Below are 40,757 nucleotides of genomic sequence, written 5' to 3' on the forward strand. Positions count from 1 at the left end.
GCTTACGCCGCTCCCACAAAATGCGAATGGGCTGATGTATTGTCGGTAACGCCCTTGCCGAGCATGGCTCGGCACTACCGCCGGGGCTCAGCCGCGGCCCAGCACCAACTCGATCACGAACCGGCTGCCGAAGAACGCCAGCAACAGCAGCGCCATCGCCGTCAGGGTCCAGTGCACGGCCTTGCTGCCGCGCCAGCCGTAGCGGCGGCGGCCGATCAGCAAGGTGCCGAAGATGATCCAGGACAGCACGCTGAGCACGGTCTTGTGCACCAGCTTCTGCTCCAGCAGATCGTCGACGAACAGTACGCCGGTCAGCAGGGTCAGGGTCAGCAGGCAGAAGCCGACCGTGATGGTGCGGAACAACAGGGTTTCCAGGTCGGCCAGCGGCGGCAGGGCGCGTAACCACGGGCGGAAATCGCGGCGGCGCAAGGCCCGCTCCTGCAGCCACAACATGATCGCCAACAGCGCGGCAACGCTCAGCGTGGCGTAGGCCAGCAGGGCCAGCCAGGCATGGGTGGCCAGGCGCCAGCCCAGCAGCTTGCTCGGCTCATGGCCGTAGCCGTGGTAGACCAGCAACAGGATCGCCGCCATCGGGAACACCACAACGCCCAGCGCCGACATGCGCCCGCGCGCGCCAACCACGGTGGTCAGTGCCGCCATCCCCAGGCCTACCAGCGACAGCGCCGCGAAGAAGTGCATGTCCGGGCCGCCAGCGGTCTTGGCCGCCACCATCAGGTGGTAACCGGCGTGCAGCACTACTGCGCCGATGGTCGGCAACAGCCAGTTGCGTGGGGGCGGACTGCGCTCGCCGGCCAGCCCGCGGATCAGCAGGGCGGTGGACACCAGATAGAGTGCGGCGGCGATGAGAACGATTGTCATCGCTGCAGTTTCGCATACAGGCCCGTCGCTGGCGACGTGAACCGGCGGTAGCGGCGGCTGGTCGGTATACTAACTGTCTCTGTTTCCACGATTTCCGCAGGTTCCGTCGCATGTTCGAGTCACTGACCCAGCGCCTTTCCGGCACCATCGAGCGCCTGCGTGGGCGCGGCCGCCTGACTGAAGAAAACATCCGCGAGGCCACCCGCGAGGTGCGCATCGCCCTGCTGGAGGCCGATGTGGCCCTGCCGGTGGTGCAGGCCCTGATCGAGAAGATCAAGGTCCGCGCGGTCGGCCAGGAGGTGCTCAAGTCGCTGACCCCGGGCCAGGCCCTGATCAAGGTCGTGCGCGATGAGCTGACCGCCGTGATGGGCGCGCAGGCTACCGACCTGAACCTCAATGTGCCGGCGCCGGCCATCATCCTGATGGCGGGCCTGCAGGGTGCTGGTAAGACCACCACGGTCGGCAAGCTGGCCAAGCACCTGAAGGAAAAGCGCAAAAAGAAGGTGATGGTGGTGTCTGCCGACGTTTACCGTCCGGCCGCCATCGAGCAGTTGAAGACGCTGGCCGAACAGGTCGGTGTGCTGTTCTTCCCGTCCGCGTCCGACCAGAAGCCGGTGGACATCGTGCGTGCCGCCATCGAGGACGCGCGCAAGTCGTTCGTCGACGTGCTGCTGGTCGATACCGCAGGCCGCCTGGCCATCGACGAAGCGATGATGGCCGAGATCAAGGCCCTGCACGCGGCGGTCAACCCGGCTGAAACCCTGTTCGTGGTCGATGCCATGACCGGCCAGGACGCTGCCAACACCGCCAAGGCCTTCGGCGAGGCATTGCCGCTGACCGGCGTGGTGCTGACCAAGACCGACGGTGACGCCCGCGGTGGTGCCGCACTGAGCGTGCGTTACATCACCGGCAAGCCGATCAAGTTCACCGGTACCGGCGAAAAGGTCGACGGCCTGGATGTGTTCCACCCGGAGCGTGTGGCCAGCCGCATCCTCGACATGGGCGACGTGCTGTCGCTGGTGGAGCAGGTTGAGCAGCAGGTCGACAAGGACAAGGCGCAGAAGCTGGCCGAAAAGGTCGCCAAGGGCAAGAAGTTCGATCTGAACGACATGCGCGACCAGCTGGAACAGATGCAGAACATGGGCGGCATCGGCGGCCTGATGGACAAGCTGCCGGGCCTGGGGCAGATACCCGAGCACCTCAAGGCGCAGGTCAGTCAGAGCAAGGAAGTGCCGCGCATGATCGCCATCATCGGCTCGATGACCAAGAAGGAGCGCCGCAACCCGGGCCTGCTCAATGGCTCGCGCCGTGCCCGCATCGCGCGCGGCTCCGGTACCCAGCCGGCCGACGTCAACAAGCTGATGAAGCAGTACATGCAGATGGAAAAGATGATGGGCAAGCTGGCCGGTGGTGGCATGAAGGGCATGATGCGCAACATGAAGGGCATGCTCGGCGCCATGGGGGGCAAGGGCGGCCTGCCGTTCCGTTGATAACGTTTGATTCCAACCGGTTGAACAGGGAGTGGTGCATGAAGAACAGGATGTATCTGGTATTGGCTGTGCTGGCGCTGAGCGCCTGCGGTGAAGACCGCTCGATGTCGCAGAAGGCGGGTAGTGCGATCAGTGGCACCGCCACCGACTTCGTCGCCGGCCTGGGCGAGGGCGTGGACAAGCGCATGTCGCTGAAGCTCGACGTAGCACCGGAAGTGGCCAGCAATGGCATGACCGTGACCCTGGGCAAGAGCCGCGGCATGGGCTCCAAGGACGCCTCGGTGTATGTGGTGGCAACCAAGCCGTACAAGGGCGCATTCCTGGCACGCGCATTGGACGAGTCGGGTGCCGAAATCGGCCGCTCGCGGGTGGAAGTGGATTTCCCCGCCGATGATGCGCAGTATGTGAACTTCACTTTCAACGAAGAGATGGACAGCCAGCTGGTGCGTTCCTACGCTCTCTCGCTACGCTGAGTGGGCCTGGCACCGGCGGCTTGATCACCGCCATGCACAACGCCGTCATTTCAGCCCGGACCGAAGCGTTCTGCCAACGCTTCGGTCTTGAACTCCCCATCCTGTTGGCGCCGATGGCCGGCGCCTGCCCGGTACCGCTGTCTGCAGCGGTTGCCAATGCCGGCGGCATGGGCGCAATGGGCGCGGTGTTGTCTACGCCCGAACAGATCACGCAGTGGATGTACGCATTCGGCAAGCAGTCGTCGGGACCGACGCAGATCAATCTGTGGGTGCCGGATCCCGCGCCGTTGCGTGATCCTGCCGCTGAAGCGGCGACGCGCGAGTTTCTTGCCCAGTGGGGCCCGCCGGTTGCGGCAGAGGCGGGCGATGCCGGCCCGGCCGATTTCGATGCCCAGTTCGATGCACTGATTGCCGCCCGGCCTGCCGTGGCTTCGACCATCCTGGGGGTGTTCTCCGCCGCGCAGGTCACACGGCTCAAGGCCGCTGGCATTGCCTGGTTTGCCTGTGCAACCACCCTGAGTGAAGCGCTGCAGGCGCAGGCCGCTGGCGCTGATGCGGTGGTGGCACAGGGCATGGAAGCCGGCGGTCACCGCGGCGCGTTCGATGCCGCACAGGCGGAGCGGCAGATGGTGGGTTTGTTCGCCCTGCTGCCACGCTTGGTCGATCACCTGAGCGTGCCAGTGATTGCGGCTGGTGGTATTGCCGATGGCCGCGGCGTCGCTGCAGCCTTGATGCTCGGTGCCAGTGCGGTGCAGGTCGGCACTGCGTTCCTCGCTGCCGAGGAATCCGATATTCCCGACGCCTGGAAGCAGGCCTTGAGCGTTGCCGAGCCCGAAGCCACGCGGCCGACACGGGTCTTCAGTGGACGGCTCGGGCGTGCCTTGGATACCGACTATGTGCGTGCCGCCGAAGCTGCCGGTGCGCCTCGGCCGCGTCCGTATCCGGTGCAACGTGGGCTGACCGCCGCCATGCGCAAGCAGGCCAATGCCGCAAACCATCTCGATGCGATGCAGGCATGGGCGGGGCAATCGGCGTGGATGGCGCGACGCGCACCAGCAGCACAGATTCTGCAGATGATGTGGGCGCAGGCGCAGTCCCTGCCATGAGCGTGCTGTTCTGCAATGGGCAATTGGCCGATGCCGGCACCTTGAGTGCGGCGTTGGTCAATTACGGTCACTTCACTTCATTGCAGGTGCGCGGCGGCGCGGTACAGGGCTGGGCGCTGCATCTTGCGCGTCTGCAGCAGGGCACGCGCGAGCTGTTCGATGTTGAGCTGGATGGCGCGCAGCTCGTGACATGGCTGCGGCAGGCATTGCTGCAGCTCGATGCGGCCGACGCATCGGTGCGGATCACGGTGTTCTCGCGCCAGTTCGATTTCCGCCAGCCGCTGCGCGCGGTGCCGGTGGATGTATTGATCGGCATCGCTGCGCCGGCACCGATTCCAGCGCTTGCGCGTTCGGTGCTGCCGCTGCCGTATCAACGCGAGTTGGCGCATATCAAGCACGTGGGCACCTTCCCGCTGTTCCAGTTGCGCAGGCAGGCGATGCAGCGTGGCTTTGATGATGCGCTGTTTGTCGATGCACAAGGCCACATCAGCGAAGGCAGCACCTGGAACCTGGCGTTCTGGGACGGCGCACAGGTGCATTGGCCGCAGGCCTCGGCGCTGCGCGGCTGCACCGAGCGTCTGCTGATGGATGGTTTGAACGCGCTTGGGCAGATGCAGGTGCAAGCCGAGCTGCCGTTGTCGGCGCTGGCGCGGTTCAGTGCTGCGGTGGCATTCAATGCGTCCGGTATCTGGCCGTTGGCCGCTATCGGTGAGCAACGGTTCGAGCAGTCCGATCAGTTGCTGGCCACGCTGCAAACCGCTTTGGCGCAAACGCCTTGGCTTGCCCTTTAGCACTGGAAGCTTGTGCCCTTGTGGGCTGCGGGTTGGAGGGGCTTGATCAAGTGTGCACGCCACGTTTGCTATTGCGTGCGCGTTGCGAACCTTGTCTTCGATTCGACCACTATCGGGAGCTTGCATGGTGCTGGACCTGAGTGATCCGCAGGCGACACTGCAGTGGCTGATGAGCGTGCTGCTGTTCGTGCTGCATCTGCTGGTCGCTGCGCGGGCGCTGACCCGCGCCAACCGGACGCCTGCATCCCGCGCAGCGTGGGTATTGGTGATCATGCTGGCGCCGGTGATCGGCATGCTGGCCTACCTGTTGCTCGGCGAAACCAATGTTGGCCGGGCACGTCTGCGCCGGCTGCAGCAGACGGCGCGGATGCTCGCGGATTTGAATGACGCCGCTCATAGCGACGCCGGGATGGCATCGCTGCCTGCGTCAGCGGCGTCGTTGTTTGCCTTGGCGGCATCGATCAACGGCGCACAACCTCAGTCAGGTAATCGGATTCGTCTGCTCGGTGCCGTCGACAGCCACCCAGCAGCGCCGATGGACGACTGCAGGGCTGCCATCGATGTGCTGGTGCGCGATATCGAGCAGGCGCAGCAGAGTGTGCATATCGCTTTCTATATCTGGCTGGATGACGGTGCCGGTGGTCGCGTTGCTGATGCAGTTGCCGCTGCGGCAGGTCGTGGCGTCGCCTGCAGGGTGATGGTGGATGCGCTGGGTTCGCGCGCCTTCATCGGCAGCCCGCGTTGGAAGCAGCTGAGCCGGGCCGGGGTCAAGCTGCTGCGGACCCTGGACGATCTCAATCGTCTGCAGCACGTGGCTTTCAGTCGCATGGATCTTCGTGATCACCGCAAGATCGTGGTCGTCGACAACCGCATTGCCTACTGCGGAAGCCAGAATTGCGCCGATCCGGAATTCCGGATCAAGCCACGCTTCTCCCCTTGGATTGACCTGCTGCTGCGCTGTGAAGGCCCGGTGGTGGCGCAGACGCAACGGCTGTTCCTCAGCGGCTGGATTCCGGAGAGTGGTGAGCAGGGTTTGGGCGGGTATGCGGCCGACGTGGCGCAGTCGTTCGCTGATGGCTGCGTGGCGCTGGCATTTGAAACCGGTCCGGTTACCCGCCACAACGTGATGGCCGATATGTTTGTGGCCTGTGTGTATGCGGCGCGGTGCGAACTGGTGATCAGTACACCGTACTTCGTGCCGGATGAAGCGTTGCTGCGTGCAATCTGTGCGGCGCCACGCCGCGGCGTGCGCACGCGGCTGATCCTGCCCAAGCACAATGACTCCTGGCTGGTTGGGCAAAGCAGTCGCAGCACCTATGCCGATCTGTTGCAGTATGGCGTGGAAGTCTACGAGTATCCGCTGGGCCTGCTGCATGCAAAGTCGCTGACGATCGATGGCGAGATTGCCCTGCTCGGCTCGGCGAACATGGACCGACGCAGCCTTGAATTGAACTTCGAGAACAACCTGCTGGTCGCCGACAGCGCGGTCACAGCGAGCATCGTGCAGCGGCAGGAAGCCTATTTGTCGGTATCCGAGCCGGTGCTGCTGGAACAGGTGCTGGCATGGCGATTGCCGACGCGGCTGCTGCAGAACGCAGTAGCGATGATGTCGCCGGTGCTGTGAGCTGCCGGTTCAGGCCGCAGGACGGGTGTCGCCGCGCAACAGTCCCATGAACTCACTGAACAAACGTCGGTCGATCAGGCGGCCGCGATCATTGGCGAGAATCTCGATCGCGTGCTGGGTGGCCATCGCGTCGCGATAGGGGCGCTGCGAGGTCATCGCATCGAAGCCATCGACGATGGTCAGGATGCGTGACTCAAGCGGAATGTCTTCGCCCTGCAGGCCATGCGGGTAGCCGCTGCCATCCCAGGCTTCGTGGTGATGGCGGATCAAGGTGGCAACGGCCTTGGCATCGCTGCGGCCGGTAGCGGTAAACAGGCGTGCACCGCGTTCCGGGTGCGAACGCATGGCGGACATCTTGTCGTCGTCCAGCTTGCCGGGATAGAGCAGTACTTCGTCACGGATGCCGATCTTGCCGACATCATGGAAGCGGGCGGCGAGCACGAGGTGACCAATGCGTTCCTCGGACAGCTCGCAGCGCTGACCCATGGCCTGGGCCAGCTGCGAGACGCGGTCGCAATGGTGGTCGGTATAGCTGTCGCGCTGGTCGAGCGCGGCGGCCAATACGTCGATGGCGCAGCTACTGTCCTCAGGTGGAAGCGACAGGCCTACGGGTGTGGTGATCGGGGACATGAAGACGGAGCCGGGTGGACGGCTACGAGCGTAATCGGGGGGGCGTTATTTTCAACGCCCTTCCACTTTCACGCAATATTCACGGGATTTTTCGTTCAGGCGCGTCCCGGATGCAGCGTCGTCAGCAGCGCTCTTGCCGCGTTGAAGCGGTCCGCGCTTTCCGGCAACGGATGCTTGATGCGCAGCTTGTCCGGGCCATCCATCTGGTAGAGCTTGGGCTGCTTCTGGATCAGCTGGATCACCACCATCGGGTCGATGTTGGGCTTGCTGTCAAACACGATACGGCCACCGTTCTCACCCAGCTCCAACTTGCGGATGCCCAGTTCGTTGGCCTGCAGCTTGAGCTCGGCGATGGCGAACAGGTGCTTCACCGGATCCGGCAACAGGCCGAAACGATCAATCATTTCCACCTGCAGTTCGCGCAGGCGCTCGCTGTCGCGCGCGGAGCTGATGCGCTTGTACAAGGTCAGGCGGGTGTGCACGTCGGGCAGGTAGTCTTCCGGAATCAAGGCCGGAACATGCAGTTCGACGTCGGCACCGCGTGCCTCTTCGCCGGCATCCAGATCCGGCAGCTTGCCCGACTTGATCGAGCGTACCGCGCGCTCCAGCAGCTCGGTGTACAGGCTGAATCCGATCTCGGCCATCTGCCCGCTCTGGTCTTCGCCCAGCAACTCACCGGCGCCACGGATTTCCAGATCGTGGGTGGCCAGGGTGAAGCCGGCGCCCAGCTCATCCATCGAGGCGATGGCTTCCAAACGCTTCTGCGCATCACCAGTGATCGAGCGCTTGTCCGGCACCAGCAGGTAAGCGTAAGCGCGGTGATGCGAGCGACCAACGCGGCCACGCAGCTGGTGCAACTGCGCAAGACCGAAGCGGTCGGCGCGGTTGATGATGATGGTGTTGGCATTCGGGATGTCGATGCCCGACTCGATGATGGTACTGGCCAGCAGCACGTTGAAGCGCTGCTTCTGGAAATCCAGCATCACCCGTTCCAGCTCGCGCTCGGGCATCTGCCCGTGCGCCATGCCGATACGTGCCTCCGGCACCAGCTCGGACAGCTCGCGCTGCATCCGGCCCATGCTCTCCACATCGTTGTGCAGGAAGTACAGCTGACCACCACGCGACAACTCACGCTGGAAGGCTTCGCGCAGCTGCGCGTTGTCCCAGGCGGTGATGAAGGTTTTGACTGCCAAACGGTTCGGCGGCGGCGTGGCGATGATCGACAGATCACGCAGGCCGGCCATCGCCATGTTCAAGGTGCGCGGGATCGGCGTCGCGGTCAGGGTCAGCAGGTGCACGTTGGCGCGCATTGCCTTCAGCGCTTCCTTCTGGCGCACGCCAAAGCGCTGCTCTTCATCGACGATGACCAGGCCAAGATCCTTGAACTTCACGTCCGGCTGCAACAGCCGGTGCGTGCCGATGATCACATCGATGGTGCCTTCGGCGACCTTGTCGAGCTCGGCCTTGATCTCCTTGCTGGTCTTGAAGCGCGACAGCACTTCCACCCGCAGCGGGTAATCGGCGAAGCGGTCGCGGAAGTTGCGGTAATGCTGTTCGGCCAACAGCGTGGTCGGCACCAGCACCGCAACCTGTTTGCCGCCGCTTGCCGCCGCGAAAGCAGCACGCAGCGCGACTTCGGTCTTGCCGAAGCCGACGTCGCCACAAACCACGCGGTCCATCGGCTGGCTGGATTGCAGGTCACGCAGAGTCGCTTCGATTGCTGCCTGCTGGTCGGGGGTTTCCTCGAACGGGAAGCCAGCCGCGAACGGCTCGTACAGCGAGCGGTCGATATCCAGCGCCAGCCCGGCGCGCGCGCGGCGACGGGCCTGGATTTCCAGCAGCTCGGCGGCAACGTCGCGGACCTTTTCGGCAGCCTTGCGCTTGGCCTTGGCCCACTGCTCGCCACCGAGTGAATGCAGCGGCGCGGTTTCCGGCGACGCACCGGAGTAGCGGCTGATCAGGTGCAACTGCGCGACCGGCACATACAGGCGGTCGCCCTTGGCGTATTCGATGTCGAGGAATTCGCCGGGCATGCCGCCGACATCCATCGCGATCAAACCGCGGTAACGGCCAACACCATGGTCCTCATGGACGATGGGCGCGCCTTCGGTCAGCTCACCAAGGTCACGGATGATGGCCTCGGGTTCACGCCCAGCCCGACGCGTACGCCGCGCCTGGCCAGCACGTTCCGGGAACAGCTGGCGCTCGGTAAGCACGGCCAAGGCCGGCTCGCTGAGCGCAAAGCCGTCATCCAGCGGCGCAACGGTAATGGCGAAGCGACTAAGCCCCGCTTTGCTCTTGCTTAGCCCCTCTCCCGTTAACGGGAGAGGGGTTGGGGTGAGGGCACTCTTGCTCTTGCTTTGGCTAGGAGCCTTACCCCCATCCGACCCTTCGGGCCACCTTCCCCCGATGGGGGAAGGAAGAAAGTCGTTGAAGCTGCCCACAACCTCAGGCCGCAACTCCGCCGCCTGCAATACCTCCAACAAGGCCTCACGCCGTCCCGGCGAATCCGCCGCGATCAGCACCCGGCCCGGGTAGTGCTCGATGAAAGATTTCAGCGCCTGCCCAGCCGGCGCATCCTTGGCCGCGACCGGCAATGGCGGCAGCGGTTGGTCGCCCAGCGGCTGCGCCTCGGCTGCGCGCGGATGATCGGCCGCGCACACTTCCACGCGCGGCAGCTTGTTGAACTGCTCGCGCAGCTTGTCCGGCGACTGGTAGATCTCGTCCGGCGGCAGCAGCGGCCGTTCGATGTCGTGGCGGCGCTGTTCGTAGCGGCTGTTGGTCTGCAGCCAGAACGCATCGGAGGCTTCGCTGACGCCGCTGCCGAGCACGGTCATGAAACCGTCCGGCAGGTAGTCGAACAGGGCTGCGGTCTGGTTGAAGAACAGCGGCAGCATGTATTCGATGCCCGAAGGCAGCAGGCCGGCCTTCAGATCCTGGTACAGCGGGCTGCGCCGGGTATCCACGTCGAAGCGTTCGCGCAGCGACGCCAACACCTTGTTGAGGCTGGCCTCGTCCATCGGCACTTCGCGGCCGGGCAGCATCTTCACTGCCGTCACCTTGTCCAGCGAGCGCTGCGATTCCGGGTCGAACTCGCGGATGGAGTCGATGTCCTCGTCCAGCAGCTCGATGCGCAATGGCGTATCGGCGCCCATCGGATAGACGTCGAGCAGGCCGCCACGCACGGCGAAGTCGCCCGGGTCCATTACCTGCCCGACATTGCGGTAGCCCGCGCTTTCCAGGCGACGCTTCTCCGCGTCCATGTCCAGGCGCTGGCCAACCTTCAGGTCGAAGCTGCCACCGACGATGTAGCTCAGCGGCGCCAAACGCTGCAGCAGCGTCTGCACCGGCACCACGACGATGCCTTGCTTCAGCGTCGGCAACCGGTGCAATGCGGCCAGGCGCTGCGAAATGATGTCCGGGTGCGGGCTGAACTGGTCGTAGGGCAGGGTTTCCCAATCCGGGAACGGCACCACCGGCAACGGGCTGTTTGCACCCAGCAGCGTTTGCAGGTCAGCTACCAGTTGATGCGCGCTGTGGTTGTCACGGGTGATCAGCAACAGCGGCTTGGCATGCGCCTGTGCGGCGCAGGCAACATGCCAGGCCAGGGCGCTGCTGGAAGCCGGAGCGCGCCACCAGGCGCGGAGCTGGCCCGAACGGGGCAGCGGCGGAATGGGGTAGGTGATAGGCGACATGAACCGCGAATTTTACCAGATGCGCCCCGCTCGCCTCATTGGGGCTCGTCTGGCTTGTGGGCGCAGGCGGCCCAGGGCCGCAAACGCAACAGGCGCCTTGTGGGCGCCTGTCGTGGAGCGAGCAGAAAACTGACGCTTAATTGGCTAGTTCCAGCACCATCCGCACCAGCCCAGGGGCAGCTGCGGGGTGCGGCACCTGCTTGAAACCCAGCGAGGCCGCCAGTTGCAGCATGGGCTCGTTGTCCTGGGCGATGTCGCCATACAGGCGGTCCAGGTACTTGCCGCGTGCCCACTTCACCAGTTTGCGCATCAATTGCCGGCCCAGACCCTGGCCGGCGAGGAAGCCGCTGACCAGGATCGCGTATTCGGCATCGCGGGTGCCCGGGATGATCGAGGCGCGGGCCACCGCACCGACCACCGCTTCACCGGGCGGCAGCGGCTCGGCCGCCACCAGCGCGATCTCGGTCTTCGGGTTGGGGTGGGTCAGGCGCTGGGCGGTCTCATCGGACAGCGATTCAACCGACTGCAGGAACTTGTCACGCACCTCTTCCGGCCCGAACAGGGCGAACGCGCCCTGCAGCGGTGCGCCGTCTTCCGGGCGGATTGGCCGTATCAGCAGCTCACGGCCGCTGGGTGCCTTGAAATTTTCATGCCACGGGGGCATGCGGTTGCGAGTGGCCATGACTACGTTTCCTCCAAAGTCGCCTGATTCTGTCACCGTGAGTGCTACGTTCTGTGAACGCGGTCCAAAGCGGGTGCAGACTGCCGGCGACGCCCGTCATTCGGGGGTCTTCAGCCACTCCAGTCGGGTCGAGGCACCGGTTTCACCCAGATACTGCTTCAGCACGGGCAAAGCCGGGGCCAACACCTGCTCAAACTGCCATGGCGGGTTCAGCAACAGCATCCCACTGCCATTCAGACGCAGCGGAGAGTCGTCGGCCCTCACCATCAGCTCGGTCACCAGGATGGACTTGGCCGGCAGGGCGGCCGCCTTGCGGAAAAACGGCTGCAGGGTGCGGCGCTGCTTGATCGGGTACCAGACCGCGCACTGCGCCTGCGGCATCCGGGTCAAAATCTCACGGACTGTTGAGATGATCAGCGGGTACTCGGCGTCCTGTACTTCATACGGGGGGTCGATCAGCACCAGCGCCCGGCCGATCTTGATGGCACCGCTCTTGGGCGGCAGGAAGGCGCGGATGGCTTCATAGCCGTTGCCGGCGTGGACCTGTACCCGGCGGTCATGGGCGAACAGTTCCTTGAGCGCGGTGACTTCGTCCTTCTGCAGCTCGCAGGCGGCCATGCGGTCCTGCTCGCGCAGGGCGCGTGCGGCCAGCAGCGGCGAGCCGGGGTAGGAGATCAAGGCGCCAACCGGGTTGTCGGCCTGCACCGCGCGCAGATACTGCTCCACCACTTCAGGCAGTGAAGGGGTGGTCATCAGTCGCAGCACGCCTTCATCGATCTCGGCGGTTTTGCGGCTTTCCTCGGCGGACAGCAGGTAACGGCCGCGGCCGGCATGCGTGTCCAGCACGAAGAAGGGCGAGTCTTTGCGCTTGAGCGCGTCGATCATCGCCAACATGACGATGTGCTTGAGGACGTCGGCGTGGTTGCCGGCGTGGAAGGCGTGGCGATAATTCATGGGCGGAGTTTACGGCTTGCCGCGCTGCATGGGCGTTTTGATCGCCTGCCACCACGCCATGGGCGGCTGCAGAGGGGGATTTGGTCCCTTGTTGCCCGCAGCGCTGGCGTCTGCGGCAAGGGCAGCTATGCTGATGCGATGTCAAACCAACCAGCCCGGGTACTCGTCGTCGAAGACGAGGCCGCCATCGCCGATACCCTTCTTTATGCGCTGCGCAGCGAAGGCTATGCCGCCAGCCATTGCGCGCTGGGCCGCGAGGCCTTGGCGCTGCTGCGCCAGGACGGCGCCGATGTGGTGGTGCTGGATGTGGGCCTGCCGGATCTGGGCGGTTTCGAGGTCTGCCGTGAGCTGCGCACTTTCAGCCAGGTGCCGGTGATCTTCCTGACCGCCCGCAACGACGAGTTCGATCGGGTGCTGGGGCTGGAGCTGGGTGCCGACGATTACGTGACCAAGCCATTCTCGCCCCGCGAGATGGTCGCGCGGGTGCGTGCACGGCTGCGTCGGACCACGCCTGCTGTGCCGATTGCGGCCGCAGCGGGGGGCTGGAAGCAGCTGGGTCGGTTCGCGATCGATCACGACGGCCGCCGCATCCGCTACGACGAGGCACTGCTGGACCTGACCCGCTACGAGTACGCCTTGCTGGCGGCGCTGCTGCAGCGCCCCGGCGCGATCCTGAGCCGGGCACAGCTTATGGAGCGCGGTTGGGATCACACCAGCGACAGCACCGATCGCACCGTCGATACCCATGTCAAAACCCTGCGCGCAAAGCTGCGTGCGGCCGGCGCGCAGGGCGAACCGATCCGCACCCACCGCGGCGTCGGCTACGCCCTGGATGTCTGACCGATGCGTATCGGGCTGAAGCTGTTCCTGGGGTTCTTCCTTATTGTCGGCATCGCCGCGTTCTTCGTGATGCGGGTGTTCGTCAACGAAGTGAAGCCCGGCGTGCGCCAGGCGATGGAGTCCACCCTGGTGGATGCGGCCAACGTGCTGGCGGTGATGGCTGCGCCGGATCTGAAGGCCGGCCACATCGGCGACGGTGACTTCGCCGCACGCCTGGCCACCGCCCAGCGGCGCGATCCCAAGGCGATGGTGTGGCGGTTCCCCAAGCGCAGCATCGATTACCGGGTGACGGTGACCAATGCGCAGGGCATCGTGGTCTACGACTCGCGCGGGCAGGACGTGGGGCGCGACAACTCGCGCTGGAATGATGTCTACAAAACCCTGCGTGGCGAGTACGGCGCACGTTCCAGCCCGGAGATACCGGGTGAAGAGATCAATACCGTGATGCACGTGGCCGCGCCGATGTATGACCCGGCCGACGGCCGCACCCTGATCGGCGTGCTGACACTGTCGCAGCCCAATGACACCATCGATCCGTTCATCGTTGCCAGCCAGCGCGCCATCATCGCGCGCGGTGCCTGGTTGATCGGGCTGTCGGCACTGATCGGACTGTTGATGACCTGGTGGCTGTCGCGCGGCATCAGCGGGTTGAGTCGTTATGCCAAGGCGGTGAGTGCCGGTGAGCCGGTGCCACCGCCGAAGCGGCGCCGCGACGAGATCGGCGACCTCGGCCAGGCGCTGGAAACCATGCGCCGCAAACTCGAAGGCAAGGCCTATGTCGAGCAGTACGTGCAGTCGCTGACCCATGAAATGAAGAGCCCGCTGGCGGCGATACGCGGCGCCGCCGAGTTGTTGCAGGAGCCCTTGCCGGAAGCCGATCGGCAGCGCTTCGCCGCCAATATCGTGCAGCAGGAGCGCCGCCTGACTGAAACCATCGATCAGCTGCTGCGCTTGGCCGAGGTGGAACAGCACGGCTGGCTGCAGCGGCGCACCGAGGTGGATCTGGTCGCGGTCTGCCGCGCGCTGGCCGAGGATGCAGCGCCACGTCTGCAGGCTGGGCAGATCCAACTGGATGTGGAACTGCCGGAGCAGGCAGCGGTGCAGGGCGATACCTTCCTGCTGCGGCAGGCGCTATCGAACCTGCTGGACAATGCGATTGCGTTCTCCGCGCCGGGTGGCCGCATCGTCTTGAGCGTGCAACGCCAGCAGCAGAACTGGCGTATCGCCGTTCGGGATAATGGACCAGGTGTGCCGGAGTACGCCCAAGGACGGGTGTTCGAGCGTTTCTACTCGCTGGCAAGGCCGGCTACCGGACAGCGCAGTTCCGGCCTGGGCCTGCCGTTCGTGGCCGAGGTGGCGCGCCTGCATGGCGGCGTCGCGCAGCTGGGCAATCATCCTGAAGGCGGCGCCGAAGCGCGCCTGCTGCTGCCGGCTGACTGACTTCACATTCGCTTCAAATTCGGCACAAACCCTGCTCACTGGTCGCGTTCAACCTGTCCCTGTTTCCACACGAGGACGGGACATGACTTCCCTGAAACTGCTGTTGCGCTTCGCCATTGTCGGCGGGCTGGTGTTGTTGCTGCTGATTCCCCTGCTGCTGATCCGCAGCACCATCAACGAGCGTGAGCGCTACCGCGACGAGGCGGTCGAACGGGTATCGCAGAGCTGGGCTGGCGAGCAGTCGCTGATCGGCCCGGTTCGGGTGCTGCCGTGGACCCAGCAGCGTGAAGTGGATGTTCCGGCCGAAGGCGACAAACCGAGCAGGACCGAGCTGCGCGTAGAAAGCGGCTATGACCTGCAGATGCCGACACGCTTGAACGTGCAGGGCAACATGCGCACCGATGAGCGCACCGTGGGCCTGTTCAAGGTGCCGGTCTACAACTGGCAGGCCAAGCTGCAGGCTGAGTTTGCCGAGAGCAGTTATGTCGCGGTGCCGGGCCGGACCTATGGCCGCCCCTATCTGGCCTTGGGTATCTCCGACGTGCGAGGTCTGGTCGGTACGCCGAACCTGCGCGTGGACGGTCGTGCGATCCAGCTGCAGCCGGGCGCAGGCGCTTTGGAGGGGACCTCCAAGGGCCTGCATGCGCCGCTGTCGGTCTTGCCCGATTCGATGCAGGGCGTACTGCGTGAGGGTGGCAAGGTCGAGCTGGAGTTCGTGCTGGGCGGCACCCGTTCGCTGGCCGTCGCACCGGTGGGTGATGACACCCGTGTTTCCTTGTCTTCTCCCTGGCAGCACCCGCTGTTCGGCGGCAGCTTCCTGCCCAATGAGCGCAGCATCGATGCCAGCGGTTTCAAGGCGGAGTGGGCGGTGTCATCGCTGGCCTCGGCGGCGCAGTCGCAGTTGGTCAGGGCGATCCGCAGCGATGGTGGCAGCGTGGAGGCCCTGAACGTGGCCTTGGTGGACCCGGTGGACACCTATACGCAGGTGGACCGGGCCAGCAAGTACGGCATCCTGTTCGTGTTGCTGACCTTTGTGGGTTTCGCGCTGTTCGAGTTGATCAAGCAGTTGAAGATCCATCCGCTGCAATACCTGTTGGTGGGTTTGGCGCTGGCGATCTTCTTCCTGTTGCTGCTGAGTCTGTCCGAGCAGATTGCGTTCTGGCAGGCGTATCTGGCGGCTGCGGCGGCGTGTATTGGCCTGCAGGGTTTCTATCTGAGCGGGGTGCTGCATAGCTGGAAACGCGGTGTCGGTTTCGCGACGATGCTGACGCTGTTGTACGGCGTGCTGTATGTGTTGCTGGTCTCGGAGAACAACGCGCTGTTGATGGGTTCGCTGCTGCTGTTCGGCATTCTGGCGGTGATCATGTGGATCACCCGCAAGCTGGACTGGTATGAGTTGAGCAGTCGTGCGATGAGCAAGCAGGGCTGATCAAGCCGGCTGCGATGACGGGGCGGGGTGGCGTTGGCCATCCCGCTTCTTTCGTAAGGAGGAAGGACATGAATCGTGCTTTGATCCATCAGCGTGCGCGGCGTCTGTTGCCTGCGGGTATCGAGACCTGTGGTTTGTTGCACTTCGGCATGGGGCCGGGGCAGGTGGAGCGGGTGTTGTTGGGCAGTGTGTTTGGTGGTGGGCAGGCGCAGGGGGTTGTTGCCTTGCGTTTGTCGTTGTCGACGGCGTTGGCGATCCAGCGCAAGGGCTTGCGCTACTTCGAGGCCGGGAATTGGGTGTATTCGGCGTTTGCGGCGGAGGGTGCTTCGTTCGCTGCCGAGGTGTTGCCATCCGGTCACGGGGCCGGCTATTCGGCGGTGGCATTGGATGGACGGGCGTGGTTTGTGGTGCTGCCGGTGGAGCGCTTGGTGGTTTATGGGTGGTGGGAGTGAGTGGAGCGGTTGTTTGGTGGGTTGCGTGATACTGCTGTTCTCCGATTTTCGGCGGAAATCCATAGGCGTGCAGTCGAAAAGCGGGGCGTTCGAAGAGCATCCCCGCGAAGGCGGGCCGAAGATATGCACCGAGCTGCATGACACTCCCTTCTCCCGCTTGCGGGGGAAGGTGCCCGGAGGGCGGATGGGGGGAGCTTTGGGTTTTGCTGTTGCTCTCTTTTTATGAAAGGCCAAGGCGACAGCAACAGCTTTCACTCCCCTACGGGGAGCGAGTTACTTCTCTTTGCTTGTGCAAAGAGAAGGTAACCAAGAGAAACACACCCTGCCTCCGCGCCCACGCCGCTACGCGACGCGGGTCTACTCCGCTGGCAGGATTTTTCGACGATACATCCCTGTATCGTCGAAAAACGACGTGCATCCATGCACGTCGCCCCGTGCGGGGTCTTGTCTGCCAGCTCCGTCGCTGCGGAAGGGGCCCGGTACGTCAAAAGCTGAGCAAGAACAAAAGCACGAGCAACTGCAACTGCAAGAGCAACCTCAATCGTAACCAAAGCTGGAGCCGAGACTTGAGCTGGCGGTCACCGCCGCGGTCACTTTGGCGGATAAGGCTCCGCAGTTTCCTACTGCGGTGTCCAATGACGCGATAGATGCAATTGCAGCTTGAAGCCCATCTTCCCTCGCTGGAGAGGGGTTGGGGAGAGGGGGAGTCACGCGGGATAAGCTGAAGAAGCGCGTCCTTCCACCGCAGACCTTAGAATCCCCGCATGCACTCAACTCCCACCATCACCAGCCTGCTCGGCCAGCAACTGCTGCCCTATCTCGACGACATCGCGCGTCTGCGTATCCAGGTGTTCAATGATTGGCCCTATCTCTACCAGGGCAGTCTTGACTATGAGCGTGACTATCTGGCCGCTTACGCGGCGACGCCGGATGCGGTGTGCGTAATCGCACGCTCCGGTGACGCGGTTGTGGGGGCGTCGACCGGGTTGCCGCTGCTCGATGATGGGCCGGCTTTCCGCAAGCCGTTCGAGCAGGCGGGTATCGATCCTGCCCGGGTCTTCTATTTCGGCGAATCCGTGCTGCTGCCTGCGTATCGCGGGCAGGGCATCGGTCATGCGTTCTTCGATGCACGCGAGGCACATGCGCGTGCGCTGGGCCGATTCACGCTTACCGCGTTCTGCGCGGTAGACCGGGCCGATGATGACCCGCGTCGACCAGCCGGGCATCGTGACAATGGAGTGTTCTGGCATAAGCGCGGTTACCAGCGTCAGCCCGGCATGACCATGCAGTTGCAGTGGGAGGAGGCAGGGCGGGGCAATGTCATGCATCCTTTGACGTTCTGGACACGCACGCTGGAGTCCGTCGCATGAAGATCGCCGTAGCACGTTATCCGGTGGGCTCGCCCGCCAGCTTCGAAGCGTTCGCCGCGCGCCAGGCGCAGGTGCTGGGCGAAGCCGCCGCTGCTGGTGCGCGCATCGCGGTGCTGCCGGAATATCTGTCGCTGGAACTGGCTGCCAGTTTTGGTCGGCCAATTTTCAGTGATCTGGCGGCGTCGCTGGCGGCCATCCAGCAGTATCGCCAGCGTTGGCTGGAACTGTTTTCCGACCTGGCGCGGGAACTGGACATGCACGTGGTGGCCGGCAGTTTCCTGCTCGATGACGGCAATGGGCGCTTCCGCAACCGGTGCGACTGGCTGACGCCGCAGGGCCTGCATCTGTGGCAGGACAAGCTGCAGCTCACCGGTTTCGAGAAGGGCACCGGCATCATTGATCCTGGTGATGCACTTAAAGTTTTCGAGATCGACGGCGTCCGTGTTGGTGTGGCCATCTGTTACGACAGTGAATTTCCGTTGCCGGTGCGGCGTCAGTACGAAGCCGGTGCGCGCTTGTTGATCGTGCCAAGTTGTACCGATACCGCCGCCGGAGCGATGCGCGTGCGCGTCGGTTGCCTCGCTCGCGCGCTGGAGAACCGGATGTTCGTGGCGCAGTCGGTCACCGCTGGGCTCGCCGAATGGAGTCCGGCGCTGGATGTAAATACAGGCGAGGCTGCGATCTATGCACCGATGGATGTGGGTTTCCCCTCTGACGGCGTGCTGGCGCAGACTGATGATCAAACGCTGTGGGCTTATGCCGATCTCGACTTTGCCGCCTTCGAGGCCAGCCGCAAGCGTGCCCAGGTGGCCAATGACCGTGATTGGCAAAGCCAGCTGCGGCCTGCGCTGGCCTATGCGGTGGTGACCCGCGCGGACTGAAGCGCGACGGGCGTCGGCAAACCATGACCATTGGCCGACTCGATGCGGCGGACTGCTGGCTAGACTCGGTGGTTTGTCGTCATTGGGCCTTGGGCCGGGGGAAGCATGATCAAGCGGGGTTTGTTGGCGTTGTGCATGGGCTTGGCGGTGAGCGCTACGGCGCAGGCGGCCGAGCAGGTGGATCTGGATATGGTCAGCAAGATCCGCCAGGAGGCGTTCCACCGTTCGCAGGTGATGGATACCTTCAGCCATCTGACCGAAACCATCGGCCCGCGCCTGAGCAACTCGCCGGCCATGACCCAGGCCAATGCCTGGAGCCGTGGCAAGTTCAACGAGTGGGGCCTGGTCAATGTGCATGACGAGGCCTTCGAGGACTTCGGTCGTGGTTGGGAATTCACTTCGGCCAGCGTCGAGATGCTGGGCCAGCGCGTGCAGCCGCTGCATGCCTTGCCGAAGGCGTGGACGCCGGGTACCAATGGTGCGGTGGAAGGCGAGCTGATCCAGGTCGATATCAAGAAGCTGGCTGACCTGGAGAAGTACAAGGGCAAGCTGCGCGGCAAGATCCTGCTGCTCGGTGATGCGCGCGAGTACAAGCGTGGCACCGAGTCCGATTCGCATCGGCATGACGCGACCTCGCTGGAAGGCCTGCAGGCTTTCACCATTCCGAAGACGGCGGAAGAGGATCGCGCAAAGCGGCTCAAGGAGTTCAATGAGCGCCAGGAGCTGACCAAGGCAGTCAACGCGTTCTTCATTGAAGAAGGTGCGTTGGCGTCTATCAGCATCAGTGGCTGGGACAACGGCATCATCCGTGTGGCTGGCGGTGGTTCGCGCAAGGCCGGCGAGTCGGTGGGTATCCCGGAACTGGCAATGATCGCCGAGCACTTCAATCCGTTGGTGCGAGCGCTGAAGGACAAGCAGACGGTGACGCTGCGGGTCAACGTGGATGCGCGCTTCACCGACGACACCAACCAGCCGGGCCACAACACGCTGGCTGAGATCCGTGGCAGCAGCAAGGCTGACGAGATCGTGATGCTGGGTGCGCACATGGACTCCTGGCACACCGGTACCGGTGCGGCCGACAACGCGGCAGGTGTTGCGGTGATGATGGAGGCGATGCGCATCCTCAAGGCGGTGGGCGCCAAGCCCAAGCGCACCATCCGCGTGGGTCTGTGGAGTGGTGAAGAGCAGGGGCTGATTGGTTCGCAGGCCTATGTGGCGCAGCATTTCGCACGTTATCCGGAGCCAACCGATCCGGTGCAGAAGGCGCTGCCGGCGTCCTTGCGTGAGCCGACCGGTCCGTTGCAGAAGCTGCGTGACTACGAGAAGTTCCAGGTGTACTTCAACATGGACAATGGTTCGGGCCGGTTCCGTGGCATCTATGCGCAGGAAAACATGGCGGCGATGCCGATCTTCGAGGCGTGGTTGAAGCCGTTCAACGATGTGGGTGCGACCACGGTGGCTACGCGCAACACTGGTAGCACCGATCACATCAGTTATGACCGGGTGGGGCTGCCGGGCTTCCAGTTCATCCAGGACCGCCTGGATTACTTCAGCAATGTGCATCACAGCCATCTGGATACCTGGGATCACGCGGAGCCTGAGGATCTGAAGCAGGCGGCGGCGATCGTTGCATCGTTCGTCTACAACGCTGCGATGCGTGAGGAGCGGTTCCCGCGCAAGCCGTTGTTGGAGAAGTGAGCTAGCCGCGTTTGCTTGAAGGAAGGGCCGCATCGCGGCCCTTCTGCTTTCCGCGCAGAACAAACAGACGCTTGGTGCGTCCCTTCTCCCGCCTGCGGGGGAAGGTGCCCGAAGGGCGGATGGGGGGAGCTTTGGCTTCGGTTGTTGCTCTAAGCAACAGCAAGATCAAAAGCTTTCACTCCCCTGCGGGGAGCGAGTCACTTTGACCAGCCATTCGGCTGTTAAAGAGCTCTTCCTTGCTTGTGCAAAGAAGAAGTAACCAAATGAAACACACCCTGCCTCCGCGCCCACGCCGCTGCGCGGCGCGGGTCCACTCCACTGGCAGGATTTTTCGACGAGACATCCCTGTCTCGTCGAAAAACGACGTACACCCGTGTGCGTCGCCCCGTGCGGGGTCTTGTCTGCCAGCTCCGTCGCTGTGGAAGGGGCCCGGTAGGTCAAAAGCTGGAGCAACGGCCGAAGCAGAAGCTGAAGCAGAAGCCAGAGCCAGAGCTGCCCTCACCCCAACCCCTCTCCCGTGAACGGGAGAGGGGCTTGCAGCTGCAGGTAGCGGGTTTTGCTGCGTTTTCTGGCCGGTGCGCGAAGGGCTGAAGCGGGTTCGAAGCACCGACAGGGGGGAAAAGGTAAAATGTCCCGATTCCAACTTCTGCGCCCGTCATGACCGTCCGTACCCGCTTTGCCCCCAGTCCCACCGGCTACCTGCATATTGGTGGCGCCCGCACCGCGCTGTATTGCTGGCTGGAAGCGCGTCACCGTGGCGGTGAGTTCGTGCTGCGCATTGAAGATACCGACCGTGAGCGCTCCACCCAGGCCGCCATCGACGCCATCCTCGAGGCGATGGACTGGCTGGGCCTGGGTTATGACGAAGGCCCGATCTACCAGACCGCGCGCGTCGCCCGTTACCAGGAAGTGGCCGAGCAGCTGATCGCCTCGGGCAAGGCGTATTACGCCTACGAGACCAAGGAAGAGCTGGACGCCATGCGCGAGGCCGCCATGGCCAAGCAGGAAAAGCCGCGCTACAACGGCGCTGCCCGTGAGCTGAACCTGCCGTACAAGGACGATCCGAACCGCGTCATCCGCTTCAAGAACCCGCTTGAAGGCACGGTGCTGTTTGATGACCTGATCAAGGGCAATATCGAGATCGCCAACAGCGAGCTGGATGACATGGTCATCTTCCGCCCGGATGGCTACCCGACCTACAACTTCGCAGTGGTGGTCGACGATTGGGACATGAACATCAATGAGGTCATCCGCGGTGATGACCACATCAACAACACCCCGCGCCAGATCAACCTGTACGAGGCCATCGGCGCGCCGGTGCCGAAGTTCGGCCACATGCCGATGATCCTGGACGAGCAGGGCGCCAAGCTGTCCAAGCGCACCGGCGCAGCCGACGTGATGCAGTACAAGGACGCCGGCTACCTGCCCGAGGCGCTGTTGAGCTACCTGGCCCGTCTGGGCTGGTCGCATGGTGACCAGGAGATCTTCACCCGCCAGGAGCTGATCGACCTGTTCGATGTCACCAACTGCAATTCCAAGGCCGCGCGCCTGGACATGGCCAAGCTGGGCTGGGTCAACCAGCACTTCCTGAAGACCGAGACGCCGGAGTCCATCGTCCCGCACCTGGTCTACCAGCTGGACAAGCTCGGCCTGGACATCGGCAAGGGCCCGGCCCCGGTCGATGTGGTCATCGCCCTGCGCGAGCGCGTGCAGACCCTGAAGGAAATGGCCGAGAAGGCCGTGGTCTGGTACACCCCGCTGAGCGAATACGACGAAGCCGCCGTGGCCAAGCACTTCAAGGTTGGCGCTGAAGTTCCGCTGGCCAAGGCCCGTGAACTGCTGGCCGCTGCTGAATGGACCGCCGAAGGCGTGTCCGTGGCACTGCACGAGGTGGCTGCGCAGTTGGAGATCGGCATGGGCAAGGTCGCCCAGCCGCTGCGCGTGGCCATTACCGGCACCCAGGTGAGTCCTGACATTTCCCATACCGTGTATCTGGTGGGGCGCGACGAGGCCTTGAAACGCATCGACGCCGCACTCATCAAGATCCCAACGGCCTGACCCCGAGGTAGACATGACCGACGCACACTCCTGTACCGCCCCGCACCACCACGTCGAAGACGCGGCCGGCTTTGTCGCGGTGGTCGAACGGGTGTGCCGCGAGCGCGGATTGCGGCTGACCCCTATCCGCGCCAACGTGTTGCGGCTGATCGCCGAGGCCGGCAAGCCGGTCAAGGCCTACGAGCTGCTGGAATGGGTGCGTGAAGGCAAGGGCGTGGGCGCCGATGCCCCGCCCACGGTCTATCGCGCGCTGGATTTCCTGATGGCCAACGGCTTCGTGCACAAGCTGTCGTCGGTCAACTCCTTCGTCGCCTGCCACCACCCGAGCAGCAACCAGCACTCGGTGCCGTTCCTGATCTGCGACCGCTGCCATAGCGCAGTGGAACTGGAAGACCGCGACATCGTCCGCCAGCTGGAAGCCCGTGCCAAGGAGCTGGGCTTCAAGCCGCAGGCACAGACGCTGGAAGTACACGGACTGTGCGCGAACTGCGCAGGCTGAGGCGTTAGCCCCTCTCCCTGCGGGGAGAGAGGGGCAGCTTGCGAACCATTGGTTCGCTGCCCATCGAACGCCCTTGCGCCAGCGCCAGCGCAAGGGCTGGGGTGCGGAGCAGGGGTTGGGGAGAGGGTGAAGCGCCCCGCGGAACTGATTTTTGTAGGAGCGGCGTAAGCCGCGAAGCCGATAGGCTTCGACCGCCCCGGTTACTTCGGTGCGGTCGATGCGCCATCGGCTTCGGATGTTGCGGTGGTTTCGCGGCTTACGCCGCTCCTACAACAGCCTACTGTGCTTACGGCTTCGGCTTTGCTTCGTAGACCACCTCGCCATCCTTGATGGTCTGCAGCACCTTGATGGTGTGCAGCTGGCTGCGTTCGATGCTAAGCGGGTTGTCCGACAGCAGCGCCAGGTCCGCACGCTTGCCGACTTCGATCGAGCCCTTGCTGCTCTCTTCGCCGTATTGCCGTGCTGCCCACAAAGTGATCGCCTTCAGTGCGATCAGCGGTGATACACGCTGATCCGGTCCCAGCACACGACCACTGCGGGTCACGCGGTTGACCGTGGCATCCAACACCCGCATCGAATCCGGGAAAACCACCGGCGCATCGTGGTGCGAGGTGAACACCATGCCCGCATCCAGCACCCATTGCGTGGGCGAGATGTTCTCGGCGCGCTCCGGGCCAAGCACCGAATCGCGGTGCCAATCGCCCCAGTAATAGGTGTGCATCGGGAACAGCGAAGGGAAGATGCCGAGCCGGCGCAGCTCGCCAACCTGGTCCTTGCGCAGGGTCTGGCCGTGGATCAGCACCGGGACAAGATGCTTGTCCGGGTACCTGGCTTCAGCGGCGGCTACTGCGTGGATCAGCTGGTCGATGGCGGCATCGCCATTGGCATGCGCCAGCACCTGCCAACCATGGCCCCAGGCCTGGGTGATGAGGTCATCGACCTTGGCGGTGGGGAAGGCGGGATAACCGGCATAGTCCGGCTTCTCGCCTTCGGGAACCTTGTAGTAGGGCTTGGTCAGCCAGGCGGTCTTGCCCTGTGGCGAGCCGTCCAGGCTGATCTTCACCCCGCCGATGCGGTAGTGATCGGTGTAGTTCAGTCCATAGAACGGGCCTTGCATGGCCGGGTTCTGCAGGGCCACTTCAATATCGGGATAGGCCACCACGTCGATCTTGAGCTTGCCGGCCTTGGCCGCCATCGGCAGCAGCTGCAAGGTGCCGGCGTCGCTCTTGCCGTCCTGGGCGGTGGTGTAGCCGTATTTCATGTACAGCGCCTGGCCGGCTTCGAGCATGGCCAGCGACTGTTCGGCAGTCATCGCCGGCATCAGCTTGGCCAGGGCGATGTTGTGCGCGCTTTCCTCCAGAACGCCATCAGGCACGTTGCTGCCCGGTTCGCGACGGATCACGCCGCCAGGCGGATTGGGCGTGTCAGCATTGATGCCGGCCAGCTCCAGCGCCTTGCTGTTGTAGGCACCGAGATGGCCGGATTGGTGCATCAGGATGATTGGTATATCGGTGGCGATCGCATCCAGATCCTGCCGGGTCGGGTGGCGCTGTTCGACCAGTTGCGAGTCGTCGTAACCGAAGCCGATCAGCACTTTGTAGCCTTCGGGTGTGGTCGGATGCGCGCGGAATTCGCGCATGATCTTCTGCAGTGCGGGTATCGAGTTGCCTTCGCCATCGGGTGCGGGCAGCAGGTTGGCCGACAGTGCCTGCAGGCCGACGCCTGAGACATGGCCGTGCGCATCGATGAAGCCCGGCGTCAGTGTGTGGCCCTGCAGATCAACCTGCTGCGCCTGCGGGCTGAAGTGGCGTGCGGCCTTGCGGGTGCCGACAAAGGCGATGCGGCCGTCGCGCACGACGATGGCCTCGGCGTTGGGTTGTTTGTCATCCACGGTGATGATCGGGCCGCCGGAGTACAGCGTGTCGGCTGCGTTGGCGTTGGTGGCTGTGAGTGCAGCCAGTACGGAAAGGGCCAGTAGCAGTTTCACCGAGGATTCTCCCGGTTGGGGACAGGGCTACAGCCTAGCGCTTCAGGGCCTCCCGTGTGGCTGCGGGGAGGTGAGCCGTTGCTCCCTCCCTTGCGTAGCAGGGGAGGGTTGGGGAGGGGTTGGCTTTTGGGGCTTTACCGGCAAAGCCCCTGCCGAGCATGGCTAGGCGCTACTGCTTTAGCCCCCTCTCCCGTTCGCGGGAGAGGGGTTGGGGTGAGGGCGGCTTTCGTCGAGAAAGCCCCTGCCGAGCATGGCTCGGCACTACCGCTGTTGCTCTCTCCCTTGCGCAGCAGGGGAAGGCTGGGAAGGGGTTGGGCTTTGCGCGGGCGCCGCTGCTGTATCCACTTCCACCACTACCGACATGCCTGGGCGCAGGCGTGCGGCCAGGGCCTGATCGGGATCGATGGCGATGCGGATCGGCAGGCGCTGAACTACCTTGGTGAAGTTGCCGCTGGCGTTGTCGGGCTTGAGCACCGAAAACTCCGAGCCGGTGGCCGGCGCGATCTGCTCGATGCGACCGGTCAGCTTCTTGCCCTGGAAGGCATCAACGCTGAACGTCGCCGGCTGGCCGATGGCCATGTTCCAGGTCTGGCCTTCCTTGTAGTTGGCCACCACCCACAGCGTGTCCGGCACCAGGAACAACAGCTGGCTGCCGGCGGTCACGTACTGGCCAAGCCGCACGCTCGCTTCCGATACCTGTCCATCGCGCGGCGCCTTGATCACCGTGTTGTCCAGATCGATCTTTGCCAACTCCAGCGCGGCTTCAGCCATGGCGACCTTCGCCTCCAGGCCCTTGCGTGCAACCTGGGTGGACGTGAGGGTCTGCTCGGCGATATTGATCGCGGCACGCGACTGCGCAACACCGGCGCTTGCCACCTGCGCGGAGGAGCGCAGCTTGTCGCGGTCGCTGTTGGATACCAGTTGCTGTGCGGCCAGTTGTTCGTAGCGCTGCAGTTCGGTGTGGCTGCGCTGCTGCTCGGCCTGTTCGGCCGAATAGTTGGCGCGCGCCGAACTGATCTGGGCGCGGTTCTGCGCCTGGCTCTGGTCGGAGTTGGCCAACTGTGCGCGCGCATCGTCCAGCGAGGCCTGGGCCTGGTCCACCTTCTGCTGGTAGATGCGGTTGTCGATGCGCAGCAACGGCTGGCCCTGTTTGACGTGGTCGAAGTCGCTGACCAGTACCTCGGTGACATAGCCACTTACCTGCGGTGCGAGCACTGTCACCTGGCCGCGCACATAAGCGTCATCGGTATGCATGCGTGTGCTGGTGAACGGCCACAACTGCCAGGCGCGCAGGATCAGGGTCAACCCGAGCAGGGCGATGACGATCATCACCACCACGCTGGCGCGGCTCGGACGGTTGTACTTGGATACCGGTGTGGGTGCCGGTGTTGCTGCAGTCTTCTCGGTCTTGTTGCTCATGTTTCTGCTCGTTTGTTCTGGGTCCCGGCGTGGTCACGCCGGATCACCTGCCTCACACGGGGATTGCGCAGCGTCACTTCCAGCAGCAGCCATGTCAGGAAGCAGATCGCCACCCAGCCGCTGAAGGCGAACACATCATTGAACGCACGCACATTGGCCTCACGCTTGGCCGTGGCTGCCAAGGCAGCGCTGGCCTGTGCCCTGAGTTGTACCGGGTCGGTGATGACGCGCGCGTAGGCTTGCTGCTGCAGTTGCAGCCGACGTGCCACCTGCGGGTCGGCTGGATTGAGCTGGCTGACCAATGCAGTGGAATAGATGTGCTCGCGGTGCAGTTGGAAGCTGCTCAGGAAGGCCGAGCCGGCAAGGCTGCCGAAGCTCTGCGTCAGCGACAGGATGACGATGAAGGACACGATGTGGTCCAGCCCACGCGCCATCGCCTGGCGTATGCCCATCAGCATCAATGGGCCCATGAACATGCCGCTGCCGACCGCAGCGAAGAACTGGCTCAGCGCGAAGTCCATCGGCCGGTCCATGCTGGTGCGGTGCTGGTCGAGGAAGGCGGCAGCGCCTAGCAGGATGATCGAGACCAACAACTGCGGGATCAATGCCTTGGGGCCGAAGGTCAGCGCACCGGCGGCAATGCCGACCAGCACGCCGATCAGGATCACCCCGAACAGCGGCGCCATCTGATCCGGGCCCATGCCCAGCGCACGCATCATCGAGATCATGCCGTAGGACTGCTCGTTGGTGAGGAAGCGGATCAGGAACGCACCAACAATGAAGCGCAGCATCACCGGCCCCATCAGCCAGCGCACCTGCAGCAGCGGATTCCGGCGCTGATGCTCGATGCACAGTCCGGTGGTGATCAGCACCACCGCGGCGGCCAAGGCCCAGCCCAGCCACGGTGAGTCGAACCACCAATGCAGGTAGCCCTGGCTCAGTACCACCACCAGCAGTGCCAAGCCGGGTGCCAGCAGCGCGAAGGTCAGGAAGTCGGTGCGCTCGAAGACCTTGATCTGGATGCCGGGCGGCAGCTTCAACACCACCACCGCGGCGAACGAGCACAGCGCCAGCCCGGCCTCGAACAGATACAGGTTCTGCCACTCGCCGTGATCCAGCAGGCCGGGCGACAACAGCCAGGCCAACGGCACCGCCAACTGCGACAAGCCGACGCCGACCACCAGCAGGTTGCCCACGTATTTGCGTGGCAGCGCCTGCAGCATGTACAGCGTGCCCAGCGTGGTGCAGGCGGCACCGGCGAAACCGCTGCCTGCGCGCACCAGCAAGGTGGTCGTGGTGCTGCCGACAAACAGGTGCAGCACCGCCAGTGCGGCGTAGGTGCCAAGGCCAATCTCGGCGAACAGGCGGATGCCGTACTCCTGGCGGAACTTGAACACCAGCAGGTTGGCGCTGACGTTGACCATCAAATAAGCGGCCACCAACCAGTTCGCCTCGCTGGCCTGCAGCCCCATCTGCCCGGTGATCAAGGGCAGGTTGGCGCTGATCAGCGCATTGCCCAGCCCACCGGTGATCGCCACCAGCACCGCCACTGCGGCATACGCCGCACGCCGGTACGGCGGGTGCCAGGGCATCGACGCCGAGCCGGGCAGGGCGGGTTTTTCGTGCTCCTCCCAGTCTGGAATGGGCTTGAGTGGCTTCATGTGCGTTCCGCCAGGCCGGGACGCAGCAATTCAATCGCACGCCGTGCGAGGGTGGCGCGATCTTCCGCAGTGCGTCCACGCAGTGCGGCGCCAAGCATGCTGGAAATCAAGGAGATATCGGACAGTTGCAGGTCCTGGCGACATAGCCTGGCCGCCTTGGCCCGCAGCAGGGCAGGCTCGGACAGGCTGAGGATGCGCTCGCGCGCGGCCTTGATCGCTGGTTCGTCCGGATCCACCGCGCGCCAGTAGTCCGCCAACGCCGGCGAGTGCACGATGCGCCTGGCCATGCCGACGATCAGCTCGAACAAGGCGTCATCGCGCTCGCCCAGTTCCTGCACATGTGCTTCGATCTTCTCCACCGTCCGTTGCAGCAACGCCTCGATCAACGCGGTGCGGTCAGGGAAGTTGCGGTACAGCGTGGCGCGGCCCACACCGGCCCGTTCCACCACCAGATCAAGTGGCGCGGTGATGCCGTGCTCGCCGAACACGGCATCGGCCGCATCCAACAGCAAAGCACGACGCGCAGCGGCATCGGAGCGTATGGAAGTCATGCGACATATGATCCGGACAAAAATGTCCGGTTTCAATGCTTGGCATGAAATGGAGGCTAAACGGCTCCGATTCGTTCAGCTTGCGACCGCTTGCTTGTGCAGCCGTGCTTCGCGGATGGGCAGGTTGACCAGGGCGGCGGCGATGGCCAAGCCCATGTCGGCGTACCACATCCAGCTGTAGTCACCGCCGTATTCCAGCGCCACGCCGCCGAGCCAGGCGCCGAAGAAGGCGCCGATCTGGTGCGAGAAGAGCGTGAGGCCGAACAAGGTGCCCATGTGACGCGGCCCGAACAGCTTGCCAACCAGTCCGGCGGTGGGCGGAACCGTCGCCAGCCAGGTGAAGCCCAGTGCCGCGGCGAAGACATAGAACGTCATCGGCGTAGGCGGCGAGACCAGATAGACCGCGATCAACACGGCGCGGCTGAGGTACATCCAGAACAACAGCCACTTCATGCGGAAGCGCTCGCCCATCGCACCGATGATCAGGCTGCCGGCAACATTGAACAGGCCGATCAGGGCAATCGACACCGACGCCACATTCGCCGACAGCCCGCATAGCGCGATCTCACCAGGCAGGTGGGTAACCAGGAAGGCGATATGCACGCCACAGGTGAAGAAGCCCAGGTGCAGGCACCAATAGCTGCGGCTGCGTGCGGCGCGCTGCAATTGTGGACGCAATGCATCACCGTCAGCAGCGCCTTCCACACGCGGCGCGCGCTTGCGTAGCGGCCATGCCAAGGGCAGCGACAGCAGCACGATGAAGGCCAGCGCATACAAGGCCTTGATCCAGCCGAAGGCGCTGAGCAGGAGTTGTACCAGTGGTGCGAACAGGAACTGCCCGAGCGAGCCGCCGGCATTGATGATGCCAGCGGCCATCGAGCGCTTCTGCGCTGGAATGCGCCAGGCAGTGGCGCCGATCAGCACTGAAAAACTACCGGCACCGGCACCGGCGGCCAGCAGCAGGCCGAAGCTGAGATTCAAACCCCAGGCACCGGGCAGCAGGGTTGCCGCGAGCAGGCCGATGGCCAGCAACAAACCGCCGCCGACCAGTACCGGCAGAGGGCCGCGCTGGTCGGCCATCGCGCCGAAGAAGGGCTGCACTGCACCCCATACGAACTGGCCGATCGCCAGCGAGAAGCTGATCTGGGCGATGCCCAGCCCGGTGGAAACATGGATGGGGTCGATCAGCAGGCCGCTGGTCTGGCGCACGCCCATGGTGACCATCAGGATGCTGGACGCAGCCAGCAACAGCAGCCAAGGCGTGCGGGTGGGGGCTTGGGTGCTCATGCCGGGTGTCCTTGGTCCAGGGCCTGGGTGAGTGCTTCGAGCTGTTGGTTGAGCGTGGTCGTGCGCGCGCTGCCAAAGCGTGCTTCAACTTCCTGCTGCGCCTGTTGCCAGAGCGGGAGGGCTTTCTGCAGGCGGCGCTTGCCGGCAGCGCTGATCTGCACCTGGCGCTGGCGCGAGTCTACGCCGGGCGCGGTGTTGAGAAGGCCTGCTTCCAGCAGTGGCTTGAGGTTGCGGGTAAGGGTGGTGCGGTCCATGCCCAGCGCGTCGGCGAGCTCGCCCAGCGGCCGCGGCTGGCTGGAGCGGCGCAGGATGGAATAGGCGTTGAGGCTCAGCTCAGCGGCGGCCAGATGGCGGTCGTAGACCTGGGAGACGCGGCGCGCGGCGCGGCGTAGCTGGAAGCAGGTGCAGGGGCTGGAGGCGTTCATCGGCTTGTGGGGCAGGGCGATGGGCTGGAGTTTATGTGCATATGCACGTAAATGCGAGTTGTGGTTGCTGGCTAAGCCGGTGCTTTGTGCGTTTCGCTTTTCGTTTTTCGTTTTTCGCTTTTCGCTTTTCGCTCTTCGCTTTGGCTTTGGCTTTGGCTTTGGCTCTGGCTGTTGCTGTTGCTGTTGTTGTTGCTGTGCTCTTCCCTTCTCCCGCTTGCGGGGGAAGGTGCCCGAAGGGCGGATGGGGGGCTTTTGACTTGGCTTCGGCTGTACTTGAGTTTGTTTCAACGCAACTGGTTCTGCGCGCAGCAAAAAACCACCTTGCGGTGGTTTCTTTGTGCGCCTGGGTTGTTGAACGGGAAAGTCAGAAGCAGAAGCGGAACCAGGTGCAGAAGCAAAAGCTTGCCCTCACCCCTGCCCCTCTCCCGCAGGCGGGAGAGGGGAAAGCAGGAGCAGGAGCCAAAGCCAAAACCTGCAGCAAGCCCTTAAAACCAGGCGCGGATGCCGAACGCCACGCCACGGCCCGGCAGCGGCGAGTAGTCCCGCAGCAGCGACGTATGTGGGCGTGCCTCACGATCGGTCAGGTTGCTGCCATCGAGGAACACTTCGTAGCTGTTGCTGCCATTGCGGTCCCAGCGATACGCCACATGTGCGTCCACCAGCGTGTAACCGGCACTGGCTTCCTCGTTCTCGGCAACATCCTTCTGGCTGCCATAGCGTACGGCACCCAGCGAGGCGCGCCAGCCACCCAACGACCAGTGCAGGTCTGCACCAACACGGGCCGGGGCGATGCGCGGCAGGTAGCCGCCATTGGCCAACTCGACGTTGTAGTTGTGCGCGTGGTCGCCATGCGGCACTGCGATGGCGACATTGCGGCTGCCGCTGCCATCCAGCTCAGCCTTCACGTAGTCACCGAATACACGCAGGTCCCAATCGCCGGCCACGTTCTCCAGCATGTGCCAGGTGGCTTCTGCCTCGGCGCCCTTGAAGGTGGCGTCGTTCTGGGTCCAGGTGCGTACCGGCAGGCCGCCTTCGACCACGCCGGTGTCGGCCAGGTAGATGAAGTCCTTGAACTTGGTCTGGTAGATCGCTGCCTGCAGGTCGAAGCGTTCATTGTGCGCGTGCAGGCCCAACTCGACGCGACGGCCGCGCTCGGTGTCCATGTTGGCGTTGCCGATCTCCAGCGAACGGGTGGCGATGTGCGCGCCAGCGGCGTACAGCTCTTCGTTGGTCGGTGCGCGCTCGGAGGCGTCCACGCCGAAACGCAGGTCGAAGGTGTCGTTCAAGGCCCAGATGCCCGACGCCGACAGATTGGTCGCACCGAAGCTGCGGTTGCGCTGGGCGTCATTCGGATCGAGCTTGACCCGGTCATGGCGCGCACCCAGTTCCAGTTTGAACGGCCCGAACTGCTTTTCCTGCAGCACGAATGCGCCAATGGTGTCGGTGGTGGTGCCCGGCACGAAGGCTTCTTCACCGGTGGCACCGAAGTCGCTGCTGCCGAACTGCACACCGAACGCACCGTCCCAACCGGCCAGCGGCTGCTGCACGGCTTCGACGCGGCCTTCAAAGCCCTTGTTGGTGAAACGGGTGGACGGCGTGCCGGCTTCCAGTTCGGTGTGCTCGTAATCGGTGTAGCCACCGCGCACGGTCAGGCTCTTCAGGAACGAGGTCGGGTTGTACAGGCCGCCCTTCAGGTCGAAGCGGTTCTGCACCATGTCGATGCGCACATCGTGCTCGTCGCCTTCCTCGGCATCGCCGTGGTCGTGGTCATCGTGGTCATGGTCGTGATCATCGTCGGCATGCACGTGCGCGCCGTTGGGGATGCCGTAGTTGCTGCGATAGGTGCCAAGCGAGGCGCCCAGGAAGCCGCCTTCGCCGAACCAGGTGGCACCGACGCCGCCGGCACGGGTACGTACCGAGCTGTTGTCCAGGCGACCGCGGGTGCCGGCGTCTTCGTCGTGGGCGTCATGATCGTCATGGCCATCGGCATCCAGCGCATGCGGGTCGATCGCGTAGCCGGGGATGCGGTAGTCATCGCCGTTGCGGATCAGGCCGTCGACATGCAGGACCAGGTTGTCGCCGCTGACGCCGTCCAGGCGGAACATGCCGCTGCGCTCATTGTTGACGGAATTGCCGCGTACTTCGGCACGGCCGCTGAGCGGGCGATCCGGCACTTCACTGGCAATGCGGCCGTCGACCACGTTCACCGCGCCGCCGATCGCGCCGCTGCCGAACAGCAGGGTAGCCGGGCCTTTCAATACTTCGATCTGGTCCGCCAGGAAGGGCTCGATGGCGGAGGCGTGGTCGGCGCTGACGGTGGAGGCGTCCATGTTGCCGACGCCATTGGAGACCACCGCCACGCGCGGGCCTTCCTGGCCACGGATGATCGGGCGGCCGACGCCGGGGCCGAAGAAGGTGCTCTGCACGCCGGGCAGCTTGGCCACGGTGTCGCCCAGGGTGCCGGACTTGTGCTCGTCCAGATCGGTGCCGGCCAGCACTTCAACCGGACGTGCCAGCGACTCGGCCGAACCCTGCAGCGGCGAGGCGGTGACCTTTACCGCGCTCAGTTCTGTCAGGTGATGGCTTTGGCTGGCGTCGTCATCGGCAGCGCTGGCAACCACGGGCAGGGCGGCCATCAATGCAAGGAACAGCAGGTGATGCTTGTTGCGGCGGGGAAGGGACATGAGGCTCTCTCTGTTACTGTGTATCACTTGGATGGCAATCTGAACCGAAGGCGGCAAGGGGGTTGGCGCAAGCGGTTAGGGCGGGGAGGACGATTATGTTATATTATTCCATAACGTTCCGTCGCCCCTGCTGGAAGTCATGCCCATCCCACCTACCGGACTACGCAAATTCCTCGATCGTTTTGGTGCCACCGGGTCCCTGATCTGTGCGGTGCATTGCGCGTTGTTGCCGGCCCTGCTGGCGGCAGCCCCGGCACTGGGGTTGTCGTTCTGGCTCAGCGATGGGGTAGAGGCCACCATCGTCATCTTCGTGACCGTGCTCGGTCTGTTCAGCCTGATCTGGGGTTATCTGCGTCACCGCGCGCTGATGGCCTTGTTGCTGCTGGTGCCCGGCCTGCTGCTGCTCTGGGCCGGTCTGCTGAATTCGGAGCTGCATCATTCGCAGGTCCCGCATGCCGTGGTGATGACCTTGGGCGGCGTGCTGGTGGGCTTGGCGCATGTGGTCAACCTGCGCTTGAACCACGTGCATGTGCATGACGCCAGCTGCGCACATTGAGGGGCGCATGGTAGGCTTCCTGTCCATGCGCGAGGGCGCTTGTTGTGGCCTCGCCAAACCCGTGCATGCACGGGGTAACTGATTACAAACCAAGGAGTTGACGACATGGGTAAGGGTGACCGTAAGACCGCCAAGGGCAAGCGCTTCAACGCCAGCTATGGCATTTCGCGTGCGCACGTGAGCAAGGTGGCCGTGGGCGCAGCTGCGCCGGTTGCCAAGAAGACTGTCGCCAAGGCTGCTGCCAAGAAGGCTGTTGCCAAGAAGACCGTCGCCAAGGCCGGCTGATCCAGCCAGGTAGTGGCAACAGGAAAGCGGCGCATTGCGCCGCTTTTTTTGTGCCTGCGGTTTGTGCGTCAGGCAACGCTCCCGGGTGCGCTTGCGCTTGGCCGGGTTACCTCAGTCTGACTGGCGCAGGGCTTGCTGCAAGGCCTGTGGGTCGCCGTCGTTGGGCTGGGCCGGGATGCCGATCAGCCGGGTCAGCAGCGGGTAGACGTCGACGTTGTCGAACGCGGTCAACTGTTTGCCCTGGGCAAACGCCGGACCGCGTGCGACGAATACCGCCTGCATCGAGGGCAGCGCCGGATCGTAGCCGTGCGAGCCGCGGTCACCTGGTGAGCGCTTGGCGATGCTGTCACGGGGCAGCGCGTCCCAGCCTTCCTGCATCTGGCAGACGATGGCCGGTATGCGCGGATTGCTGCCGTAATGCCAGCGCGTGGGTAGCTCGGCCTTGTTCCAGCACTGGTAATGCGCATGCTCGCCGAGCAGTGCTGTTTCCGCCTCCGCCTGCTTGCCGGGCAGCGGCGCAAAGCCCACCGATTGCCCGACCGAGACGGCCTTGGCGATAGCCGGTGCCACCATGTCTTCAATGGCGACAGCGTTGCCGTATTTGACCGTTGCCATGCCGTGGTCGGACACCACGATCACATTGGTGTGGTCGAGCAGACCGTCGCGACGCATGCCGTCGACCAACTGGCCGACGGCGGCATCCACCTGTTGCAATGCCGCGGTGTACTCAGGCGAGTCCGGGCCGTGCGCGTGACCGGCCTTGTCCACCTGTTCCATATAGGTAGCTACGAAGCGCGGTTTGATCGCGTCCGGCTCGCCATGCAGCCAGGCCAATACCTGGGTCATGCGTTCGGGCAGCGGCACGCTTTCGTCGTACATCCGCCATTGATTGGCATGCAGGCCGCGCACCGGTGCTTCGCTGCCCGGCCACGACCAGGTAGCGCTCTTCAGGCCGGCCTTGCGCACGCTCACCCAGATAGGCTCGCCGCCATCCCACCATGCCGCGTTCTGCACGGCGGCGCGATCGCTGACCTTGAAGTCACCGAGCGCATCGGCGCTCATCGCGTTGTGCACCAGGCCGTGATGGTCCGGGCGCAGGCCGGTCACCAGCGTGTAATGGTTGGGGAAGGTGAGTGAGGGATAGGAAGGACGCATGCCGACGCTACGCACGCCTTCGCGTGCCAGGCGCATCAGGTTGGGGCTGTCGGCATCACTGAGTTTGTCCGCGCGCAGGCCGTCGATGGAAATCATCAGCACGGTGGGCGGAGTGTCCGCTACGGCGGTGGGCGAGGGCGTGGTGGCGCAGGCTGCGAGCAGCGCACAGGCCAGTGCAGTGGCCGAGATACGTAGAAAAGTCATGCCGCCATGATAGGCCGGGCCGGTGACCGTACAAATACAACCTTAGGCATGTTGCCAATGGATCGGGGCAAGCAGCCCGGGTAAGCAAAGCGCACCCGGGGAGCCGGCACACTCAGCCAAACAGGTCCGCCACCCGCTCACCTTCGCTGGCTACTCCTTCCAGTTTCAACAGCGCAGCCTTGGTCGGCAGCCCACCACCGAAACCGGTCAATGCGCCGTTGTTGCCGATCACCCGATGACACGGCAGCACGATCGGCAATGGATTGCGGCCGTTGGCAGCACCGACCGCGCGCGTGGCAGTTGGCCGGCCAATGCGTTCGGCAAGCTGCCGGTAGCTCCAGGTCGCACCAAACGGGATCTGCGCCAGCGTATGCCAGACCTGCAGCTGGAATTCGGTGCCCACCGGTGCCAGCTCCAGCTGGAAGTCCTGGCGTTCGCCGCGCAGGTATTCCAGCAACTGTCGACGCGGTTCGGCAACGGCATCCGCATCGCGCTGCCAATGCTCGCGACCCTTGGCGTCGTGGCGGTTTTCGGCGAACAGGATGTGACGCACGCCGACCTGGTCGACGGCGACGGTCAGCGCGCCGATGGGGCTGTCGAAACGGTCGTAATAGAGGGTGTTCATGTGCTGGCCTCCGTAGCTGCCTTGGAATTCTTTCTTTCGCTAGGCACTGCCAGGTGCCATAGATGCAACACGGCGTAGGCGCGCCATGGTCGCCAGAGTTGCGAGCGACGCTCGGTCTCGCGCTCGCTCAGGCGCTGGCCTTCGCCCAGTACCTGCTGCAGCACCAGGTCGCCGGCAGGGAAGGCGTCGGGCAGGCCCATCGCCCGCAGCGCCATGTAGTGCGCGGTCCATGGGCCGATGCCGGGCAGGGCGGTTGCCTTCTGCACGAAGCTTTCCAGCGTCTGCGCACGGCTGAAGTCCAGTTGGTTCTCGGCGCAGGCGCGGGCGATGGCGCGCAGGGTGGCGGCGCGGGTGCGCGGCAGGCCGATGCTCTCCAGCTCCGCGTCGACCAGCGTTGCCGGTGCCGGGAACTGCCGGTCCAGGCCTTCGGGCATGCCGGGCAGGTGCTCGCCGAAACGGTCGACCAAGCGCCGTGCCAAGGTGGTGGCGGCAGCAACGCTGACCTGCTGGCCGAGCACGGCGCGTGCGGCGACTTCGAAGCCGTCCCAGCCGCCGGGAATACGCAGCCCCGGGCGTTCGGCGATGCCACGAGCCAGTAGCGGCTCCTGCCCCAGGGTGGCGTGGACGGTGCGCAGGTCGGCATCCAGGTCGAAGACCCGGCGTACCTTGGCGACGATGGCGGGAATGGCGCGCGGGTCGGTGGTGCCCAGTTGCAGGCGCAGCTCCGGGCGCTTGGGGTCGGCGGTGACGCGGATCAGGCTGGCCACGCCATTGGCGACGACCACCCGCTGGTAGCTGCTCTCATCGATGCACTCGATGCCGGGCAGGGAACGCCTGCGCAGGAAGGCCAGCATCAGCGGGAAGTCCAGCGGTGGCCGGTAGGCCAGGCGCAGTACCGGCTCGCCGCCGGCCACCACGCCATGCTGCTTGCGCAGCGCGCTCGGCGGCATGCCGCAGCCTTCAAGGAAGGCGCTGTTGAAGCGGCGCAGGCTGTTGAAGCCGGCCGCCAGCGCGATCTGGGTCACCGGCAGGGCGGTTTCGGTCAGCAACTGCTTGGCCAGCAGCAGGCGTCGGGTGGTGTGCAGCTGGGCGGGCGTCGCGCCGAGCCTGGCCACGAACAACCGTTGCAACTGGCGCGCACTGATCCCCATCGCCTCGGCCAGCGCGGTCGCGGGTTGCTCCTGCAGGATGCCTTCATTGAGTAAGGCCAATGCCTGATGCAGGGTCTGGTCCTGCAGCAGATTGGCGTCATCCGGAGACAGTTCTGGGCGGCAGCGCAGGCAGGGCCGGTAACCGGCGGCGCTGGCAGCGGCCGCGCTCGGGTAGTAGCTGACGTTCTCGGGCTTGGGCGGCGGCGCCGGGCAGACCGGGCGGCAGTAGATGCCGGTGCTGCGTACAGCGGTGAAGAACAGGCCATCAAAGCGCGCGTCGCGGGCCAGGCGGGCTTGTTCGCATTGCACGTGGGCGGGCATCAGGAGGTTCTGCATGGGCCAAGTCTAGGCGCGGTAGGCGATGGTTACTGGCCATTTTCGGACATCAATGCGTGTGACGCTGTGTTGATTCACCGGACGTTGCAGCATGGAGGGTGTTGCGCACTAGACTGTCCACCTCCCTGGCGCCGCTGCGCCGTAGTACGGACCTGATTGCTCTCCATGTTGCCCAAGTTCTGGTGGTCGCCGTTGTTGTGCGTCGGGCTGTTGGCCTGCAATCCGCAGACGCAGGACAAGAAGCCCGTGGCCGATCCCTCGGCCGCGCTCGCCGCCGATGGCGACCACATGGTGTCGATCAACGCCGCTGATGCGCCAACCCCACCGGCACCGGTATTGCCGGCCAAGGACAAACCCTGGCCTGAGCTGGTGTTGGAGAACGGCAAGGCCTGGGTCAGCTGTGGCACCGACTATGCAGGCGAGAGCGGCGACGGCACCGAGCTGGCGTCGCTCGACCGCGCCAGCATGGACGCGGCCCTTGAACCCTGCAAGGAACGCGGCCTGCTGCGGGTGCGTTATGCAGGCAAGATCAATCCTTCATTCGCGGCGATGGTGACGCGTCTGGCGGTGGTCGCCGATGCCATGAAGATCAGCAAGCGCATCCTCGACCTGGACTCCAGTGGCGGCCAGGTGGAGGCGGCGATCGTGGCCGGCGACAGCATCGGCGAGTCGGGCTGGACCATATGGGTGCGCGAAGGTTCGGTCTGCCACAGTGCCTGCGTGTTCGTGCTGGCGGCCGGCGACAACCGTTTGATCTCCGGCAAGGTCGGCATCCACCGCATGATGCGCATCAGCTCCACCGCCAGTTCGCGTGCTGAGTTGAACAAGGAGCTGCACGAGGTCTATGACAACGTGAAGGACTACCTGCAGCGCAATGGTGTGGCTGTGGGCGTTGCCGACCTGATGATGACCGTGCCCAACCGCAGCCTGCGCGTGCTGACCAACGACGAACTCAAGCAGTACGGGCTGGACGGCACCAATGCGGTGCAGGACGACCTGGAGCGGATCAAGCAGATGCGCAAATGCGGCGACGACTTCGTGCGCCGCAAGGATTCCTTCCTGATCGCCTTCGACCGCGAGTGCAAGGTGGAGGGCGCCGATCTGGAAGCGGTCAACCGCTGTGGCCAGGCGCTGAAGGAGCAATTCGGTTTCCCGGATGAGGTCTGCCCGGAGGAAAGCCCGTTGTCCGAGATCGACACCGCGATGCTCGAGCCGATGCCGACCAGCATCCCGACCGGTGCTGCGGCTGCTGTTGCCGCGCCAGCACTGCTGGCTGCACCCGCAGTCAGCGCGCAGGTGAGTGCGGCCGGCACACGTAAATGAACACTCAGGGGGATGCGGAACATCGCAAACCGTGATTGGATTGGCGTTCCGTTCAACTGAAAGCGTCATGGAGAGAGCTATGCGATCCAGTTGTTTGTTGATGGTGCTGTCCCTGGCCGTACCGGCCGCAGCTTTCGCGCAGGCGCCTGCAGCGGCTCCTGCGACAACGCCCGCGCCGGCGCGCGCTGCGACACCGGCAGTCCCGGCCCCGGCGTCCGCCGCCGCCGCACGTCCGGTACCGGCGCTCAGTGCGGCGCAGCAGGCGCAGGTGGCCAAGCAGGATGCGGAGATGACCGCAGCGGCCCAGCGTGTAGCGCAGCTGGTGGATGGTCAGCAGGCTGCCTCTGTGTGGGACGGTGCCTCGGCTGTGGCGCGCAAAGCGGTGACCCGTGATGTGTTCGCCAACAACGTCAATGCTGATCGTGCCAAGCTCGGCGCGCTGGTGTCGCGTGGCAAGCCGTCGATCACCCGCGTGCAGTACCCAGCGGGCGCGTCGGTGCCGGAAGGCATCTATTTGAACGTCAGCTTCCCGACCCGCTTCGCCAACAATGCGCAGCCGGTGCGTGAGCTGGTCTCGTTCCGTCTGGATGAGGACAAGGTGTGGCGCGCCTCCGGCTACAGCGTGCGCGCAGCCTCGGCCAACTGAGCGCTACTGGCGCCAAGGCAAAGCACACGGGCGCCGCAGGGCGCCCGTTGTGTTTGCGGGCTGATTGCCGCATGCCTGATCTGGATCAATGAATCCTTACACCGGCCTGCTTACCCTGCCTGCGGTAGGCATAACGGAGTGGCACATGCGCAAGGTGGATGTGGTGGTGGTGGGAGCCGGCCCGGCCGGCTTGAGTCTGGTCCGCAGCCTGGCAGGCAGCGGATTGTCGCTGGCGTTGATCGAGCAGCAGCCGCTGGCAGCGCTGGCCGAGCCGACCTTCGACGGGCGTGAGATCGCGCTGACCCACGCTTCGCGGCAGATCATGCGCAGCATGGGCCTGTGGCAGCGCATCGATCCGGCTGAGATCTCGCCGCTGCGCAGTGCCAAGGTCATGAACGGCAGCTCGCCGTTTGCGCTGGGTTTTGCAGCGCAGGGCGAGGGCGTGGATGAGCTGGGTTGGTTGATTCCCAATCACCTGATCCGCCGCGCTGCCTGGGAGGCGGTGCAGGGCCAGGCCGGGCTGGAACTGCTGGATGGCCGCTCGGTGACCGCGATTGATGCCGGCGAAGCCTTCAGTACCGTGACCTTGAACGATGGCAGCGAGCTGGCCACGCGACTGGTGGTCGCCGCCGACAGCCGCTTCTCGGCGACCCGGCGGATGATGGGTATTGGTGCGCAGATGCGTGACTTCGGCAAATCCATGCTGGTCTGCCGGATGCAATGCGAACGCCCACACGAGCACGCGGCCTGGGAATGGTTCGGCTACGAGCGCACCTTGGCGATGCTGCCCTTGCCGGGTAATCAGGCCTCGGCAGTGATCACCATGCCGCCGCGGCAGCTGCAGCAGTTGCTGGAGCTTGATGAGGCCGCCTTTGGGCGAACCGTCAGTGGCTTCTTCGAACGCCGCCTGGGTGAGATGACCCCGGTGGGGACGCGCCACGCCTATCCGCTGGTCGGCGTGTACGCGCACCGCTTTGTCGGCAAGCGCTATGCCTTGATCGGCGACGCGGCGGTCGGCATGCACCCGGTCACCGCGCACGGTTTCAATTTCGGCCTGCAGAGCCAGCAGCGGCTGTCGCGGTTGATGCTGGAAGCGGTTCGCGGCGGTGGCGATATTGGTGCCGATGGCGTGCTGGCCAATTACCAGCGTGGGCATCGGCTGGCGACACGGCCGCTGTACGAGGCCACCAATGCGATTGCCGGGCTCTACAACGACAGTCGCTTGCCGGCGCGGTTGCTGCGTGGCGCGGCATTACGGGCCGCGCAGGGCGTGGTTCCGTTCAGGAAGTTGATTGCCGGGCATCTGACCCAGGCGCGCGCGTAGCAGGGGGCTCGCGGGTTTGCCGGATTGTGGGGGGCGCGGGGGTCCCCCACCCCGGGGGGGGGTGAGCGAGCGAACGACGGTAGGGTATCGAGGGGTGACCCCCCCCCACAAGCAGGCGCGGGGGGGGGGGGGGGGGGGGGGGGAGGG

34 protein-coding genes are annotated in these 40,757 nt (G+C 64.5%); 19 read left to right on the forward strand and 15 right to left on the reverse strand.

Annotated features, from left to right (window positions below; genetic code table 11):
- Positions 1–87 precede the first annotated feature (87 nt).
- Positions 88–879, reverse strand: a complete 792-nt coding sequence (locus tag ACVOLV_RS13420) for a cytochrome C assembly family protein (protein WP_481554834.1) — start codon at positions 877–879, stop codon at positions 88–90.
- Between the two features lie 110 nt (positions 880–989).
- Between ACVOLV_RS13420 and ffh the strand changes: the two genes are divergently transcribed.
- From ffh to cls, 5 genes are all read left to right on the forward strand, one after another.
- Complete coding sequence (gene ffh, locus ACVOLV_RS13425) at positions 990–2,369, forward strand: signal recognition particle protein (protein ID WP_303747022.1); 1,380 nt, start codon at positions 990–992, stop codon at positions 2,367–2,369.
- A 38-nt stretch (positions 2,370–2,407) separates the two neighbouring features.
- Positions 2,408–2,842 carry a hypothetical protein gene (locus tag ACVOLV_RS13430; protein WP_481546150.1) on the forward strand — a complete coding sequence of 145 codons (435 nt, stop codon included), beginning with the start codon at positions 2,408–2,410 and terminating at the stop codon, positions 2,840–2,842.
- A gap of 32 nt (positions 2,843–2,874) precedes the next feature.
- Complete coding sequence (locus ACVOLV_RS13435) at positions 2,875–3,948, forward strand: NAD(P)H-dependent flavin oxidoreductase (RefSeq protein WP_481554835.1); 1,074 nt, start codon at positions 2,875–2,877, stop codon at positions 3,946–3,948.
- Positions 3,945–4,739 carry an aminotransferase class IV gene (locus tag ACVOLV_RS13440; protein ID WP_481554836.1) on the forward strand — a complete coding sequence of 265 codons (795 nt, stop codon included), beginning with the start codon at positions 3,945–3,947 and terminating at the stop codon, positions 4,737–4,739. The genes ACVOLV_RS13435 and ACVOLV_RS13440 overlap by 4 nt, the downstream gene beginning before the upstream one ends.
- Positions 4,740–4,863: 124 nt before the next feature.
- Positions 4,864–6,363 carry a cardiolipin synthase gene (gene cls / locus ACVOLV_RS13445; RefSeq protein ID WP_481554837.1) on the forward strand — a complete coding sequence of 500 codons (1,500 nt, stop codon included), beginning with the start codon at positions 4,864–4,866 and terminating at the stop codon, positions 6,361–6,363.
- Positions 6,364–6,372: 9 nt separating this feature from the next.
- On the opposite strand, the gene ACVOLV_RS13450 is transcribed toward cls, so the two are convergent.
- From ACVOLV_RS13450 to ACVOLV_RS13465, 4 genes are all read right to left on the reverse strand, one after another.
- Complete coding sequence (locus tag ACVOLV_RS13450) at positions 6,373–6,993, reverse strand: HD-GYP domain-containing protein (protein ID WP_481554838.1); 621 nt, start codon at positions 6,991–6,993, stop codon at positions 6,373–6,375.
- A 95-nt stretch (positions 6,994–7,088) separates the two neighbouring features.
- Positions 7,089–10,688, reverse strand: a complete 3,600-nt coding sequence (mfd, locus tag ACVOLV_RS13455; RefSeq protein WP_481554839.1) for a transcription-repair coupling factor — start codon at positions 10,686–10,688, stop codon at positions 7,089–7,091.
- Positions 10,689–10,824: 136 nt separating this feature from the next.
- Positions 10,825–11,370: a GNAT family N-acetyltransferase gene (locus ACVOLV_RS13460; RefSeq protein ID WP_057629682.1), complete on the reverse strand. Its 546-nt coding sequence runs from the start codon at positions 11,368–11,370 to the stop codon at positions 10,825–10,827.
- Between the two features lie 96 nt (positions 11,371–11,466).
- On the reverse strand, positions 11,467–12,324 hold the full coding sequence (locus ACVOLV_RS13465) for a 23S rRNA (adenine(2030)-N(6))-methyltransferase RlmJ (protein ID WP_481554840.1): 858 nt from the start codon (positions 12,322–12,324) through the stop codon (positions 11,467–11,469).
- A gap of 138 nt (positions 12,325–12,462) precedes the next feature.
- On the opposite strand from ACVOLV_RS13465, the gene creB reads away from it, so the two are divergent.
- From creB to ACVOLV_RS13510, 9 genes are all read left to right on the forward strand, one after another.
- Entirely contained in the window at positions 12,463–13,164 is a 702-nt protein-coding gene (gene creB, locus ACVOLV_RS13470; RefSeq protein WP_481554841.1) for a two-component system response regulator CreB, read from the forward strand.
- A 3-nt stretch (positions 13,165–13,167) separates the two neighbouring features.
- Positions 13,168–14,604, forward strand: a complete 1,437-nt coding sequence (creC, locus tag ACVOLV_RS13475; RefSeq protein WP_481554842.1) for a two-component system sensor histidine kinase CreC — start codon at positions 13,168–13,170, stop codon at positions 14,602–14,604.
- A gap of 82 nt (positions 14,605–14,686) precedes the next feature.
- A complete protein-coding gene (creD, locus tag ACVOLV_RS13480; RefSeq protein ID WP_481554843.1) occupies positions 14,687–16,033 on the forward strand; it encodes a cell envelope integrity protein CreD in 1,347 nt (448 codons plus the stop codon).
- Between the two features lie 68 nt (positions 16,034–16,101).
- Positions 16,102–16,485 carry a hypothetical protein gene (locus ACVOLV_RS13485; RefSeq protein ID WP_481554844.1) on the forward strand — a complete coding sequence of 128 codons (384 nt, stop codon included), beginning with the start codon at positions 16,102–16,104 and terminating at the stop codon, positions 16,483–16,485.
- 764 nt (positions 16,486–17,249) lie between these two features.
- Positions 17,250–17,855 carry a GNAT family N-acetyltransferase gene (locus ACVOLV_RS13490; RefSeq protein WP_481554845.1) on the forward strand — a complete coding sequence of 202 codons (606 nt, stop codon included), beginning with the start codon at positions 17,250–17,252 and terminating at the stop codon, positions 17,853–17,855.
- Positions 17,852–18,736: a carbon-nitrogen hydrolase family protein gene (locus ACVOLV_RS13495; RefSeq protein WP_481554846.1), complete on the forward strand. Its 885-nt coding sequence runs from the start codon at positions 17,852–17,854 to the stop codon at positions 18,734–18,736. The genes ACVOLV_RS13490 and ACVOLV_RS13495 overlap by 4 nt, the downstream gene beginning before the upstream one ends.
- Before the next feature lie 105 nt (positions 18,737–18,841).
- The gene (locus ACVOLV_RS13500; RefSeq protein ID WP_481554847.1) at positions 18,842–20,434 is read left to right on the forward strand and encodes a M20/M25/M40 family metallo-hydrolase; all 1,593 of its coding nucleotides are present in this window, start codon (positions 18,842–18,844) and stop codon (positions 20,432–20,434) included.
- Positions 20,435–21,091: 657 nt separating this feature from the next.
- Positions 21,092–22,492 (forward strand): glutamate--tRNA ligase, encoded by a 1,401-nt coding sequence (gene gltX / locus ACVOLV_RS13505; protein WP_481554848.1) that lies wholly within the window; start codon positions 21,092–21,094, stop codon positions 22,490–22,492.
- 13 nt (positions 22,493–22,505) lie between these two features.
- Positions 22,506–22,991 carry a Fur family transcriptional regulator gene (locus tag ACVOLV_RS13510; protein WP_282266682.1) on the forward strand — a complete coding sequence of 162 codons (486 nt, stop codon included), beginning with the start codon at positions 22,506–22,508 and terminating at the stop codon, positions 22,989–22,991.
- A gap of 286 nt (positions 22,992–23,277) precedes the next feature.
- Here ACVOLV_RS13510 and ACVOLV_RS13515 read toward each other — a convergent pair whose 3' ends face one another.
- The 7 genes from ACVOLV_RS13515 to ACVOLV_RS13545 all read right to left on the reverse strand — a co-directional run bounded on the left by ACVOLV_RS13515 (position 23,278) and on the right by ACVOLV_RS13545 (position 33,005).
- A complete protein-coding gene (locus tag ACVOLV_RS13515; RefSeq protein WP_481554849.1) occupies positions 23,278–24,978 on the reverse strand; it encodes an amidohydrolase in 1,701 nt (566 codons plus the stop codon).
- Positions 24,979–25,239: 261 nt separating this feature from the next.
- Positions 25,240–26,397 carry an HlyD family secretion protein gene (locus ACVOLV_RS13520; RefSeq protein ID WP_481554850.1) on the reverse strand — a complete coding sequence of 386 codons (1,158 nt, stop codon included), beginning with the start codon at positions 26,395–26,397 and terminating at the stop codon, positions 25,240–25,242.
- On the reverse strand, positions 26,394–28,058 hold the full coding sequence (locus ACVOLV_RS13525; RefSeq protein WP_481554851.1) for an MFS transporter: 1,665 nt from the start codon (positions 28,056–28,058) through the stop codon (positions 26,394–26,396). Before ACVOLV_RS13525 ends, ACVOLV_RS13520 begins: the two co-directional genes overlap by 4 nt.
- Positions 28,055–28,609, reverse strand: coding sequence for a TetR/AcrR family transcriptional regulator (locus ACVOLV_RS13530; RefSeq protein ID WP_481554852.1), 555 nt, complete (start codon positions 28,607–28,609; stop codon positions 28,055–28,057). Before ACVOLV_RS13530 ends, ACVOLV_RS13525 begins: the two co-directional genes overlap by 4 nt.
- A 75-nt stretch (positions 28,610–28,684) precedes the next feature.
- Positions 28,685–29,896 carry an MFS transporter gene (locus ACVOLV_RS13535; protein WP_481554853.1) on the reverse strand — a complete coding sequence of 404 codons (1,212 nt, stop codon included), beginning with the start codon at positions 29,894–29,896 and terminating at the stop codon, positions 28,685–28,687.
- A complete protein-coding gene (locus tag ACVOLV_RS13540; protein WP_481554854.1) occupies positions 29,893–30,321 on the reverse strand; it encodes a MarR family winged helix-turn-helix transcriptional regulator in 429 nt (142 codons plus the stop codon). Before ACVOLV_RS13540 ends, ACVOLV_RS13535 begins: the two co-directional genes overlap by 4 nt.
- Positions 30,322–30,806: 485 nt before the next feature.
- Complete coding sequence (locus ACVOLV_RS13545) at positions 30,807–33,005, reverse strand: TonB-dependent receptor (RefSeq protein WP_481554855.1); 2,199 nt, start codon at positions 33,003–33,005, stop codon at positions 30,807–30,809.
- 139 nt (positions 33,006–33,144) lie between these two features.
- On the opposite strand from ACVOLV_RS13545, the gene ACVOLV_RS13550 reads away from it, so the two are divergent.
- Together ACVOLV_RS13550 and ACVOLV_RS13555 are read left to right on the forward strand one after the other, a co-directional pair.
- Complete coding sequence (locus tag ACVOLV_RS13550; RefSeq protein ID WP_481554856.1) at positions 33,145–33,561, forward strand: MerC domain-containing protein; 417 nt, start codon at positions 33,145–33,147, stop codon at positions 33,559–33,561.
- Between the two features lie 105 nt (positions 33,562–33,666).
- Positions 33,667–33,846, forward strand: a complete 180-nt coding sequence (locus ACVOLV_RS13555) for a 30S ribosomal protein THX (RefSeq protein WP_481554857.1) — start codon at positions 33,667–33,669, stop codon at positions 33,844–33,846.
- Positions 33,847–33,957: 111 nt separating this feature from the next.
- Here the strand turns inward: ACVOLV_RS13555 and ACVOLV_RS13560 are convergent, their stop codons facing one another.
- From ACVOLV_RS13560 to ACVOLV_RS13570, 3 genes are all read right to left on the reverse strand, one after another.
- The gene (locus tag ACVOLV_RS13560; RefSeq protein ID WP_481554858.1) at positions 33,958–35,205 is read right to left on the reverse strand and encodes an alkaline phosphatase family protein; all 1,248 of its coding nucleotides are present in this window, start codon (positions 35,203–35,205) and stop codon (positions 33,958–33,960) included.
- Positions 35,206–35,317: 112 nt separating this feature from the next.
- Positions 35,318–35,830: a methylated-DNA--[protein]-cysteine S-methyltransferase gene (locus ACVOLV_RS13565; RefSeq protein WP_481554859.1), complete on the reverse strand. Its 513-nt coding sequence runs from the start codon at positions 35,828–35,830 to the stop codon at positions 35,318–35,320.
- Entirely contained in the window at positions 35,827–37,317 is a 1,491-nt protein-coding gene (locus ACVOLV_RS13570) for a DNA-3-methyladenine glycosylase 2 family protein (protein ID WP_481554860.1), read from the reverse strand. Before ACVOLV_RS13570 ends, ACVOLV_RS13565 begins: the two co-directional genes overlap by 4 nt.
- Before the next feature lie 165 nt (positions 37,318–37,482).
- On the opposite strand from ACVOLV_RS13570, the gene ACVOLV_RS13575 reads away from it, so the two are divergent.
- The 3 genes from ACVOLV_RS13575 to ubiM all read left to right on the forward strand — a co-directional run bounded on the left by ACVOLV_RS13575 (position 37,483) and on the right by ubiM (position 40,610).
- Positions 37,483–38,640 carry a COG3904 family protein gene (locus tag ACVOLV_RS13575; RefSeq protein WP_481554861.1) on the forward strand — a complete coding sequence of 386 codons (1,158 nt, stop codon included), beginning with the start codon at positions 37,483–37,485 and terminating at the stop codon, positions 38,638–38,640.
- A gap of 79 nt (positions 38,641–38,719) precedes the next feature.
- Positions 38,720–39,286 (forward strand): DUF4019 domain-containing protein, encoded by a 567-nt coding sequence (locus ACVOLV_RS13580; protein ID WP_481554862.1) that lies wholly within the window; start codon positions 38,720–38,722, stop codon positions 39,284–39,286.
- Positions 39,287–39,431: 145 nt separating this feature from the next.
- A complete protein-coding gene (gene ubiM / locus ACVOLV_RS13585; protein ID WP_481554863.1) occupies positions 39,432–40,610 on the forward strand; it encodes a 5-demethoxyubiquinol-8 5-hydroxylase UbiM in 1,179 nt (392 codons plus the stop codon).
- Positions 40,611–40,757 lie beyond the last annotated feature (147 nt).

It is taken from the genome of Stenotrophomonas sp. STEN023, assembly GCF_056760135.1.

Bases quoted from the DNA above. Each gene is read 5' to 3' on its own strand.
- ACVOLV_RS13420 (WP_481554834.1), bottom strand. From the start codon at position 879: ATGACAATCGTTCTCATCGCCGCCGCACTCTATCTGGTGTCCACCGCC.
- ffh (WP_303747022.1), top strand. From the start codon at position 990: ATGTTCGAGTCACTGACCCAGCGCCTTTCCGGCACCATCGAGCGCCTG.
- ACVOLV_RS13430 (WP_481546150.1), top strand. From the start codon at position 2,408: ATGAAGAACAGGATGTATCTGGTATTGGCTGTGCTGGCGCTGAGCGCC.
- ACVOLV_RS13435 (WP_481554835.1), top strand. From the start codon at position 2,875: ATGCACAACGCCGTCATTTCAGCCCGGACCGAAGCGTTCTGCCAACGC.
- ACVOLV_RS13440 (WP_481554836.1), top strand. From the start codon at position 3,945: ATGAGCGTGCTGTTCTGCAATGGGCAATTGGCCGATGCCGGCACCTTG.
- cls (WP_481554837.1), top strand. From the start codon at position 4,864: ATGGTGCTGGACCTGAGTGATCCGCAGGCGACACTGCAGTGGCTGATG.
- ACVOLV_RS13450 (WP_481554838.1), bottom strand. From the start codon at position 6,993: ATGTCCCCGATCACCACACCCGTAGGCCTGTCGCTTCCACCTGAGGAC.
- mfd (WP_481554839.1), bottom strand. From the start codon at position 10,688: ATGTCGCCTATCACCTACCCCATTCCGCCGCTGCCCCGTTCGGGCCAG.
- ACVOLV_RS13460 (WP_057629682.1), bottom strand. From the start codon at position 11,370: ATGGCCACTCGCAACCGCATGCCCCCGTGGCATGAAAATTTCAAGGCA.
- ACVOLV_RS13465 (WP_481554840.1), bottom strand. From the start codon at position 12,324: ATGAATTATCGCCACGCCTTCCACGCCGGCAACCACGCCGACGTCCTC.
- creB (WP_481554841.1), top strand. From the start codon at position 12,463: ATGTCAAACCAACCAGCCCGGGTACTCGTCGTCGAAGACGAGGCCGCC.
- creC (WP_481554842.1), top strand. From the start codon at position 13,168: ATGCGTATCGGGCTGAAGCTGTTCCTGGGGTTCTTCCTTATTGTCGGC.
- creD (WP_481554843.1), top strand. From the start codon at position 14,687: ATGACTTCCCTGAAACTGCTGTTGCGCTTCGCCATTGTCGGCGGGCTG.
- ACVOLV_RS13485 (WP_481554844.1), top strand. From the start codon at position 16,102: ATGAATCGTGCTTTGATCCATCAGCGTGCGCGGCGTCTGTTGCCTGCG.
- ACVOLV_RS13490 (WP_481554845.1), top strand. From the start codon at position 17,250: ATGCACTCAACTCCCACCATCACCAGCCTGCTCGGCCAGCAACTGCTG.
- ACVOLV_RS13495 (WP_481554846.1), top strand. From the start codon at position 17,852: ATGAAGATCGCCGTAGCACGTTATCCGGTGGGCTCGCCCGCCAGCTTC.
- ACVOLV_RS13500 (WP_481554847.1), top strand. From the start codon at position 18,842: ATGATCAAGCGGGGTTTGTTGGCGTTGTGCATGGGCTTGGCGGTGAGC.
- gltX (WP_481554848.1), top strand. From the start codon at position 21,092: ATGACCGTCCGTACCCGCTTTGCCCCCAGTCCCACCGGCTACCTGCAT.
- ACVOLV_RS13510 (WP_282266682.1), top strand. From the start codon at position 22,506: ATGACCGACGCACACTCCTGTACCGCCCCGCACCACCACGTCGAAGAC.
- ACVOLV_RS13520 (WP_481554850.1), bottom strand. From the start codon at position 26,397: ATGAGCAACAAGACCGAGAAGACTGCAGCAACACCGGCACCCACACCG.
- ACVOLV_RS13525 (WP_481554851.1), bottom strand. From the start codon at position 28,058: ATGAAGCCACTCAAGCCCATTCCAGACTGGGAGGAGCACGAAAAACCC.
- ACVOLV_RS13530 (WP_481554852.1), bottom strand. From the start codon at position 28,609: ATGACTTCCATACGCTCCGATGCCGCTGCGCGTCGTGCTTTGCTGTTG.
- ACVOLV_RS13535 (WP_481554853.1), bottom strand. From the start codon at position 29,896: ATGAGCACCCAAGCCCCCACCCGCACGCCTTGGCTGCTGTTGCTGGCT.
- ACVOLV_RS13540 (WP_481554854.1), bottom strand. From the start codon at position 30,321: ATGAACGCCTCCAGCCCCTGCACCTGCTTCCAGCTACGCCGCGCCGCG.
- ACVOLV_RS13545 (WP_481554855.1), bottom strand. From the start codon at position 33,005: ATGTCCCTTCCCCGCCGCAACAAGCATCACCTGCTGTTCCTTGCATTG.
- ACVOLV_RS13550 (WP_481554856.1), top strand. From the start codon at position 33,145: ATGCCCATCCCACCTACCGGACTACGCAAATTCCTCGATCGTTTTGGT.
- ACVOLV_RS13555 (WP_481554857.1), top strand. From the start codon at position 33,667: ATGGGTAAGGGTGACCGTAAGACCGCCAAGGGCAAGCGCTTCAACGCC.
- ACVOLV_RS13560 (WP_481554858.1), bottom strand. From the start codon at position 35,205: ATGACTTTTCTACGTATCTCGGCCACTGCACTGGCCTGTGCGCTGCTC.
- ACVOLV_RS13565 (WP_481554859.1), bottom strand. From the start codon at position 35,830: ATGAACACCCTCTATTACGACCGTTTCGACAGCCCCATCGGCGCGCTG.
- ACVOLV_RS13570 (WP_481554860.1), bottom strand. From the start codon at position 37,317: ATGCAGAACCTCCTGATGCCCGCCCACGTGCAATGCGAACAAGCCCGC.
- ACVOLV_RS13575 (WP_481554861.1), top strand. From the start codon at position 37,483: ATGTTGCCCAAGTTCTGGTGGTCGCCGTTGTTGTGCGTCGGGCTGTTG.
- ACVOLV_RS13580 (WP_481554862.1), top strand. From the start codon at position 38,720: ATGCGATCCAGTTGTTTGTTGATGGTGCTGTCCCTGGCCGTACCGGCC.
- ubiM (WP_481554863.1), top strand. From the start codon at position 39,432: ATGCGCAAGGTGGATGTGGTGGTGGTGGGAGCCGGCCCGGCCGGCTTG.